The sequence below is a fragment of the Priestia sp. TSO9 genome, from assembly GCF_021029645.1.
GTDB classification, from domain to species: Bacteria; Bacillota; Bacilli; order Bacillales; family Bacillaceae_H; genus Priestia; species Priestia megaterium_E.
The window spans coordinates 1-48,471 of record NZ_JAJEKD010000017.1 but is presented as its reverse complement, the minus strand read 5'-3'; the positions used below and the strand labels follow the sequence as shown (position 1 = coordinate 48,471).

Annotated in this window: 47 protein-coding genes, 1 rRNA gene and 1 pseudogene; 18 read left to right on the top strand and 31 right to left on the bottom strand. The window is 34.6% G+C overall.

Features of this window, described 5'->3' with window-relative positions; genetic code table 11:
- The first annotated feature begins 4 nt into the window (after positions 1-4).
- Both LJC66_RS26985 and LJC66_RS26980 read left to right on the top strand, forming a co-directional pair.
- On the top strand, positions 5-7,243 hold the full coding sequence (locus LJC66_RS26985) for a tandem-95 repeat protein (protein ID WP_308280735.1): 7,239 nt from the start codon (positions 5-7) through the stop codon (positions 7,241-7,243).
- A gap of 152 nt (positions 7,244-7,395) precedes the next feature.
- On the top strand, positions 7,396-7,923 hold the full coding sequence (locus LJC66_RS26980) for a P-loop NTPase family protein (RefSeq protein ID WP_230933877.1): 528 nt from the start codon (positions 7,396-7,398) through the stop codon (positions 7,921-7,923).
- Positions 7,924-8,344: 421 nt separating this feature from the next.
- Here the strand turns inward: LJC66_RS26980 and LJC66_RS26975 are convergent, their stop codons facing one another.
- The 3 genes from LJC66_RS26975 to LJC66_RS26965 form a co-directional block, all read right to left on the bottom strand.
- Entirely contained in the window at positions 8,345-8,833 is a 489-nt protein-coding gene (locus LJC66_RS26975; RefSeq protein ID WP_060747331.1) for a spore coat protein, read from the bottom strand.
- Positions 8,834-8,940: 107 nt separating this feature from the next.
- The gene (locus tag LJC66_RS26970; RefSeq protein WP_060747330.1) at positions 8,941-9,642 is read right to left on the bottom strand and encodes a DUF1796 family putative cysteine peptidase; all 702 of its coding nucleotides are present in this window, start codon (positions 9,640-9,642) and stop codon (positions 8,941-8,943) included.
- 202 nt (positions 9,643-9,844) lie between these two features.
- Positions 9,845-10,249: a DUF4183 domain-containing protein gene (locus LJC66_RS26965; protein ID WP_050691685.1), complete on the bottom strand. Its 405-nt coding sequence runs from the start codon at positions 10,247-10,249 to the stop codon at positions 9,845-9,847.
- A gap of 314 nt (positions 10,250-10,563) precedes the next feature.
- Here LJC66_RS26965 and LJC66_RS26960 point away from each other — a divergent pair, with 314 nt between their 5' ends.
- Positions 10,564-10,848, top strand: coding sequence for a DUF4183 domain-containing protein (locus LJC66_RS26960; RefSeq protein ID WP_050691684.1), 285 nt, complete (start codon positions 10,564-10,566; stop codon positions 10,846-10,848).
- A 72-nt stretch (positions 10,849-10,920) separates the two neighbouring features.
- On the opposite strand, the gene LJC66_RS27995 is transcribed toward LJC66_RS26960, so the two are convergent.
- Positions 10,921-11,199: a DUF4183 domain-containing protein gene (locus LJC66_RS27995; RefSeq protein ID WP_251569169.1), complete on the bottom strand. Its 279-nt coding sequence runs from the start codon at positions 11,197-11,199 to the stop codon at positions 10,921-10,923.
- Positions 11,199-11,570 carry a hypothetical protein gene (locus LJC66_RS27990; RefSeq protein ID WP_230933880.1) on the bottom strand — a complete coding sequence of 124 codons (372 nt, stop codon included), beginning with the start codon at positions 11,568-11,570 and terminating at the stop codon, positions 11,199-11,201. The genes LJC66_RS27995 and LJC66_RS27990 overlap by 1 nt, the downstream gene beginning before the upstream one ends.
- Before the next feature lie 772 nt (positions 11,571-12,342).
- On the opposite strand from LJC66_RS27990, the gene LJC66_RS26945 reads away from it, so the two are divergent.
- Positions 12,343-12,819, top strand: a complete 477-nt coding sequence (locus tag LJC66_RS26945; RefSeq protein ID WP_088568287.1) for a hypothetical protein — start codon at positions 12,343-12,345, stop codon at positions 12,817-12,819.
- 364 nt (positions 12,820-13,183) lie between these two features.
- Positions 13,184-13,678: an exosporium protein D gene (locus LJC66_RS26940; RefSeq protein ID WP_217599629.1), complete on the top strand. Its 495-nt coding sequence runs from the start codon at positions 13,184-13,186 to the stop codon at positions 13,676-13,678.
- A gap of 193 nt (positions 13,679-13,871) precedes the next feature.
- On the opposite strand, the gene LJC66_RS26935 is transcribed toward LJC66_RS26940, so the two are convergent.
- The 6 genes from LJC66_RS26935 to LJC66_RS26910 all read right to left on the bottom strand — a co-directional run bounded on the left by LJC66_RS26935 (position 13,872) and on the right by LJC66_RS26910 (position 19,098).
- Positions 13,872-14,354 carry a hypothetical protein gene (locus LJC66_RS26935; protein WP_230933876.1) on the bottom strand — a complete coding sequence of 161 codons (483 nt, stop codon included), beginning with the start codon at positions 14,352-14,354 and terminating at the stop codon, positions 13,872-13,874.
- Between the two features lie 154 nt (positions 14,355-14,508).
- Positions 14,509-15,564 carry an ecdysteroid 22-kinase family protein gene (locus tag LJC66_RS26930; protein ID WP_230933875.1) on the bottom strand — a complete coding sequence of 352 codons (1,056 nt, stop codon included), beginning with the start codon at positions 15,562-15,564 and terminating at the stop codon, positions 14,509-14,511.
- 5 nt (positions 15,565-15,569) lie between these two features.
- The gene (locus LJC66_RS26925; RefSeq protein WP_230933874.1) at positions 15,570-16,745 is read right to left on the bottom strand and encodes a carboxylate--amine ligase; all 1,176 of its coding nucleotides are present in this window, start codon (positions 16,743-16,745) and stop codon (positions 15,570-15,572) included.
- A gap of 3 nt (positions 16,746-16,748) precedes the next feature.
- Complete coding sequence (locus tag LJC66_RS26920) at positions 16,749-18,053, bottom strand: glycosyltransferase family 4 protein (protein WP_230933873.1); 1,305 nt, start codon at positions 18,051-18,053, stop codon at positions 16,749-16,751.
- A complete protein-coding gene (locus LJC66_RS26915) occupies positions 18,050-18,706 on the bottom strand; it encodes a PIG-L deacetylase family protein (RefSeq protein WP_088568282.1) in 657 nt (218 codons plus the stop codon). Before LJC66_RS26915 ends, LJC66_RS26920 begins: the two co-directional genes overlap by 4 nt.
- 242 nt (positions 18,707-18,948) lie before the next feature.
- Entirely contained in the window at positions 18,949-19,098 is a 150-nt protein-coding gene (locus tag LJC66_RS26910) for a hypothetical protein (protein ID WP_230933872.1), read from the bottom strand.
- Between the two features lie 369 nt (positions 19,099-19,467).
- On the opposite strand from LJC66_RS26910, the gene LJC66_RS26905 reads away from it, so the two are divergent.
- Entirely contained in the window at positions 19,468-20,013 is a 546-nt protein-coding gene (locus LJC66_RS26905; protein ID WP_088568291.1) for a protein kinase family protein, read from the top strand.
- 143 nt (positions 20,014-20,156) lie between these two features.
- On the opposite strand, the gene LJC66_RS26900 is transcribed toward LJC66_RS26905, so the two are convergent.
- Positions 20,157-20,978 (bottom strand): YncE family protein, encoded by an 822-nt coding sequence (locus LJC66_RS26900; protein ID WP_230933871.1) that lies wholly within the window; start codon positions 20,976-20,978, stop codon positions 20,157-20,159.
- Between the two features lie 294 nt (positions 20,979-21,272).
- Between LJC66_RS26900 and LJC66_RS26895 the strand changes: the two genes are divergently transcribed.
- From LJC66_RS26895 to LJC66_RS26885, 3 genes are all read left to right on the top strand, one after another.
- Positions 21,273-21,488 (top strand): spore coat protein, encoded by a 216-nt coding sequence (locus LJC66_RS26895; RefSeq protein ID WP_230933870.1) that lies wholly within the window; start codon positions 21,273-21,275, stop codon positions 21,486-21,488.
- Positions 21,489-21,626: 138 nt separating this feature from the next.
- Positions 21,627-22,187, top strand: coding sequence for a spore coat protein (locus tag LJC66_RS26890; protein ID WP_230933869.1), 561 nt, complete (start codon positions 21,627-21,629; stop codon positions 22,185-22,187).
- 25 nt (positions 22,188-22,212) lie between these two features.
- A complete protein-coding gene (locus LJC66_RS26885) occupies positions 22,213-22,641 on the top strand; it encodes a spore coat protein (protein ID WP_230933868.1) in 429 nt (142 codons plus the stop codon).
- Positions 22,642-22,847: 206 nt separating this feature from the next.
- On the opposite strand, the gene LJC66_RS26880 is transcribed toward LJC66_RS26885, so the two are convergent.
- Entirely contained in the window at positions 22,848-23,282 is a 435-nt protein-coding gene (locus tag LJC66_RS26880) for a hypothetical protein (RefSeq protein WP_230933867.1), read from the bottom strand.
- Positions 23,283-23,558: 276 nt separating this feature from the next.
- Here LJC66_RS26880 and LJC66_RS26875 point away from each other — a divergent pair, with 276 nt between their 5' ends.
- Positions 23,559-24,842 (top strand): glycosyltransferase family 2 protein, encoded by a 1,284-nt coding sequence (locus LJC66_RS26875; protein WP_230933866.1) that lies wholly within the window; start codon positions 23,559-23,561, stop codon positions 24,840-24,842.
- A gap of 1 nt (position 24,843) precedes the next feature.
- Here LJC66_RS26875 and LJC66_RS26870 read toward each other — a convergent pair whose 3' ends face one another.
- The 3 genes from LJC66_RS26870 to LJC66_RS26860 form a co-directional block, all read right to left on the bottom strand.
- Positions 24,844-25,062, bottom strand: a complete 219-nt coding sequence (locus LJC66_RS26870) for a hypothetical protein (RefSeq protein WP_014462120.1) — start codon at positions 25,060-25,062, stop codon at positions 24,844-24,846.
- Positions 25,063-25,077: 15 nt separating this feature from the next.
- Complete coding sequence (locus LJC66_RS26865; RefSeq protein WP_230933865.1) at positions 25,078-25,602, bottom strand: DUF2642 domain-containing protein; 525 nt, start codon at positions 25,600-25,602, stop codon at positions 25,078-25,080.
- 146 nt (positions 25,603-25,748) lie between these two features.
- On the bottom strand, positions 25,749-26,465 hold the full coding sequence (locus LJC66_RS26860) for a glycosyltransferase family 2 protein (protein WP_230933864.1): 717 nt from the start codon (positions 26,463-26,465) through the stop codon (positions 25,749-25,751).
- A 155-nt stretch (positions 26,466-26,620) separates the two neighbouring features.
- Here LJC66_RS26860 and LJC66_RS26855 point away from each other — a divergent pair, with 155 nt between their 5' ends.
- Entirely contained in the window at positions 26,621-27,703 is a 1,083-nt protein-coding gene (locus LJC66_RS26855) for a glycosyltransferase family 4 protein (RefSeq protein ID WP_230933863.1), read from the top strand.
- 34 nt (positions 27,704-27,737) lie between these two features.
- On the opposite strand, the gene LJC66_RS26850 is transcribed toward LJC66_RS26855, so the two are convergent.
- From LJC66_RS26850 to LJC66_RS26840, 3 genes are all read right to left on the bottom strand, one after another.
- Complete coding sequence (locus tag LJC66_RS26850; RefSeq protein WP_230933862.1) at positions 27,738-28,982, bottom strand: glycosyltransferase family 4 protein; 1,245 nt, start codon at positions 28,980-28,982, stop codon at positions 27,738-27,740.
- Between the two features lie 604 nt (positions 28,983-29,586).
- Positions 29,587-30,312 carry a glycosyltransferase gene (locus LJC66_RS26845; RefSeq protein ID WP_060747052.1) on the bottom strand — a complete coding sequence of 242 codons (726 nt, stop codon included), beginning with the start codon at positions 30,310-30,312 and terminating at the stop codon, positions 29,587-29,589.
- A 277-nt stretch (positions 30,313-30,589) separates the two neighbouring features.
- Positions 30,590-31,480, bottom strand: a complete 891-nt coding sequence (locus LJC66_RS26840) for an NAD-dependent epimerase/dehydratase family protein (RefSeq protein ID WP_230933861.1) — start codon at positions 31,478-31,480, stop codon at positions 30,590-30,592.
- Positions 31,481-31,702: 222 nt separating this feature from the next.
- Between LJC66_RS26840 and LJC66_RS26835 the strand changes: the two genes are divergently transcribed.
- The 4 genes from LJC66_RS26835 (at position 31,703) to LJC66_RS26820 (ending at position 35,269) form a co-directional block, all read left to right on the top strand.
- On the top strand, positions 31,703-32,923 hold the full coding sequence (locus LJC66_RS26835) for a glycosyltransferase family 4 protein (protein ID WP_230933860.1): 1,221 nt from the start codon (positions 31,703-31,705) through the stop codon (positions 32,921-32,923).
- Between the two features lie 122 nt (positions 32,924-33,045).
- Positions 33,046-33,963 (top strand): NAD-dependent epimerase/dehydratase family protein, encoded by a 918-nt coding sequence (locus tag LJC66_RS26830; protein WP_230933859.1) that lies wholly within the window; start codon positions 33,046-33,048, stop codon positions 33,961-33,963.
- Positions 33,964-34,103: 140 nt separating this feature from the next.
- Positions 34,104-34,727, top strand: a complete 624-nt coding sequence (locus LJC66_RS26825; RefSeq protein ID WP_060747056.1) for a DUF1796 family putative cysteine peptidase — start codon at positions 34,104-34,106, stop codon at positions 34,725-34,727.
- 353 nt (positions 34,728-35,080) lie between these two features.
- The gene (locus LJC66_RS26820; RefSeq protein ID WP_230933858.1) at positions 35,081-35,269 is read left to right on the top strand and encodes an SPOR domain-containing protein; all 189 of its coding nucleotides are present in this window, start codon (positions 35,081-35,083) and stop codon (positions 35,267-35,269) included.
- Positions 35,270-35,474: 205 nt separating this feature from the next.
- Here the strand turns inward: LJC66_RS26820 and LJC66_RS26815 are convergent, their stop codons facing one another.
- The 8 genes from LJC66_RS26815 to LJC66_RS26780 all read right to left on the bottom strand — a co-directional run bounded on the left by LJC66_RS26815 (position 35,475) and on the right by LJC66_RS26780 (position 43,559).
- Positions 35,475-36,299, bottom strand: a complete 825-nt coding sequence (locus tag LJC66_RS26815) for a dTDP-4-dehydrorhamnose reductase family protein (protein ID WP_088568094.1) — start codon at positions 36,297-36,299, stop codon at positions 35,475-35,477.
- On the bottom strand, positions 36,300-37,286 hold the full coding sequence (locus LJC66_RS26810) for a polysaccharide biosynthesis protein (RefSeq protein WP_048022242.1): 987 nt from the start codon (positions 37,284-37,286) through the stop codon (positions 36,300-36,302).
- Positions 37,279-38,370 (bottom strand): non-hydrolyzing UDP-N-acetylglucosamine 2-epimerase, encoded by a 1,092-nt coding sequence (wecB, locus tag LJC66_RS26805; RefSeq protein WP_230933857.1) that lies wholly within the window; start codon positions 38,368-38,370, stop codon positions 37,279-37,281. Before wecB ends, LJC66_RS26810 begins: the two co-directional genes overlap by 8 nt.
- 403 nt (positions 38,371-38,773) lie before the next feature.
- Entirely contained in the window at positions 38,774-39,469 is a 696-nt protein-coding gene (locus LJC66_RS26800) for a DUF1796 family putative cysteine peptidase (RefSeq protein ID WP_060747060.1), read from the bottom strand.
- A 148-nt stretch (positions 39,470-39,617) separates the two neighbouring features.
- Positions 39,618-40,298, bottom strand: a complete 681-nt coding sequence (locus LJC66_RS26795) for a DUF1796 family putative cysteine peptidase (protein ID WP_230933856.1) — start codon at positions 40,296-40,298, stop codon at positions 39,618-39,620.
- Between the two features lie 208 nt (positions 40,299-40,506).
- Entirely contained in the window at positions 40,507-41,754 is a 1,248-nt protein-coding gene (locus LJC66_RS26790) for a S8 family peptidase (protein ID WP_230933855.1), read from the bottom strand.
- A 231-nt stretch (positions 41,755-41,985) separates the two neighbouring features.
- The gene (locus LJC66_RS26785; RefSeq protein WP_230933854.1) at positions 41,986-42,360 is read right to left on the bottom strand and encodes a hypothetical protein; all 375 of its coding nucleotides are present in this window, start codon (positions 42,358-42,360) and stop codon (positions 41,986-41,988) included.
- Between the two features lie 17 nt (positions 42,361-42,377).
- The gene (locus LJC66_RS26780; RefSeq protein ID WP_230933853.1) at positions 42,378-43,559 is read right to left on the bottom strand and encodes an Alp7A family actin-like protein; all 1,182 of its coding nucleotides are present in this window, start codon (positions 43,557-43,559) and stop codon (positions 42,378-42,380) included.
- A gap of 351 nt (positions 43,560-43,910) precedes the next feature.
- Between LJC66_RS26780 and LJC66_RS28065 the strand changes: the two genes are divergently transcribed.
- Positions 43,911-44,174: a nucleotidyltransferase domain-containing protein gene (locus LJC66_RS28065; RefSeq protein ID WP_369361863.1), complete on the top strand. Its 264-nt coding sequence runs from the start codon at positions 43,911-43,913 to the stop codon at positions 44,172-44,174.
- Positions 44,116-44,253: pseudogene (locus LJC66_RS26775) on the top strand (HepT-like ribonuclease domain-containing protein); the annotation flags it as partial. The gene LJC66_RS28065 and the pseudogene LJC66_RS26775, both read left to right, overlap by 59 nt.
- A 293-nt stretch (positions 44,254-44,546) precedes the next feature.
- Here LJC66_RS26775 and LJC66_RS26770 read toward each other — a convergent pair.
- The 4 genes from LJC66_RS26770 to LJC66_RS26755 all read right to left on the bottom strand — a co-directional run bounded on the left by LJC66_RS26770 (position 44,547) and on the right by LJC66_RS26755 (position 47,308).
- Positions 44,547-44,735: a hypothetical protein gene (locus LJC66_RS26770; RefSeq protein WP_088568086.1), complete on the bottom strand. Its 189-nt coding sequence runs from the start codon at positions 44,733-44,735 to the stop codon at positions 44,547-44,549.
- Between the two features lie 212 nt (positions 44,736-44,947).
- Positions 44,948-45,190 (bottom strand): hypothetical protein, encoded by a 243-nt coding sequence (locus tag LJC66_RS26765; protein WP_230933852.1) that lies wholly within the window; start codon positions 45,188-45,190, stop codon positions 44,948-44,950.
- Positions 45,191-45,234: 44 nt separating this feature from the next.
- Complete coding sequence (locus LJC66_RS26760) at positions 45,235-45,528, bottom strand: hypothetical protein (protein WP_230933851.1); 294 nt, start codon at positions 45,526-45,528, stop codon at positions 45,235-45,237.
- A gap of 439 nt (positions 45,529-45,967) precedes the next feature.
- Positions 45,968-47,308 carry an FAD-binding oxidoreductase gene (locus LJC66_RS26755; RefSeq protein ID WP_230933850.1) on the bottom strand — a complete coding sequence of 447 codons (1,341 nt, stop codon included), beginning with the start codon at positions 47,306-47,308 and terminating at the stop codon, positions 45,968-45,970.
- A 1,056-nt stretch (positions 47,309-48,364) separates the two neighbouring features.
- On the opposite strand from LJC66_RS26755, the gene LJC66_RS26750 reads away from it, so the two are divergent.
- Positions 48,365-48,471, top strand: a 16S ribosomal RNA gene (locus LJC66_RS26750); the annotation flags it as partial.

Here is a 48,471-nt window from a genome sequence, read left to right as displayed (position 1 = left end):
AACGATTACAATTACGATTCTGCCAGTAAATGATCCACCAGTAGGTCCGGTGGTGGTAACGTTGGTTACCAATGAAGACACGGCAGTATCGAGTCAAATTACAGCGTTTGATCCAGATGGAGAAGTGTTGACGTATAGCTTACAAGATCCGCCAACAAACGGAGTGGCAGTGGTAAATCCAGATGGTACGTTCACCTATACGCCGAATGGCAATTATAATGGTCTGGATACATTTACGATGCTAATAAGCGACCCGTCGGGCGCATTTATAGTGACAAATGTATTTGTGACTGTCACGCCAGTGAACGATGCACCAGTGGTGCCGAACTATGAGTTTGTGATCAATGAAGATACGAGTTTAAGTAGCCAAGTGGTGGCAACAGATGTGGACGGCAATCCACTAACGTACGGGTTACTGACAGGTCCAGCAAATGGAACAGTGGTAGTCAATCCAGACGGAACCTACACGTATACACCAAACGAAAATTACAACGGGGTAGATAGCTTTAGTATCGTAGTAAGCGACGGCCAAGGAGGAACGGCCGTTTCAACGATTACAATTACGATTCTGCCAGTAAATGATCCACCAGTAGGTCCGGTGGTGGTAACGCTGGTTACCAATGAAGACACGGCAGTATCGAGTCAAATTACAGCGTTTGATCCAGATGGAGAAGTGTTGACGTATAGCTTACAAGATCCGCCAACAAACGGAGTGGTAGTGGTAAATCCAGATGGTACGTTCACCTATACGCCAAATGGCAATTATAATGGTCCGGACACATTCACGGTGTTAATAAGCGACCCGTCGGGCGCATTTATAGTGACGAGTGTATTTGTGACGGTCATACCAGTGAACGATGCACCAGTGGTGCCGAACTATGAGTTTGTGATCAATGAAGATACGAGTTTAAGTAGCCAAGTGGTGGCAACGGATGTGGACGGCAATCCACTAACGTACGGGTTACTGACAGGTCCAGCAAATGGAACAGTGGTAGTCAATTCAGACGGAACCTACACGTATACACCAAACGAAAATTACAACGGGGTAGATAGCTTTAGTGTCGTAGTAAGCGATGGCCAAGGAGGAACGGCTGTTTCAACGATTACAATTACGATTCTGCCAGTAAATGATCCACCAGTAGGTCCGGTGGTGGTAACGTTGGTTACCAATGAAGACACGGCAGTATCGAGTCAAATTACAGCGTTTGATCCAGATGGAGAAGTGCTGACGTATAGCTTACAAGATCCGCCAACAAACGGAGTGGCAGTGGTAAATCCAGATGGTACGTTCACCTATACGCCAAATGGCAATTATAATGGTCCGGACACATTCACGGTGTTAATAAGCGACCCGTCGGGCGCATTTATAGTGACGAGTGTATTTGTGACGGTCATACCAGTGAACGATGCACCAGTGGTGCCGAACTATGAGTTTGTGATCAATGAAGATACGAGTTTAAGTAGCCAAGTGGTGGCAACGGATGTGGACGGCAATCCACTAACGTACGGGTTACTGACAGGTCCAGCAAATGGAACAGTGGTAGTCAATTCAGACGGAACTTACACGTATACGCCAAACGAAAATTACAACGGGGTAGATAGCTTTAGTGTCGTAGTAAGCGACGGCCAAGGAGGAACGGCCGTTTCAACGATTACAATTACGATTCTGCCAGTAAATGATCCACCAGTAGGTCCGGTGGTGGTAACGTTGGTTACCAATGAAGACACGGCAGTATCGAGTCAAATTACAGCGTTTGATCCAGATGGAGAAGTGCTGACGTATAGCTTACAAGATCCGCCAACAAACGGAGTGGCAGTGGTAAATCCAGATGGTACGTTCACCTATACGCCGAATGGCAATTATAATGGTCCGGATACATTTACGGTGCTAATAAGCGACCCGTCGGGCGCATTTATAGTGACAAATGTATTTGTGACGGTCACGCCAGTGAACGATGTACCAGTGGTGCCGAACTATGAGTTTGTGATCAATGAAGATACGAGTTTAAGTAGCCAAGTGGTGGCAACGGATGTGGACGGCAATCCACTAACGTACGGGTTACTGACAGGTCCAGCAAATGGAACAGTGGTAGTCAATTCAGACGGAACCTACACGTATACGCCAAACGAAAATTACAACGGGGTAGATAGCTTTAGCGTCGTAGTAAGCGACGGCCAAGGAGGAACGGCCGTTTCAACGATTACAATTACGATTCTGCCAGTAAATGATCCACCAGTAGGTCCGGTAGTGGTAACGTTGGTTACCAATGAAGACACGGCAGTATCGAGTCAAATTACAGCGTTTGATCCAGATGGAGAAGTGCTGACGTATAGCTTACAAGATCCGCCAACAAACGGAGTGGCAGTGGTAAATCCAGATGGTACGTTCACCTATACGCCGAATAGCAATTATAATGGTCCGGATACATTTACGGTGCTAATAAGCGACCCGTCGGGCGCATTTATAGTGACGAGTGTATTTGTGACGATCACGCCAGTGAACGATGTACCAGTGGTGCCGAACTATGAGTTTGTGATCAATGAAGATACGAGTTTAAGTAGCCAAGTGGTGGCAACGGATGTGGACGGCAATCCACTAACGTACGGGTTACTGACAGGTCCAGCAAATGGAACAGTAGTAGTCAATCTAGACGGAACCTACACGTATATACCAAACGAAAATTACAACGGGGTAGATAGCTTTAGTGTCGTAGTAAGCGATGGCCAAGGAGGAACGGCTGTTTCAACGATTACAATTACGATTCTGCCAGTAAATGATCCACCAGTAGGTCCGGTGGTGGTAACGTTGGTTACCAATGAAGACACGGCAGTATCGAGTCAAATTACAGCGTTTGATCCAGATGGAGAAGTGTTGACGTATAGCTTACAAGATCCGCCAACAAACGGAGTGGCAGTGGTAAATCCAGATGGTACGTTCACCTATACGCCGAATGGCAATTATAATGGTCCGGATACATTTACGGTGCTAATAAGCGACCCGTCGGGCGCATTTATAGTGACGAGTGTATTTGTGACGATCACGCCAGTGAACGATGTACCAGTGGTGCCGAACTATGAGTTTGTGATCAATGAAGACACGAGTTTAAGTAGCCAAGTGGTGGCAACGGATGTGGACAGCAATCCACTAACGTACGGGTTACTGACAGGTCCAGTAAATGGAACAGTGGTAGTCAATCCAGACGGAACCTACACGTATACACCAAACGAAAATTACAACGGGGTAGATAGCTTTAGCGTCGTAGTAAGCGACGGCCAAGGAGGAACGGCCGTTTCAACGATTACAATTACGATCTTGCCAGTAAATGATCCACCAGTAGGTCCAAATGTTATTACGGTTACTACATTTGAAGAAAGCCCTGTTACAGGCCAAATCGTTGCAACTGATCCTGAAGGAGATCCCCTGACGTACACCTTACAAGATTTACCGACTAATGGAACAGCAGTAATCAATCAAGAAGGGTTATTCACTTATGTACCAAACGAGAATTTTGCTGGAAATGATACGTTTACTGTACGTATAGCCGATCCAACTGGACAGTTTATTATTACAAATGTATTTGTTATTGTTATACCAGTTGAACAGCCACCCATTGTACCTAACTATTCGATTACTACTCCTGAAAATCAATCTGTAACTGGCCAGGTAGTAGGAAGTGATCCGAATGGAGATCTGCTCACTTATCGCTTAGGAACTTCTCCAGTTAATGGAAGCACCATAGTAAATATAGATGGCAGTTTTATATATTCACCTAATTCTAATTATGTAGGTCCAGATTTATTCACGGTTATCGTAGAAGATTCAACAGGCCTTACAGCAGTGTCTATTGTAAATGTTACAGTTATTGACGTGAACAATTCGCCAATTACGAGTGATGTTATCCTTCAGACTATAGAAAATGTAGCAATTAATGGGCAAGTTTTTGCTACAGATCCAGACGATAATCTACTCACTTTTAGTTTATCGGGTACCCCTTTTAATGGAACGGCTGTGGTAAATCCAGATGGTACCTTTTTATATAATCCAAATCCTAATTTTATTGGTTTGGATTCTTTCACAGTAGAGGTAAGGGATAATCGCGGAGCTAGTGCACAATCTCTTGTAACTATCAGTGTAATTCGAGTGAACCAACCACCGATTGTCGTAGATTTATCACTTTCAACTGTACAGGGTCAGTTTGTAACAGGGCAAATTCCTGCCTTTGATCCTGAAGGAGATTTACTAGTATATGGTCTAAATTTAGCGCCACTTAACGGTACCGCCATTATTAATTCAGATGGAACATTTACGTATACGCCGAACCCAAGTTTTGTAGGAACAGATTCATTCTCTGTTTTTGCCAGGGATCCTCTTGGAAACCAGGGGTTTGGAACTATTACTGTAGAAGTTCAGTCTCAGGATTTACCGATTAGCGCTGAAGGGCTAACTTTAACTACTTTAGCAAATCAACCTGTAAGTGGATCTATCGCTACTGTGAATCCAGCAGGCTCTCCATTAAGTTATGCTGTAGCCATACCGCCATTAAATGGAACCGTTATATTAAATCAAGATGGAACTTTAGTTTATACGCCAAATCCTGGATTCACAGGAGAAGATATCTTTGATATCGTTGTTATAGATTCAGCTGGAAATCAAAGTATTGCGAATGCTGTTGTGACAGTAGTAGTAGGAGATAGAATTTCGGTGGTAAATAGTGAAATAACGACTTCATTTAATACACCAGTTTCTGGGCAAGTAAGTGCTACAAATTTGAGTGGAAACCAATTGTTTTATACGCTTACGTCTAATCCAAATAGTGGATCTGTCATAGTTAACCCAGATGGGACATTTAGTTATACGCCAAATACCGGATTCTTTGGAACGGATCAATTTCAAGTGCTTGTAAGCGATGTTCTTGGCAATACAGCTGTTGCAACTATTTCTGTTATTACTCAGGGACCGATAGAACAGGCGCCAATTGTAGCCAATCAAGCACTATCAACAACCGAACAGCAGCCTGTAACAGGAAGTATTGGAGCTATTGATCCACAAGGAGAAGTATTAACTTATACCTTACTCGGCGGACCAGTGAATGGAATTTTAATATTAAATCCAGATGGTACTTTTACGTATACGCCAAACCCAGGATTCGTAGGAACGGATTCTTTTACAGTGTCTGTTCAAAACGAAACGGGTTTAAATGCAGCTACTACGGTTCAAATAACTGTTACAAAATTGGCTAATCAAATTGTAGTAAGTAATACTACTACTGTTCGCACAGTAGAAGGGCAGAGTGTAAATGGTGAACTTTCAGTTCGAGATCAGCTAAATAGGCCATTAACCTACAGCCTTAACACTATTCCTGCTTATGGAACGGTTATTTTAAATCCAGATGGAACGTTTGTTTATACACCGACCCCTGGTGTGAATGGAACAGATCAATTTGAAGTTCTTGTTCAAAATGATCAAGGAGATCAAGCGATTGCTCCAGTTCTAATTATTATTGATCCAGCTCAAAGTGTCATTACACCGCAAGACGTTACAGTACAAACTCAGCAAGGTGTAAGTGTCTCAGGGACGATATTGGCAACGGATACTCTAGGGAGACCAATTAGATTTTCTTTAGATGCATCTCCATCTAATGGAACAGCTGTGGTAAATGCAGATGGAACGTTTAGCTATACACCAAATCCAGCATTTTTTGGAGAAGATATTTTTACTGTGTTGATTCAAAATGACAGAGGTGACTCTGCAATTGGCATTGTACGGATAGTTGTTCAAGAAAACCAAGATAGCATTGTTGTGACCCCTCTTACTGTTCAAGGAGTAACAAATCAACCTGTTACCGGTCAAGTTACGGCAGTGGATGTATTGGGGAACCCATTAACCTATCAAGTTCAGAGTCTACCAGCAAACGGAACAGTGAATTTTAATCGGGACGGTTCATTTAGCTATACGCCGAATCCAGGATTTACTGGAATAGATTCTTTCACAGTAATTGTTCAAAATAATCTTGGTCAGTCAGCAACAACTAGTGTTACTGTTTTGATTCAGGGAGTTAATGATCCAATTACAGTGGAAAATCAGCTTTTAACCACACCAACTGGCCAAATTATTGAAAGTCAAATCATTGCAACGGACGCACTAGGAAGACCTCTTACCTTTGCTGTGGCTACCCCACCAACAAATGGAGTACTTGTACTACGAGCAGATGGAACGTTTAGTTATACACCAAATTTAGGGTTTATTGGTCAGGATCAGTTTGTGGTATCTGTAAGAAACAGTGAAGGGCAACAAGCGTTTTCAATTGTTACTGTTAATTCTACCGCAAGCAATAATATAATTACTCCAGGAAATAATACCTTTGCTACTTTGCAGGGTGTTCAAGTAGTTGGTAATATTCAGGTAACTAATTTACTGGAACGTCCATTAAATTACACACTAGCAACAGTTCCTTTAAGTGGTAGCGTGACAGTTGATTCTAATGGAAGATTTATTTACCAGCCTGCACCTAATTTTGTAGGAACAGATACTTTTACTGTATTGGTACGAGATGATTTAGGAACAGAATTACTTGTAGTGGTAACAGTTGTAGTAGGCAGAAACCCTCAGCCTCCTAATGTGGTAGGGCAAGTAATTAAATTATTTGTTAATACTCTTACTACTGGTCAGTTAATTGCTATTGATCCAAATTCTTTACCACTAACTTATCAAGTTATAACAGGTGCTCAAAACGGACAGTTTAGGATTAATCAGAATACAGGCCAATTTATTTACATCCCTAATGTTAATTTTGTGGGGACTGATACAGTGATTATAAGGGTCACTAATTCGGATGGAGCTTCAAGTGACGCAGCACTTACTTTTATTGTGGAAAGAAGAGTATCACCAGCACCGACACCAGTTCCAGGTAAATCTAATACTAAAAAGAAATCGTTGCGAGATCCGCGTAAAAATAAATCAAAAAGTAAATGTCCTATAAAGGTATCTGATCAATGTATAAAGGGAATTATTAACAAGAAAATATGTGGTGAAATTGATGCTTGTACAGTCAAAAACCTACCTCTTAAATATCAAATCTTCAAGGGGACGAAGAACGGTAAATTTAAACTTAATACGGAGACAGGTGAGTTTATTTACCTCCCTAACGTAAACTTTGCAGGAGAGGATTCAGCTGTTGTGCAGGTAATCAGTATAGAAGGGGTATCGGTTCAAGTTACTATTAAATTTGTTATAAGAAAATAATTAACAATTAAAAAGCTATCCAACAAGTTATTTGTTGGATAGCTTTTTGAAATAAGGTTCATGATGTTTTGTACGTAGCGAGCATAATTGAATGTCTACAATTGGTAATAAATAGCTTGATTTAATTTTATATATGAATTGAGGTGATATTAATGTATAAAATTGTGATATTTGGTAATTGTTGTTCTGGTAAAACTACATTAGCTACACAGTTAGGTGAAAAATTAAATATACCTATCCATCATTTAGATCTGTGGTTCAGAGAACCTAAAATGAGAAAAATATCGCAAATTAGGCAACGAAAGAGATATTTTAAAAAAAAGTTGGAAAGGGTGTTAAATACAGCGAGTTGGATTGTTGAGGGATGGGGATATGTAGATACGTATGATGTACGTTTTAGTAAAGCCGATATTATTATTTTTTTAGATGTTGTCCCCCAAGAATCTAAAGAACGATTTTTAATACGAGAACAGAATAAACAAATGCATACAAAAATAACTGAAAAATTGATTAAACAAAGCTTTTACAAAATAGATAAATTTCATGAAGAAAACCGACCTATTATATTGGATCTTTTTCAGAAGTATGAAGGACAATCAGGGAAAAGCTTATTTCCTATTGCGAGAAAATATAATTTAGAACAATTACTTGCTACATTAAGAAATGGGAAATACGGATAGAAAAAACGTTTGCTCATAGGTAATTTATAAGTTACTAAATTAATCCATTTCTTTCTTCAAGCGTTACTTATTTATCCCCAGATATGAAATGTGTGCTAACACGCTTCTTTTTTATGAGTATTTCATATGTATTTATGATGAATGAAAAACTCTTTTATAGTTATGGGAAATCGTTTACATAGAGGTTATAAAAAGTGGTTTACTTTTTGGTGTAATATAGGAATTCTATAAGTGTAATGGCTTTAGATAACTTTCTCTGTAATAAAATAGTGTACAGGCTGTAGCAGCAAAGGATTTTTTTATAGCTTGTACACTATTAGCTGGTTTATAAGGGTATGTTGAATATACTACCTGTGATGAATTTGGTAGTATATTATTTTTAACAACTTTATTAATAGGTCATTAAAGGATCAAGGGTTTTCTAAGGGATTAATAATAAGGTCAACGCTTGTAAAAAGTTTTGTATAAAAATAGCTGTATCGTTATTTGATGTTGTTACATTGACACCTTCACTGTTTTTTACGATAACTCTTTGTCTATTCAATTGAATTGACCTTGCGATCTGAGAAACTTCTTGTAAAAACAGCCTTATTGAATTGGCATCGAGACCTATTGAAAGTAAGAAAATGGTTAATATTTGTATGAAGCTTTGAAGAAATATGGTTGTCTGTGTATCTGTTGCAGTAATAGTAACATCACAGGAATTTTTCACAAGAATGATTGAATCAGAAACTTGGTCATTGAAGATCTCTTGTCTTGTATCAGTTTCAATGAGTGCATTGTTATATCTATTAGAACAAAAAAAATTTTTCTCTGCACATCTTGTTTTTTTACAATTTTCCTCTTTTTTTCTTGAAGGTTTGGAATTTAGACAACTACAGTAGCACTTTCTTTTTTTAGAACAACTCAAAGTGTAACCTCCTTTATATGTTTCTATTATATTAATATGAAAATTAAGAGGGTTTGCTTGTATACTTGTCCCTTTTCTTTTATATATTATAGGAAAAAGAGTAATGTTTAATTCAATAGTGTTATTCCGTTTAATAAATCATTCCAAACAGCAGCATTGGTACAATTATCTCGAGAAACTTGAACCCAACAAATTTTGTCTTCAGGTGTTCCAAAATTCATTTCTTTTACTCCATGTAATTCTTCGTCGACAGTCTCAACTAGCAGAAGGTTAAAGTTCCCATTAGTCATGTCTGTTAAAATTGATTTTAAGTTAATTACATCCTCATAGCTTGTGGGCATCCATTCATATCTTATAAATAACGTACGTTTACTTTGTGCAATTTGATTAAGAAATGTTTGAATACGATGATCTAATCTTATTTTATAAGGTGGATATTGGACAGACCAGTGTTGGTTAGGAACCATGGGAAAGTCGTGGACAGAGTCAATGTTATATTTAATATCTGTAACATAATGGGATCTTATTGATTCGGAAGTGCCGGATTTAAAAATAGGATATCCGTTATCATCTACATAATTAGCTAGTATGTCTTTTTCAATTATGTTTTCTACTTCCATAAAACCTTGAAATTTGTTTCTTAATAATGTATTTACGTCAGGGAGAAAAGGAGATTGCATCCAATCAAGAGGAAACGAATGCCTTCTCAAGCTGTGACGTTCGGAATAAAGCGCTGGGCCACACCAACTTCCTAAGCCAGCCACCAAATTATAAGAGCCTTTTATATCTTGTAAGTTTATATTAATCACTCCTTTATTTTCTTACACTATAGTATATAGAATAGGGTTTTCAGTTGATTGGACAATGAAAGGCATATTTAAAAAGAATCTTTTTTACGATTCTATATAAAGAGCAGTTATTTATATTGGAAATTCAAATGTGACATTCTAATATAAAATAAAAAACATGACAAAATTAAAGATTTGTCATGTTTCTTTACTTTATATAGGATTACGTATTAATTACGGTAGTGACAGATAATGTACTAGTTGGGGTTGAAGTTGAAGTTGCAGAATGAGTGACAAATTCTACAATTACAGGTGCTCCAACAGTTACAGTATCATCAATATTTAAGGCTGTTGTAGATAAGGTATAGACATTAGTAGGTTGCATGACTCCATTGATGTATATGTTAGCGTAAGAATTAGCTGTTACATCAGGCAAAACTGTGATTGTTGCTCCTACATCATCAATAAAGCTTCCAGCAGGTATCGATGTGACTCCTCCTGCAACCATTGGGGCCGTTACAAATGTTGTAAATCTTGCTGGGGTAGGAGCCACACTCGTTGCTGTTGCTACTGTAATATCTCCAGCAATTGTACTAGTGGCTGTAAACACAGGTTTAATAATAGGCATATGTTTTATTCTCCTTTCGAAGCATGGGTGTAGAAAGAATGCTAATATTCCCTCTATCTATTAATAGTCAGATTTCTATTATTTGCTACGGTCAATAGTCTATAGAGTTAGTCCAAATTTTTAAGTGGTCAAGAATCTTTTTACAATTTAGGTCTTTTGCCGTTTCTAAATCAAAGCAGAAGAATAATAAATAGAGAATTGACATTGTTTTATGTTTTCTCTAATCATTTCAAAGTACATTTGTAAAGCCTCACTTTGAAATTGTTTAAAAAAGAGCAATAAATCGTTTAATAACTAGGAAAGGGGGACTATAAATGCCCATCGTTAAGCCCTTTATGAATTCTTTAAGGTTTAGTAGCACAGCAGGGGCAGGAACAGGTACTGGTGCTACCTACAGCATTCTTGCCACAGCTTTTACTACTGATGGAGGAACAGCTGCTACAGTTTTTCCAACTGCTCCTGCTTATTATAATCTTTATATTAACGGTCAAATCCAAACAGGTGATACTTCAACAGTTACTACTACCTCTATTATTATTCCCGATGGAGACACCCTTGCATCTGCTACCCCTATTGTAGTTGAGTTTGTTGTAAATTAATTAATTCATTCCATTTTTAGACTTATTTATCAACTTGGAAAGTCAGTTCTTTTTGTATGCCTATCTTAGAATTCATAAACTTTTGTATACTTCCTTATTGATTAAAACAAACTGAATGATAATGGGGACACCTTTTAAAGGTACTTCTTCTGTGAGTAAAGCTAAGCTGCCTTTTTGAATTTGATAATTAATATGAGGCTGGAGAATACCATTAATAAATAAATTGATATAAGAAACTTCATCAGGTGCTAATATTTCAGTAACTCCATATTGAGCTATCCCATCATTATTGGTATACAGGCGCTTTTGACCATCTGAAAAAGTAAAATATAATAAATTAGTGGAGGGAATTAGACCTGAGAATGGGGGTCCCTGGGGTCCCTGGGGTCCCTGGGGTCCCTGGGGTCCCTGAGGTCCTTGAGATCCCTGGGGTCCCTGAGGTCCTTGAAATCCCTGAGGTCCTTGAGGTCCTTGAGATCCCTGGGGTCCCTGAGGTCCTTGAGATCCCTGAGGTCCTTGAGGTCCTTGAGATCCCTGGGGTCCCTGGGGTCCCTGAGGTCCTTGAGATCCCTGAGGTCCTTGAGATCCCTGAGGTCCTTGAGGTCCTTGAGATCCCTGGGGTCCCTGAGGTCCTTGAGATCCCTGAGGTCCTTGAGGTCCTTGGGGTCCTTGGGGTCCTTGAGGTCCCTGTAGCCCCCGAGGACCCTTATATTTCTGATCACATAGGTTATGAATAGAACAAAACACTAATATGGATTGTGAAGTGGAAACATATACAGAGTAGGGTGATCTGTGACAATGAGTTTTTCGCTTCTTTTTTTTATGAGAAATTTTTTTAAATTGAACACATCTACTTGTCAATTGTTAACACCTCCTTTTATTACGATGTAATCTACTTAAATTAGTGAGGGGAGAATAAACATACAAAAAGAGTGAAGAAGAAAGGCAACCCCAAAGTTCTTCATACATCGGAGTAGTTGATTATAAATTAGCTTCTTTTAGTTGCTATAAGGAAAAGGTAAGTAATCAGTAGTCGGTAAATTTAATGTCGTTTTAGAGACTTTTACCTGACATGTGCATTTAGAGGTACCTTCTTTACCTGAAATTACTCTGCATTTTATTAACGAATATTGGAATAAATTTAAGTTTTTCAGGCATTTCTTCAAATGTAACTTCCAATATTTATGTTATTCATTTATTTCATAAATGAGCGCCTAATGATAGTATAAGTGTTATGTAATCTTAAACCTAAGAGTTAAGGTATAAACTGGATAGATTGAAGCTTTCTTACAATTATAATCATTCGGACTCATCTTTCAGCAATACTATTAATACAATTTTTATCACTTCATTCTTTAAGTTTATTAAGTAAATAAGTTTTATCATAAAACTCATTAACTACAAAGTGTATACAGTATGTAGTTGAATAGTTAGCAGGAACGACATAAGTTTGTGTTGAATGTATATACAGATTGTATAAATGAGGTGATAAGGTTGGGAAAGTTAGATAAGTACGCTCGACAATCAAAATTAAAAGAACCAAGTAAAGTTCTGCCTATTCGGTTACCTGAAAGTGTATATGAGCGATTTCGACAATGTTGCGAAGGGTTAGGATTGTCTATGTCTGAAGCTGGATACTTGCTCATTAAGGAAGAATTAGAAGATAGTCTATACAATGCAAATACAGATGAAATTGCTGCAACTACACAGCGAATACAAAATCCTATACATTACGAAAAAACTCTGTATACAAAGGAAAATACAGCTAGATCTCCTTCTTTTTCTACAAGGTGGACGTCAATTGATTACGAAATCGAAAACGAATTACCTTGTCCCTTATGTCACCAATGGTATAGCAAAGCAAATTTTTCTCGCCATGCAAAAAACCATAGTACAACGACTAAAGAACTCTTAGAAAGCAATGCAGATATAGTTTATGAAATGATTAATGAACGTAAACTAAATACGTAAATAATTTATATAAATACAAAAATTCACCTTTTGTTTCTTGAAAAACATGTGAAGTAGAATAAGAGGTGAATTTTCTAATTACTAAAGCAATGTAGTTTTAAATGAACCAGGTTTCCCTTCAACAATTGAAAAACAGGTGAAGCTTCCATTATTACTCCTTTTATTCATCTATTGAACAGCTGGCCCCTGCAAGTTTTCTATCACAAATTTATTATCTTTTACACAAAAGTACCTTCTCTACCATTTCTCTAAATTGAAATTACGTAATCGAATAATCACTTTTTTTATGAAATTTACTATTATTGGACAAGCACACAAACAATCTATAAATAAATGAATAAAATAGTATATAAATAAAAAAGGAGTGATTAATATAAAAAGCTATCGTCATTACAATAAAAACGATGAAGTATATTATGTAGAAGCATCATACCCATATAGAGGTTCATATAGTAAGAAAAAAGATAATGAAAAATTTTTTGTTGAAAATCATACAATCGAAGGTTCTGGAACCAATTTAACAGGAAATATCCCATTAACTATCGCAGTTCCTGCTAATGCGACAGATGTAAATGTTTTTGAAGATTTCACTAAAAATCATAACAAAACGCTTCTTCAGTTATCAGCTGTAACTACTGGTCTTACAGTGTCAATTTTTGTTAGAGGCTCTAGACTACCTATTTCCGCAACTATACCTGCAGGTTCTACAAGAGCTTTTCAAGTTGAAAATTTCGAAAGGTTAACTGTTTCGAACCCTTCTCCTACTACGGCAGGAACTTTAAATGTCTTTATCCAAAAAACATTTTGTATTGGTTGTAATGGTCAAAATAAAAAACAAAATAAAGGCTGCTGCTTCTAAGATAGTAATAAAAAACCACACTGCACAAATAACATTTGTGCAGTGTGGTTTTTTATTATTAGAAAATCCAGAGTAGTGTAATTACTCTAGATTCTTAAGAATTAGCTGAGCAAGAAAAAAGACTATTAACTCGAGAGCTAATAGTCTTTCCTGATTATTTATTTACAAGTAAATACAGTTAGAATTAGACAGCTTAATTGTAATAACTTTTACTGCATTTGCATTTGTTTTTATCATAGTCTTTCTCATAAAAGACAACTTTATCTTTGCCATAATCTTTTTCATGTTTGTCTTTGCATTTATCTTTGCCATAATCTTTTTCATGTTTGTCTTTGCATTTATCTTTGCCATAATCTTTTTCATGTTTGTCTTTGCACTTATCTTTGCCATAATCTTTTTCATGTTTGTCTTTGCACTTATCTTTGCCATAATCTTTTTCATGTTTGTCTTTGCACTTATCTTTGCCATAGTCTTTTTCATGTTTGTCTTTGCACTTATCTTTGCCATAATCTTTTTCATGTTTGTCTTTGCACTTATCTTTGCCATAGTCTTTTCCATGCTTGTCTTTGCATTTATCTTTGCCATAGTCTTTTTCATCGTTATTTTTACGAAGGTCATACATCGCTTTCAAGCAGTGTTTACTTTCATCATTGTGATCATAATAAAATTTAGTCAAATGAATTCCCTACCTTTAGTTAAAATTGGTGTTTCTATATATTCTATTTTCAAACAGACAAATTGCTTGTACATTGAGGTAAAAATGGCTTTTAGACTATTTTTAAGTTAATAGTTTAAAAGCCATGTTTAAAAGCAGTGTTTAAAAAGAGTATTTATTGGTATATCCCTAACTCTTTACCCCACGTTGAAATTTTTTCAAGATGGTAACTTAAGAGCTCACCTTCACGGTTATCAACAATCCTTCTTAGTTGAGTATGGAGGCCTCTTTCTAAAGTCCGCTGAAGATAGGCCATTTTATAAAGAGTCATTGGATTGGTCTTAAAGGTAATGCCGTATTTCTTCATTTCATCTACATATAGACGTACACATTGAGTTCTTATTTTCTCTGCATTTGGTTGCCAATCTTTTCTAAAGCCCAACAATAGTTCCACTAATATAACCATATCAAACCATACTGGGGAGTATTTAGCTGACTCCCAATCAATGAATTGAATAGGCCATGGTGTATGTTGAGTGACATTTTTACTACATATGTTTTGCATATGAAGATCACCATGCGTGATAGATGATCCATTTTCAATTAATTCAGGGAAGAAATCGGGTCCTTTATTATATAATTTGATTAATGATGGGAAGTAAGGTTTTATGATGTGGCTAACCCGGTTATCTTTCATTGCAGCATGTAATAGGTTAATTGTTTGATTCATATATTTGACTCTAGTTTGTTTCGTAGAGGTATAAACAGGAAGCCAGTCTTTCCAAATGTTTTTGTTCTTTTTGAATCTACTTTCAAAAGTTTGACTATGAAGTTTAGCTATACTGGGAATAATATATTGAAAGTGAGATGGAGAGAAGATCAATTGTCCGCGTATTTGATTAACAAATTCCATGAATACCCATGTTTCGTTCTTTACCGTTTCTATGAGGTAAATGCGAGGCAAAAACTCTTTTAAAGTTGGATAAGCTTTTTTATAGATATTAATTTCCACTTCATTTTTGTAGGCTGTTGAATTATAAACCTTAAAGATGATTGGATAATAACCATTCTTTTTTTGAAGCAGTAATTTATATATACCACTTCGTTTTGTTGATTTTAAACACTTAATTTCTGAAGGAACAATGGACACTTTCTCACCCATTGAATAAGAAAGCTTTTCAGCTATTTTTAAATCTTTAAACTGATAATAGAGTGCTTTAAGATCATACACAGTATTCATTCCTTTCGCTTACGTTTCCACGCATTAATTAAATGAGACCATGCACTTCTAAAAAACGGCATTGGATCATCCCATGCAAATAAAGCAAACTCTTTTTGACCTTGCAACCCTTGATAAAAATCTTTAAAAGTCATTTCTGATCTTTTTTTCTTTTGAAGGAAAGTGAGATAGTATCTTACAAGATAAATCCATTTAATACCATCTATTTGATTCAATCTGGGTTCTGGATTTTGATTAGTTAGGTATAAATAATACATGTAGACAAAGTCAACGCCTGAGGGACCTGTAAGGCTATGGGTTAGCCAAAAGCGAGGGTTTATTTCAATAAATTTATAAGTTCCATCTCTCGGGTCTTTCTTGAATTCAGCCATGCCAATACCTTTAAGCTTTATCTCTTCAAAAAATGGGATACATATATCGATAAGTTCAGGCAACTTTTTACTGACAATATGAGCACCTGTTCCAAATTCTGCAGGAAATTGATGATTTTTTTGTAAGGAAAATAATGCAAGTAACTCCATATTGTCATCATAGAAAGTGGCAACTTTATAAAAGCACTGGTTATCTCCAGGAATTAGTTCTTGAATGATTAATTGTCCACATTCCCTATAAAAGGGGTATTCACTCCTTAACTGTTCAGGAGTTTCGAATACAATAGCTTTTTTATTAATCCTTTTTCTGAATTCATGGCCGAGAACAGGTTTTAAAATACAGGGGAAATCAAGAGTTAAAATAGCATCTTCAAGTTCTTCTTTATCATCTATTACATAAGTTTTTGGACATGGAATATTATGCTTGACGGCAAGCTCATAAGTTTTGTTTTTATCAAGAACTTGTTCAATTAAATAATTATCAGGAAATAAAAATAAGAAGTATTTTAGTAGTTCATCTCGATTTTTCGAAATGAACTGTACATAATCATCTGCTCCTGTATATAAAACGGGTTTTGAACCAATCTTGTTAGATAATTTAATTAAAAAATCTAATAGTTTTTTTTCGTCTGTTAAAGGACTAGGGCATATACCACAAGTAGCAAGGCGTGATTTCCCTATTTTATACGGTTTTTTTGTGTCAAAAGCGTAAACTTTTATGCCTTTTCTTGCTAAACTTCTAATAATACCAACCCCGTTAGCACTGAGGTCAAGGATAACTGCGGAATGTTCATGATTCATACTTTAATTCATCTCCCAAAAATTGGTATATAGATGTTTTATTTTTCCTATCATGCTGTCTATCGTTAAGTGGTTTTTAGCATAAACTTTTGCATTCGTCCCCATTTTATCTCTTTCTTCCTTATGGTTAATGAGAAATTTCAATGCATTAGCTAGCTGCTCTGGACTTCCAGGTTCGACAATAATTCCTGTTTTATTATGCTTTATCAGTTCAGGAATACCTCCGCAATTTGTGGAAATTACAGCTATGCCACTGTGCATGGCTTCAATTATTGAAAGGGGTAAGCTATCATTGACTGTTGGGAGCACAAAAATGTCTGTTTTGTTTAAGATTGAAGGTACGTCGTCTCTAGATCCCAAAAATTTGACCATGGATAAATTTAAAGCTTTTTTCTGCTTTTCTAATTTTTCCCTCATCTGCCCATCACCAACAATTAATACCTCAACATTTGAGGTGTGCTTCTTTAGGTGTGTCAGTGCTTCAAATAGATGATTATGTCCCTTTCGTGGACCAAGCCTAGCTACACATGTAATGACAAGCTTTTGGGAGTTAGTTTCTTTTTCCTGCCCTCGGTTGACTGGATAATCAATTCCTGTAATGACTGTAGTGATATTTTTATTTTTTGCTCCTAGCTTTATTAATGGTTCACGAAACGAATCACTTAAAACAATAATGTGACTTGCATATTGTATTGCTTTACTTTCAAGCTCTGTAAAATACGCTTCTTCTACAGAACCTTTTTTTATAATGTTAAATCTTAGTCTATTAGATGTGAACATGCCATGGGGCGTGTAAAATAAGGGTTTATTATAGAATTCATTAAATCTTCCTAAGATATTTGCTGTAAATAAATCTTGTGCGTGAAGAATATCGTATTTTTCTAAGTCTATCGTTTCAAGCATTTTTTCGTATACATATATAAGTCTTTTATGATTTAAAATTCTGTCATTGTAACTTCCATAGCGCTTTGTAAAAAAATGTTTTAAGTTTGGGGTAACAATTTCTCGAAATTGCTTTACTTTTGAAGTTGAAAATTGATTAGGAGAAATAATGTCTACTTTATGTCCTTGATTTTTTAAACCTTTACTTAAAGTAGCAATATAATTAGAAAGTCCACCTACATGAGGAAAGCTCCAAAAAGTAGCAATTAAAATAGAGAATTTCTTTTTCGTAGCCTTTTTCGAAACAACTCTTTTTTTAGATTGTTCCTTTGAAACTCTTTTTTTAGAGGAATGTGATTTAAGCCCATAATATTGATCTAGCGTTTCGATTACATAAGGATAGGGAAAAGCAATCTCATTGTTCATTTCCAAACCCTCCTTATAATTTCAAAAGCTTCAGCATAGGGTACGCCAACGCTCATGCCTCTTATTCTTCCTAAATACTCAATACCTTCGTAAGAACGAGGGTGAGGAAACTCTCTCATTTCGAGATCATAATGTTTAAGTGCTCTAAGTTTACTTTCCATGGTAGCTGTAACGTCTACAAAATAATTAGGTTTAAATGTCTTTTCACAAGTGAAAGCACCCCATTCACTAGATGAAACGGTTTCAAAGGTAATCAATTCTATAGGGGGTGTATAAGGGAGTGGTCTAGTTGCAGTTAAAACAGCTTGAAAAGTAATCTGGTGATCTCTATTTAAATCTCCATAGTGATGCGTAAAAACTTTAACCGGTTTGTATTTTTTGATAAGCTGCTCAATCTCTTTTGTTAATTTGTGAAGAGGAATCATCTCTAACTCCAGATTGATATGCTCAAGAAACACTACTTCTTCGATACCAATTTCTTTATTAGCAAGTCGGCCAAATTTCTGAATATGATGAGCTTCTTCCTTTCGGCCTAAAGCAGTAATTACTGAAATTACTTTATACCCTTCAGCTATAAATTTTTTTAAGGTTCCTGCAGTTCCCAATAGTTCATCGTCAGGATGAGCCCCGATTACTAATATACAATCGCTCATATCTGTTCCTCCTGTAGCTTTTTCTTCGATACTTGTACTATAAACAATATATGAGTATATCCAGATATTAGAAACCGTCATTGGCGGAGAATTAAAAATTAGGAGAGATATATTAGTAACTATAGAAGACGTATTTGTTGCTTCCTTTGTTATGAATTCCTAGTGAAAAAGGGAAAATCATAAAAAAAAATAAGACCTGTTGTTAAATGTCAAGAGGTCTTATTTCTTTTTAAAAGTTAAAATTAATACTTAGAATTTAACTTCCATAAATTTATAACTCTCATTTCTTTACAAGTATCTTTACAAGAATCTTGCTTTTTATGTTTCTCACATTTTTTACAAGGGTTTTTATGAGCCTTTTCTTCGTAAGTCCAATCTTCTTTATACTCCATACCAATATCACCTCTTTCCTTACTATAATATGTAACCATTAGTAACTGGAGAGGGTGCTTGTCTTGGATTTTAACAAAAATTTTTCATGAACTTATATGTAAATGGATAAGTATACAAGCAATTTATTCGTAAAGGAATAGAATAATAAATGGGGAAGGAGGAACAGCATGGGAAAACCTTATTTTCATTATCATAGTGACTATAACGGAGATTATAGATTACCTAAAGCAGCTTTCTTTAAAAGGTACGACAAGAAAAAATATCAGTTGCTGAGTGGTAATAATAATGCTCAGATTGTTTTATTTAATAGCATTAAAAAAATCGATTTGTTAAGTGATAAAACATTCGGGCATTCTTCTCAGAAATTAATAGGGGAAAAAGAGAACGTACTTATAGATTTTAAAAAGTATGAAGTAGTTGGAAAAGGGAAAGATGGAGTTATTTATCAATTGACTCCTAATCAATGTATAAAAGTATTTTTTAAGGAAGAAGTATATAAAAAGGAGTTGGAAGCGATACAAGTAGGGCAGTCGTCTTCTATTATTCCTCGTCTCTACGATTATGGACCAAATTACATAGTCATGGAGTATATAAAAGGTATTTCCTTGGCAAAATATCTAAAGAAAAATAGACACATAACAAAGTCTATAGTTATACAACTTATAAATCTTTTTGATGAATTGAAAAAGTTAAACTTTAGTAGACGAGATACAGAATTACGACATGTTCTAATAAATGAACAGGGAAATTTGAAAGTAATTGACCTTAAAAGAGCTTTTACTTCTAACCGACCTATTCCCATTAAGTTACTAACTGAATTAAAGGAATTGAAATTATCAAAAGAATTTTTATTCTATGTTAAAGATGTCCGCCCATCTCTTTATCAAAAATGGAGAAGTTTCGATCAAGAATAAATTTATCGATAAGTATTTAACGTCATTAATTGTAGCAACAATAATTGTGTGGTAATACGTTTATTGTTGCTACATGTTATAGGATAAAATCATTGTTATGCCACCTCTTATAGAACATAAGTGTCCACGTTTATGTTCTTATATTAGGTATCAGTTATCGTATAAATTGACTGATCACCGACTGGAAGGGTAGCAATGACAATATTAGTTGCCCCATCAATGACGGAGACTACACTATTTTCTTCATTCGTTACGTGAATTTGATTATTAGCTGCATTAACATCAATTATAAATGGTTGATCTATGACGGGCACTATCCCAATCACGGCGTTTGTTCCTGCATCAATCACTGAAACAGTATTACTATTCTTATTAGCTACATAAATACGATTGTTAGATAAGTTAGCCCCTAGATCAGTAGGTTGGTCACCGACTGGAACTGTAGCCATTACTGTATTAGTTAATCCATCAATGACAGAGACTGTGTTTTTAAACTTATTAGCTACATAAATACGGTTAATATAGGGGTGTACATCTAGATTAATTGGATGGGTTTCTACAGGTATTGTCGCAATAACAATATTTGTTGAGCCATCAATGACTGAAACGGTATCATTACCTGTATTTGTTACATAAACTCTATCCGTATAGGGATTGATTCCTACACCTGATGGTTGATCTCCAACTGGAATAATCCCGATGACCGTATTTGTTTCCGCATCGATGACCGAAACAGTATCATCACCTTTATTGGTCACATAAATTCGATTAGTAGAGGGATTCCCGTTTACATTTACTGGATGTCTCCCTACATTTATAGTCGCAATTAACTCATCTGTTAATCCATCCATAACAGAAACCGTATTGTTATCCTCATTTATTATATAAATTTGATTATTAGATGATTTTCCTCTTGGAGATAAAAAATCACCTGCAACATGCACAACCTTTGCTTTTTTTCCCATTTAACTCAACTCTTTTCATAAATACTGTTAAGAAAATTGTTGAAAACATAAGGCACTTACCTTATGTACAAATATATGATGTTAAATTTATTTTATTATCTTAAATTTTCAGAAGAACGATATGACTATTAGAGTTAACCTAAGGTAGAAATATTGCTGTTTTATTTAAATGAAAATATAGGTGAATAAAAAATCGCTTCAATAACACATGAAAATACTGGGGAATTGTTGCCTTTTAGGCCATTCTTGCATATGTTGTTATGAATACGACCTTATACAAAAGGAGCGATTAATATGAGTGATTCACCCAAAAGACCGGAGATTGTTCCAAATAAGTTAATGGACTTATTAGTAAATGATGTTTTTTCTAAACATGGCATAGATAAAGAACAAATCAAAGGAAAACTATCTGAAGAGAAGAAACAAATGCTTAAAGAGATGGTTGAAGATTTATCACAACGAGTGGATGAGTTTGTAAAACAAACAAATGCTGCCAACAAAAAGAAATAAATTATACTATTCATAAACGCCGTCAAATAGGCGTTTTTGTTGTTTTTTAAAATGGTTGCACTCAATGATCAATTGGCCCAATCCTATTGATTGGTATGTTCATATATTAATACATACCATGAAAAAGGAGTGTTAGTTATGTCATCTAAAAAGTATTATTCTTACGATGTAAAGAAAAAATGCAAAAGCAGACATAAAAAAGATGATTCTAAGAAGCATTGTAAAGATGGCTATAAAGTAGATCACTATGAAAGTGAATCTACAGAATATGATTACTATAATAGTCGTGAGAGTTTCGAAAGCAACGAGAGCTTCGAAAATTTTAATGCAGAAGTAGTTCAAGATGCAGATCAACTTTCTTTAATTGATCAAGAATCAGATGAATTAATTTGGATTAAGGATTCTTGCGATATTAATGTCACTACAACAGATACTCAAGCAGCTATCGGTATTCAAGTGGCTATCCAAGTAGCAATCGCTATTGTAATCCGTATTGCCATCGGCGATACTGCTCAAAAAGATGGTGTGCTTCAAGACTTATTACAGCTATCTGAAATAGAGCAAACCAATAAACAAAAGATTTATATTGAGAATTCTAAAGACGTAGAAATTACAACGACAGATACAGATGTGGCTCTTAACGTTCAAGTATTGTTACAAGTACTAGTAGCTATTATTGTACTTGTCGATGTTCTTTAATTAAAAATTAAAAGAGGTGAGAAAAATGGGTGAAAGAAAATGGAGAGCACTAGACCATTGTGAAAATAAACGGTTCAGTGGTAGAGACGTATGGCAAGAAGCTGATCAAATAGCTGCTACTGAACAAAAATCTTTTGAGAAAATTATTGTTAAAGATTCAGAAGGTGTTAGAGTACAAACGACAGATACTCAAATTGCAGCGACCATTCAAGTAGCTTTACAGATAGCTATTGCAGTAGTGGTCCGTATTACAATCGGTGATAACACACAAGGAGACAGCGTTGTTGAAGAACTGAAACAATTTGCTAGTATTAAACAAAAAAATTCTCAAAAAACAATTATTGAAAACTCTACAAATGTAAATGTTACAGCTACTGACACAGATATCGCTGTAAATCTTCAAGTACTACTACAAGTACTAATTGCTATTTTAGTTACACTTGACATCCTTTAATATGTAACTAACCTTCCGAGCGTAAAAACAAGGAAGGGAAATTATTGTAATCCTATATAGGAAAACAGAATAAAGAGGAGTTTTTATTCTGTGAATGCATTTAGCTAAATTTATTCGTGCATGTTTTAGTAAATAAAAGAAAGTAAAAAAGCCTTCGCGTTTGTAAATGCGAAGACTTTTTTATTACATAAAATTGAACAATATTCTTAATCCGAATAAGCAACTCCATTGAAACTTTCTGGTCCAACCCTCACAGTTCCTAGGATGTTAGAAGTGATGAAAGCTGTGTAAATTAAAAGATTAGAAGCTGGCTTTGGTACATTAAAATCTGAAGCAGTAAATGTGAAAAGTTGTGGTCCTAAAAGGTTGATGTTTAGGGACTCAGATGAAGAGTAGACAATAGGATCGCTGAAGGCAGTACCTCTTACGATAGTGATTGTAACAGTAGTTGCGACGGGGAGAAGGGGTAACTGGCAAGCTACAGTACCACTTAATTGAGTACGAATAGGACCTGTAGCACTTGTAACGTTGAGGCCAATTTGACCGAATAGACCCGGATTGGAGAGAAGCGTAATAGGGATAGAAATAGAGTTAGCTATACTAGCATTTTGAGATGTTCTAGAATCTAATAATATCGTCATGGTATTTTTTAACCTCCTTTCTATGTACTACTACTATATGAAATGGTGACCTGTAGTGATTGGACAAACTAATTACCTTATAGGGTTATTTAAACTGTTATTAATTAGATTAACATCTGATTAAGGATTCTTTTAATGAGAAAGTGTTTAAATTTAAACCATACATACTGAGAGATACACATAGAATGATCATATGTAAAGCAATAATTAGGTGTCAGGAAAACAGCTTAATGAGGTCTCATGATGGTTAGAATTCTCAAAGGCGGAGGAGTATATATGAAGGATATTCATGTATTTTTAATTGGATATGTAAATTCAAGTTCAATAAAGAAAGCTATAGATTCGTTGCATCTTATTAATAATCGTATAGATGAAATTATTATCTTGGACATACCGGAGACTTTAAACCAATTAGGATTGACTTTTGAAGATGCAAAGACAAAATGTATGAACTTACTTGATAATGATTTAGGGTTAACATTAAACCATCACATTCAATCACTGTCTTGTGAATATGTCATGTTCTTGTATAGTTATGATTACTTAGATAATAGTATTACGAAGCATCAATTAACATTAGGTGATGAGAAAGTTGTGATGACTTACGATATCACAATTAATAATAAAGTTATACAGCGACCGTTTTTGTCGAAGGCTTCTTTTCTCCAACAAAATCCCTTCTTTTCAAGATGCCACGTTCCATTTAAAGAATCTGTTCTTCCATCTTGGCTTTCAACAGTAGATGAGCTATCTATCGCTTCTTCACCAACTAAATTAGTTAATCAAACATTCATAGATAAAACCAGTAGTAATCTTCAAAAGTTAAATTTTATAGAGAAGTATCAGCAAAGGTTAGAGAAACAGAACTTAGCTCCTTCAATTGCTGTTATTATAGCTAATTACAATATGGCTAATTATGTAGGAATAGCTATTAACTCGTGTATTCTGCAAAGTAGCCCTCCAGAACAAATAATAGTAGTTGATGATGGATCAAACGATCATTCTCTGGAGATTATAAAAGAGTTCAAAAATGCTCCAGGTTTTAGATTTTTTAGTAAAAATAACGCTGGAAAGGCAAGGGCTCTCAATGCAGTTCTTCCATACGTAGAAACAGAATTTGTAATGGAGTTAGATGCCGATGACTGGCTAGACCCAGATGCTTGTTACACTGTAAAAAGAGATTTAGAGAATTTAAATGAAGATGTAGCTGTTCTCTACGGGAATCTAAGAGCATGGAAGCAGAACGGAGAAGAAAATATAAGGTATAAAGGAGTAAGGAAAGGACGTTCAGTTTTTAATAGAAATGACCTTCTTTCTTATGTATTTCCTTTAGGGCCTCGCATCTATCGTACATTAACTCTAAAGGACAATAACGGGTTTCCTTTAACTGATTTCGAAGACGGACGAATGTATGAGGATGTAAGCGTGTTGAATGATTTAATAAAAACACATCGCTTGTTATATAGAGATATGACAGTTTATAACGTAAGGGAACATCCGTTAAGTATTACGAAAAAAAATCACTCCAATTGGAGTGATTTCTTAAAATATCTTGACTAGTTTACGCAACCGGTGAAATTTTAATTGAAGTAATTGATGGAAGAGCAATAGTTAAAGGAAGAGTAGTTCCGCCATATCCATATCCCACAGTTTGAAGGATTGTAATAAGGCCATTTGTTACAGCAGTGATAATTCCTTCAACAAAGCCATCTGCTAGTGCAATTTCGACTGGTGTACCAATACGCTTTGTTAATTCAGCTACTAAAGTACTTTCAAACATAGTATGACTCCTTCCTTAAAGTGATGATACTGTTTCAACTTTAGAAAGTGGGATATAGTTTAACGATCCGTCACTTTCGGCAACTGCCACGTAGTCCGATAAAACAGCAAGTAAAACACCTGTAATGGTTTCATTCGGTGTAGATATTTGAACTGTTTGATTAACACGATTTTTTAAGTCGTTTCTAATCGGGGCTGAACCAGATGAAATTGGTAGCCCTGCTAATATGGAGAGAAGATTTCTCAAAAGATCACTAGCAGAAGTAGTAGTAGTGCTTACAAGACCTGTAGTAGTGTTTAAGATATCAGTTGTAGTTGTATTAACGGTGTTTAAAAGACCAGTTGTAGTTGTATTAACAGTATTTAAAAGATCTGTTACAACAGTAGTAGGATTAATAGTATTTAAAGCGTTGGTTACAGTAGTAGCAGGGTTGACAGCATTTAAAAGATCTGTGGCAGAAGTAGTAGTTGTGTTGACTGTTTGGGGTAATGTAAGCAGGTTTCTTAACAACGCTGCTCTTGCTTCACTTGATAGTGCCAATAGAATTCATCCTTTCTTAAAGCAAAATTTTTGCATTATTATCTATGTTTTATAATATGCTTATCCGATTTCATGGTGCTCGGCGCTTTACCTAATTTAGCTAAAAATCCGCATTTCTTATAGAAGAAACAAAAACTAAATTGCTATTAAGAGTGCTCTTTATATTTTAGCGCTAGTAGTTCCATTACGTGTTTATGACGATTGATTACAACTTTATTTTCTTCTTTTATTAAAGAAGCATATTTTTTACTTCCCATACTTTCATGTATCCTTGATAACAAAAGAGGGTGAGGAATGTATTGCAAATCGAATATTTGAATGATTCGCAGCCATAAGTCATAGTCATGAGTATAAAGAAGCGTCTCATCGAAAAGATCGACATGGTCAAATACACTTTTATGAATCATAATTGAACAGCCATTGATAATATTTCCTTTACTTATTCGAGTGATGAGATCTAATTTATTCAATGTTTGAATGCCTAAAGGTGGACTAATAATTCGTCCTCTATAGTTAATAGCATAGTAATTGGTGTGACTAAAAAGGACATTGTTAGTTTGCATGGACTCTAATTGTATAGCGATTTTTTGATAATCATAAATATCATCAGAACTTAGCCAGCATATATAATCACCCGTTGCTTGTTGAATTCCTCTATTTAAAGCACTTGCTGTCCCACCATTTTCCTTAGTTATATATGAAATTTTATCTAAATAAGGAGGGATTTTATCTGTATGCTGAGTAGCTCCATCATTTACTACTATAATCTCAATATTGGTGTATGTCTGTTTAATTAAGCTATCCAATGCATGATTAATATAAGGACAATTAAAGAAAGGTACTATAATAGATACTTTTGACATATTCACTTCTCCTTTCAAGAAGTAATAACAAATGTTTAATTTTAACTTTTGGTTTATAAATTAACAAATTAAAATCGCATTTATTAACATATGTAACACGTTTTACATATGAAATAGAAGTTTATTAATTCTAAATGTAAAGGTGGAGAGGGAAAATGAATATATTATTTGTGTTTTATGTTCCTAGTGGAGGAGTAGAGACATTAAATCGTCAGAGGTGTAAAGCCCTTAAAAAGTACAACATTAATGCTCATTGCCTTTATTATGAAAATAGAAAGAAAAGCATAAATGACCATGGTACTCAAACGTTTGTAACGAATGAAGATAGTGAAATAAAAAAAATATTAGATGAAGGCAATTACAGTCTTATCGTCATTGTCTCAGATTTTCAAGCTTTACCTCGTTTTAGATCGCTTGGGTATCAAGGGAAAATGATTATAGAAATACAGGGATATGGGCCAAAAAGTACAGCAAAATCTGTTCTTACAGATGCTATACCTCTTGTCACTAACTATGCTGCGGGCTTCCTTAATCCTAAGACTCCCCATATTATGCAATTATTAGATGAACTTTACCCCTCGTTTCCAAAATTTAGTTTTAACAATTGTTTTGATACTAATCAGTTTTCCTATAAAGCTGTGCCTACCAGTCATCAGCCTAACATTGCGTGGATTGGGAGAATTGAAGATAATAAGAACTGGAGAGAGTTTCTAAAAATAGGTAGCGAATTAATCCAAAACTATAATTCAGACATAAGATTACATATGTTTGAAGATCCTACTTTAAGCGAAGCTAAAGAAAGAGCTCAATTTGAAAAATTAATTAAACAGTTAAATTTAGAAAAACAACTTTTTCTTCACGCAAATGTTCCGAATGATCAAATGGCAGTTTATTTTTCTATGATAGGAGAATCAGGGGGATTTTTATGCTCCACTTCAAAGGTAGAAGGAGCTCCATACTCTCTTCTTGAGGCGATGAGCTGTAAATGTCCTGTTTTGACAACTGACTCCGATGGTGTAAGAAGTTCAATTATCCATAATAAGACAGGGAAATATTATACATTAGGTGACATTAATGAAGCTATTAAAGAGGCAAAGGAGTTAATGACAGATTCCCAGTTAAGAGAACAAATCCGCATAAATGCTTTTGAACATGTAAAGATAAACTTCAGTCCAGATTTATACTGTGTAAATTTTGTTTCAATGGTTCAATCATTAGGACTAAATCATAGTAGTTAGATAAAATACCAGATCTGTTTTAGGATCTGGTATTTTATTTTTCTTCATCTTCTGTGTGAAGCCTTTTTGCTTGTTCATACAGTGACAGAAAATTATTAACCATTTTGTTAAGATCCCATTTATCTTTAGCCCATTCTTTTGTACAAGAAGCTAGCTGTTTGCGAAGAAAATCGTTTGCAAGCAAATATCTTAATTGTTCGCACAGTTCATAAATATTGCCTACAGAAGAGACTAAACCACTTCTTCCGACTTCAACCATTTCAGGCAAGCCAGCCGTATTGCTAATAAGAACTGGAAGACCCGTAAGCTGAGCTTCCATAACAGAATAAGGCTGAGTATCGTGAATGCTAGGATGAACAAAAATATCAGCTTCTCTGAGGAAATGGAGAACGTTATTTGAAACACCTAAAAATCTAACCTTATCTTTTAGTCCTAAGTTTGTGCATTGTTTTTCTAATTCTCCTTTAATTTCACCTTCTCCCAGTATCCAGCATTCCCAATCTTGTCTGTCCTCTTTCAAGAGGGCGAGAGCATCCAGTAGGTGTTGAACTCCTTTTAAATAAACGAGCCTTCCCATGTACAAAATAATTTTTTTACTCTGTTTAGGTCCTATAAGAGGTTTCTCATTGGAATCTACAAGGAAGTTTTGATTATTAATTCCATATGGAAAGGTAACAATTTTGTTTGAAGAAATAGAAAAATTATCCACTATGTTATGAGACATCCATCTAGTTGGACTATGAATAAAGTCACTCGCTTGATATCCTAGCTTCTCAATTATTTGATGATATTGATATTCAAATGTAGCCTCTATTTGTTCGTCTGTTTTGTGAGGGTGCATGGTTTTAAGTGTGAAAAAAATATCACGTGAGAGATTTCCAAGGGCACTAGTAACAAGTGGAATATGAGAAGGTTTAACTCTATTTATAGCGTTTGCTGCTGTGACATCTAGTGCGTGTATAAGATCATATTGTTTAAGATTGTAATATGCTGCGGAGAGTTCTAAGCTATAACGGAATAATTCAGTGTTGTATATCCAGCTCTTCATTGGAAGTGAAGGAAGCTCAGTGGCTAATTTTTCTTCAATATAGGGGGAAAGCTCATCAATTTCTATTTCTGGTTTTTGGCCAATGATGCGATATTTATTTAAATCAGGCGTCTGACTAAGGATATGCACGGTATGACCTAAATTATTAAGTGAATTTTGGAGGGAGGATACAAATGTCCAAACACCTCCGGTATAAGGAAGTGGGTAATAGGAAACTAATAAAATCTTCATTTTATAATCATCCTTTAATTATTTTCTCTCTATTCAATAGGCAAGAGGGAGGGATAAGAATTTTTGGCTTGTAAAACAGCTCATTGGGTATGAGTAAGAATTATATTCACAACTTCAGGATCAGGTATCTTATAATCTATGGGTAATTTAGTTTTTACCTCATTTAAAAACTTAATTAATTTTTCATCAAATAACGAATTGTTACCATCCTTCATTTATGTCCCTTCTTTACATAGAAATTGTAGAAAACAATATTTACTTAAAGTGTTATAAACTTACAACTTTCTATTTACTATAATATGTCCAAAATTTTTAATTGGCACGGACGAGTGCATACTATTGTTAGGTAAATACACTATCAAAATTACTGGGCAAAATTTCCTCTTACAAAGTGTATTAATTTAAGTATCAATACAGATTTGTATGTAATAAACTTTACACATCTCAATGTAAAGTCATTTAGAATAAGTAATAATTATATTTTCTTACTATATACTCCATTTTTAAAATCTAAGCCACCAACGTGAATGTTTATAGAGTTATTTATGGTAAGGAAGTGGGAGGATATAGTGAGCAATTACAGAGAAATAACTGCGCCCTAATCTTATGACGGATCCGATTGGAATTTACGCATATATTTTTCTAGTAGGGGACGATAGTGGAACTCAATAGTTTTCATTTCTTCTCTCATCTCATTCTGATATCTGCTAGTGCCTGAGTTTTCATGCGAACGAAATTTTGTAAGTGCTTCATCATAATAATGGATTTCATAACCATTGACCAGCATACGAAACCACATCTCATAATCATGAGTATAACGAAAATCCGGAGAGAAAATCCCAATTTTTTCAAAAATATTCTTTTTTATAAGAATAGTACATCCGTTGATAGCATTGTAAGTTAAGTATGCATTATATACTTCTTCTAAATTTGAGAAACGCTTACAACACCATGGTATTAAAATTTGATTATCTTTATTAATATAGTCAAAGTTAGTAAAGCTGGCATCTATGTTCTTTTGCTTCATAAAGTTCAATTGTTTAGAAATCTTTTCAGGAACATAGTAATCATCTGAACTTAACCAGGCTATATACTCTCCTGTAGCAGCAAATAAACCAGTATTTATTGCAGTTGCCGTCCCTCCATTTTCTTTTCTTATATAAACAATTTTATCTTTAAAGGAATTAACCTTCTCAGTGTAAGTCGTAGAACCATCGTCTACTACAATTACTTCGATATTTTCATACGTTTGATTTAAGGCACTTTTGATTGCTTGATCGACAAAGGCACAGTTATAAAAAGGAATAATTATTGATACTTTTGGATCCATTGTTTCCCCTCCAAAAAATTGTATTATAACACAAGTGAAACATAGTCTGAACCATTAGTGTTACAGATACATAAAAGCTAGAGATTATAAAGTTAAGTTCATTAATGGAATCACACTCTTGATTAGAATATGCATAAACCTTCTTAAGTGACATGCTTTCTTAGAAACTTCATTAATATAAAAGTCCTGGTTTTATGGGAGAATCAGTATTGTCTACGTCATATAAATCTGAATTTTCGTAAAGCCGAGTAGATAATTATAATGAGAGAAAGACTCTCTAACGATAATAGTCAACAATGTCCCTGATAGTAGATTCTATGGTAATGGTTGGTTGCCAACCCAACTTGGTTAATGCTGTAGGATTTAAAGTGGTGAAATTATTTAACGGACTTTTATTATCTACTTTTACTTGGAATTGAACGGGAGTTATCTTTTTAAATATATTTATAATATCTTCTAAAGAATAGCTTTTTCCAGAGGAGACATTGTATAAACAGCCAGTTTCTCCTTTTCTAAGCAGAAGCTCATAAGCTCTAACAGCATCTCGTACGTCTAAGAAGTCAAAACGATTATTTAAATTACTCACATTCAGATACTTTTCCTCTTCTTCTTTCTCCATATCTGCAATCTTTTTAGCAAAAATTGAACAAACTCCTTTAGAGAAACCTGGACCTATAAGATTTGATGGTTTAGCGACAACAATATTCATATTATATAGATTGGACCAAAATTGAGAAATGAGGGTTTGAATGGTCTTACTCAAGCCATATGGATGATTAAAAGTTGCTGGAGATGTTGGATCAAACTGAAGAGCTGAACCTACAATAACAGCTTTACAGGAAGGCATTTCTTTTCTAAGAGCATCAAGTAAGTATGCTGTAGCCATTGCATTTACTTCTAAAGATTGAATGGGATTATCCCAGGATGACCCTACAGTATTTTGACCTGCTAAATGAAGGAGGTAGTCGGGTTTGGTTGTTGAAATCAACTTCTTTACTGACTCATTATTAGATAGATCACAAGTTCTGCACTTAATTTTCTTATGAGAAAAAGAATTTGCGTTTGTGATAGCTATGACATCAAACTCTAATTTCGAAAAAAAATTACATGCATGATATCCAGTAAATCCACTAGCACCGGTAATTAGTAATGTAGGTTTCTTATCCATTAATGACACCTCACCTTAAATAATAAGAAGAATTTAATAAATAAAACTTATTATTAGATGTATGCTAAAAAAGCTAAATATTTCATCCGCTGCCCGATAGGTCACTATCACAAAACATAGGGTGAAAATACGGGCAGAGGTCTATAACATTAACAAATTCCATGAATACCTATATAGAGAGACTTTTAGAACGTGAATGTTATGAAAAGAGGAGAGGTTATAATGAAAATACTGCTTGCTACATTTTGGGAAGTTCCCCATGTAGGTGGAGTTTGGAATTATATGCAGCAATTAAAGCAGGAGCTTGAAGGGTTAGGTCATGAAGTAGATTTACTTGGACATGGAATTGGAAATAAATCAGTTCATATTGTTAATAGAAACCTTGAAATAGTTAAAGATGAGCTATCGTTATTAGAAGAATTGGAACAACATGAAAAAAATAATCCTATTTTATATAAAGATCCAGTAGTAAAATTCTATGAAAAAGAACGTATTGGTTATACAAGGGGAGTTGCTCGTTTAGATATCAACCAATATGATTTAATTCACACACAAGATGTTGTAGCAACTGCATGTATTCGTTCCTTAAAGACTATTACTACGCCTATGGTAGCCACTATACATGGTTGTGTTGCTCATGAATTAAATCGATACGTCAAAGATATTTTGAAGGCCCCTACGGCTGATATAGCTACTAAATATTTTAATGAACTTGAACATACAGGTGCCATGGCTGCTGATTGTACCATAGTAGCGAATAATTGGTTAAAAGAAATTTTAATTCAAGAATTTGGCGTTGAAGAGGCTCAACTTAAAGTATTCCATTACGGGTATGATATTGCTTCTTTTTTTAAACGAATGCAGACTCCATCTAAGATTCATCCGCCAGTGGGTCAACAAGTAATTATTTATACGGGAAGATTAGCTGAAATTAAAGGCATTCATCATTTACTAACAGCCCTTAGTGAATTAAAAAAAATAAAAAAAGGGTGGGTATGCTGGATAGTCGGAGATGGAGATCAAAAAGCTGAGTTAAAAGCTCAGAGTAGAGCACTAGGTTTAGGAAAAAGAGTTCTATTTTTAGGTAATAGAAATGACGTTCCTGCTTTACTCTCCCTTGCTAACATTTTTGTTTTACCAAGTCTTATAGAAAATCAACCTTTATCAGTCATTGAAGCTCAAATTGCAAAAAAACCTGTAATAGTAAGTGATGCGGGGGGATTGCCTGAAATGGTTCAGCACGGCTCTACAGGATTAATTTCTCCTGCGGGGAATACCACATTATTATGTAAAAACCTTTATGATTTACTAATAAATGCGACATATAGAGATAAGTTAGGAGCAAATGCTCAAGAATGGGCTTTAAAGCATTGGTCTCAAAAAGATGCGGTTCAAAAGATCTTAGAGGTTTATGAAAATGTTCTTTCGTATAAAGACCGTTAAACCTGTAAGTAAGTCAAAAAAGGAATCCAAATGCTTTTTTGAAATAGATTGGGTGGGTAACTTATACAGGAGCCTTATAGGTGACATATACTATTAAAACTTGAAAGAGGAGAGAATAGTATATGAAGGCTGTAGTGACTGGCGGAGCAGGATTTATTGGTTCCCACCTTGTAGAAGAGCTCATTAGACAAGATTTTAATGTGCACATAATTGATAACTTGATTTCCGGAAAGTATGACAACATACACCCTCTTGCTACTTTGCATATCGAAGATATATGCAGTGATAAAGCGAAACAAATTATTGTAGATGAAAAGCCCGATGTAGTATTTCACTTAGCTGCTCAGGCAGATGTTTCACGATCTATTCAAGATCCTCAATACGACGCAGATGTGAATGTGCAAGGGACTATAAACCTGCTGGAAGCTTGTAGGGATGCTTCAGTGAATAAGTTTATCTTTGCGTCTACTTCAGCTGTATATGGAAATTTACAAAAAGAATTAATTACCGAGCAGGATTTAACTCTTCCTGTCTCTTATTATGGATTGTCCAAATTGACTGCTGAATCATATATACGGTTGTTCCACTATTTATATGGTTTACAGTATACAATTCTCCGATATGGAAACGTATACGGGCCAAGGCAGACACCAAAAGGAGAAGGGGGAGTAGTAGCAGTATTTTTAGAAAGGTTGAAAAAGGGTCTTTCTTTTAACATTCATGGTGATGGTGAACAAACACGTGATTTCATATATGTAAAAGATATTGTTCAAGCTAATATTGCAGCTATTGAGAAAGGCCATCAAGAGATTGTTCATGCTAGTACTACAAAAAAAACTTCTGTAAATGATTTATTGAAAAACCTTGAGTATATTCATGGTTCCAATATCGATGTTGTTTATACGGAAGGAAGGCCCGGCGATATTAAACATAGTTGTCTTGATAGTAAAAAAGCAAGAAAACTATTAAAATGGTCTTCAAAAGTATCTGTTTTAGAAGGATTAAAGGAAACGTATATTTTTTCTAGTGAAAAAGGTTAATTCCAAAAAAATTCCGCGTTCCTTAAAGTAGCTGTCTATTTTATTAATTATATGCTCATTAGCCCTAACATTTTAGAAGAGGTCTGCATTTAATGTTATATATAGACTTGTACAATACGATTCTTTAAGGGGCAACCAATATGAAATTAGAAGGAATAAAAGGACCATATAGTGCCATTTTTAGTTTAGGCGACTTATGTTTGACGTCTATTCAACTAAGAGAAAACAACCTAAGAAACTTTGCGGGGATTTTGGATTGGGTATCCTCACACGATTTAAAAAAGGTCAACCTTCTTTTGAAAAATCAGTTTGCTGACTTTTTAAATCCAAACAATTTAAAGATAATCCAATATGTATCCGAATGGGATTTATTGGTGTGGGATGAGGTTTATAATATAGGGTTTAACCACGATTTTAAGACTGATAAAAATACACTTTCTCACTTAGGAGGATACGAAGAGGTTAAAGAAAAGTACGATAGGAGAATTCAACGATTTTTAGAGAAATTATCTACTGGACAGCGTATTCTGTTTATTAGAACCGAAGCTAGCCGTGAAGAAGCTGCAGAGCTTGAGCGTATTTTATCTACTATGATTAAAAATGACTTTAGCATTCTAATTATTAATCATACGGATGTAAATGAGTTAGTTGAAAAAGAGTGGTCGCTAAATAAAGTTTGTGTTATTGAATTACCAAATCAAGATAAATGGAATGCAAATAATCATTATTGGAAAAGGATACTTGATGGTGTTTCCCTTTTATAGGTACGTTAGATATCTTTTTAATGTGCTTATAAAAGGCTACATTTTTGTGTTTATAGCTTCACATTAAGCAATTTGAGTAAGAGGAATACTTCTTTATGGGTCTCTCTATCATAACGTGCCATTATTGCTTACCACGCATACTCACCTGCCTTTTGAAACCTGCCTGAAAATCCAATACTAACCATACATATAGCCGTTACAGAATAATAATGGACAAGTTACATTACTTGAAATTGTTGCAGTCTAACAAAACACCTTTCTCTTGAAGATATTAGGGTGCTTTTCGAGGTGCCTCTAAAAAGAAGAAATGTATAGAGAAAATAATTTATTATCTAGTTAAGGAGGGGAAGGGTGTGAGTCAACAGCAAATGGAGTCAAAGGATATACACAATACGACTTCGAGACAACGCTATCGGATTATAACAGGGGCATTTGTTGATAAGGTTATAGCAGAACAAGTTGCAAAAGAAATAAAAGAACGTTATGGTCTTACCGCATATGTTATACCTGAGCATGTTGAAAAATCTGGTTCTGGTTTTTAATGTAACTTTATTTTTGTTTTTCTATAAATTGGGATAAAAATAGACAGCTAAGCTATTTTAATAGAAATAGTCTAGCTGTCTATTTTAGACTTGTAGAAGTATAAAACGAATTTTATTACCTGTTTATCATAATACAATAAAGGAGAAATCATTTTTAGTGCTTCTCATTTTATTATGTTTTTCTTTTACTCATAGTTAGTGCTATTTATTTTGTCATCCATTCTTTCAGTTCCATTAACATCTGTTGGTAATCAGGGGTTAGATAACAAAAATCTGTTCGGGTATTAATAATAGTACGATCTAATACAACATCTTCATCGGGAATAATTTGCACATCTTCTTTCATGAAAACATCTTTAATTAATTCTAGCAATGTGAATTTTGATATTTTTTTCTGTGAATGCAAATGGTAGAGTCCAGAAGTATTGTTTTCTAAGAAGAAGTCAATCGATTTAGCTAATTCTAATGTTGTTACTCCATTCCATAATGCCTTTTTATAACCTTTAATGGTACCCTTCTGTTTCATAAACCACAGAAATAAGCCAATGCCATCCTCCTTTAACTCAGGTCCTATTATAGAGGTGCGGATTGTTAAATGTTTTTCGTCAATAATTTCACCAAGCTGTTTAGATTGAGCATATACAGAGGTACCATCCGGAACATCATGTTCTGTATAATCTCCTCTTGCCCCTGAAAAAACACAGTCTGTGCTGATATGAATTAATTTTCCTTGATGACGTTCAACAAATTTAGCCAACTGATGTGGGAGCAGGCTGTTTACCTGAAAAGCACGCATCGGGTTATGACTAGCGTGTTCATTTAAAATTCCGATACAATTAATGAGGACATGGGGCTTAATAGATTCTATAGTCTCTTCAACATGCTTAAAGTCAGTTACATCCAAGTAAATAGTATCTTTATCTTTCGGGTCTCTTGATGTACAAAAAACATCATGATTTGTATGCTGTATAAAATATTTAGTAATTACATGCCCTGCCATTCCTTTTCCACCAAGAATTAGTACTTTCATTTAGATAAACCCGCCTTTCAGCAACATCTCTCTAATTTCCTCTTTACTAATCACTTGTTTACTTGAATCATATTTTTCTAAGTTTACTTGAGCATAGTTTGAATAGTATTCTTTTAAGCCTTTAATATAAATTGGAGGTAAAATCACATAATACTCATCATCGTAAGTAACGGTTGTTGCACTTTCATATTCGGATAACAGAAGCTCGTGAATTTTTTCTCCAGGTCGTATACCTAATATTTCAATTTCAATCTTGTCTTTTCCAGAAGCTTCTATTAATACATTTGCTAAGTCAATAATTCGACAAGTGGGCATTTTCATGACGAATATTTCTCCACCTAGACTTTCAAATGTGGCTTTAAAAACCAGCTTTATCGCATCCTCTAATGTTAAAAAGAAGCGAGTCATCCCGGGGTCAGTTATACCTATTTTCCCTTTTTCTTGAATTTGTTTCTTGAATACATGAATAACGCTTCCGTTAGTCCCTAGAACGTTTCCTCCACGTATACAAACAAATTTAGTTTTAGTATTTAATGTGTTAGCGTGAATGATTAATCTTTCCCCCATTGCTTTTGATAAACCATAAAAGTTAGCTGGATTTGACGCTTTATCAGTGGAAATATAAACCACTCTATCTACATCACAGCTTATTGCTGCGTCTATTACATTTTGAGTACCATGTACGTTGGTTTTTAAGGCTTCGATTGGTTGATCTTCACATACAGGAACATGTTTTAAAGCAGCTAAGTGAAAGATATAATTTACGCCTTGACACGCTTCAATTAGTGCTTCTCTTTCCTTAATGTCTCCAATAATAAAATTTAACTTAGGATGATTATCAAATTCTTGCTTCATAGTAAATTGATTTGATTCATTCCTTGAAAAAACACGTATTTCTTTAGGGTTATGTGTTAGTAATTGTTTAACAAGTTCATACCCCCAAGAACCTGTGCCACCTGTTACTAAAATTGTCTTATTATTAAACACCTTTCATTCCTCCTAGTACCACTTTAATTACTTTGTCTGAAACATCTACATGACCATATCCTTCAGGGTACGACCAATTTTTTAATTGGTTAACCATTACATGAACACAGGTTACGATTTGGTTAGCATCTATTCCTGACAGCATGTTACTTCCACACTGAATAGTTTCTGGTCTTTCAGTTGTTTTGCGAATAGTTACCGTAGGAATATGAAACAAACAACATTCTTCCTGAACTGTTCCGCTGTCTGTTAAGACACAAAAAGCATTCTTTTCGAGATTTACAAAATCAAAAAAACCAAAAGGTTCATGGAATTCTACTAATGGATGGACTTCTAGCAGTGGAATATTTTCTATCCGGGATTTAGTACGAGGATGAATACTGCATATTATTCTCTTTTGGTAAAATTTAGCTACCATATTAATACCTTTCATGATTTCCAACAGTCGATCTTCATGATCTACATTTTCCGCACGATGTGCTGTAACTAGAAAATAGTCACTTTTTTCTAAGGATAGTTCATTAAGAATGTTGCTGTTTTCGATGGAAGATTCATAATGTTTTAAAACCTCGTTAATTGGATTTCCAGAAGTAATAATACGATTTGAGGGAATACCTTCTTTAATTAAATTTTCTTTACTTTGAGGAGTATAGGGGAGGTTAAAGCTCGATATTGCATCAATAATTCGACGATTCTTTTCTTCTGGCACCTCTAAGTCAAAACAACGGTTTCCGGCCTCCATATGAATAACTGGTATACCCATTCTCTCTGCTAGAATCGCGCTTAAACCGCTATTAGTGTCGCCTAATATTAAAACTTTGTCCGGCTTCTCTTTTAAAAATAGCTGTTCTAGCTCTTTATACATCTTCGATAACTGTTCACCTAATGACAGCTGCTGGTTAGCCAGTATATAGTCTGGTTTTCGTACATTCAACTCTTGAAAAAATACTTCACTTAATGAAGGAGTGAAATTTTGGCCTGTATGCACTAAAATGTGCTGTGAAGCATAGTTATCTAACTTTTTAATGATGAGGCTTAAACGTATAATTTCGGGTCTTGTACCCAAAATAGTCATAACTTTCATTTTTTACACACCCTATTCACCTTATTTATAAGCATAATTACCCTTTCCTAATGCGCATTCGGCCCCTTATTTATTAAAATATGCTTTTCCTTTTTTCTTGCTATAGGCTAATCTATTAATCTTCCCAATAAAAAGTGATAAGTCTAAAATAAGAAGTGCTTCTCTTTAAATTAATGAAAAGAATGGCCGCTTTTTTGTGGTTTTATGTATAAATATTCCACTGTAATTCCTCTTCTAATGGCTTAAATCTTATGCCTCAGGCTGTCAAACATGAATATTTAAAGAGCAAATATAGATTTTTGCAATAAGAAAAGACCTTGTTCCCCTTTCAAAAGGAAAACAAGGTCTTTTATGCTCGATTTTATCCTTACTACATGAGACTGTATGAAGATGGTTGTAGTAATTAAGTCCAAAAATTAGTTAGGCTTAATCCATTTAGCACATAGTCCCAAACAGCTTCATCATTTGGATTATCTAGAGGGACTTGAACTGAACAAATTCCATCAATTGTCCAGTTCATATCTACTACGCCTTTTAATCCTTCTAGAGGTTGAAGTAGTAGTATATTAAATGAACCATTTACTAATTCTGATAAAGTGGTTTTTAATTCTATCGCTTCTTCTGGAGTAGCTGCTCCCCACCTAATAAACAAAACAGATGAGCTATTCTCAATTTTTTCAAAAAATCTCGTTATACGTTGATTGAGCTTCTCTTTATAAGAGGGATACATTACGGTCCAGTCTACATTTGGAATAATGGGAAAATCATGAACAGAAATAATATTATAATGCATATCGTGAATAAAGTGAGCATTAACGGGTTCTGTTCCACCTTCTTCTGGGAAAATTGCGACTCCGTCATCAAGAAAATGAGCATATCCATCAGTTCGCTGCAGGTTTTGAAGGTCCATAAATCCACTAAATCTATTTTGTAACAACCTACTGACATCAGCAATTGAATTAGATATCATCCAGTCTAAAGGAAATGAAAATCTTCTCCAATTATGCCTTCTTAAATTAAGGGAGGGACCACACCAACTACCTAGCCCTAGCATTAAGTCATAAGATCCTTTAATATCCTGTAAATTCAATATAATCATCCCTTTGCATTTAGCAATTCTATTATAGTAAATGCTAAACCTTGTACATTTGATTGGACAAAGTAACTATATATTTATAAGAAAGTATTGGTAAAAAAGACATGGGGGCTAAAGAGCGTTTAAGTGGAGGACCTTATATAACATACATTTAGCGACGTAATAATACACCATCTAGAACATAGTCCCAAGTTAAAATATCATTTGGATCTTCTGGTACATTAACTATACAAACGTTATCAATTTCCCAGTTTACTTCAGTGGGAACTTGTATGTCCTCTAAGGGATTTAAGATAAGTATTTTAAACTGACCTTTTGTAAGAGCTAATAATGTTTTTTGTAATTCAATTGCTTCTTCATAAGTAGCTCCCCACCTTATAAATAAAATTGAGTTACTGCTCAGCATCTTTTTCATAAACCTGCTTATCCTATAATCAAGGTTTCTTTTAAATTTCGGATACATAGCAGTCCAGTCTTTATTCGGCACTATAGCAAAATCATGAGCTGAGAAGATATTATAATAAGTATCCTGTATGATATATGATTTGTTTGATCTGTATAGATTTTGATGGGGAAATTTAAGCATTTTATCATTAAAATATACATACTCGCCACTGTCGTCTACTAAACGCATATTTTTAAGCTGCATATACCCATGGAACTTATTTTGAAGTAGCCGATTTACATCTGAAAGAAACGGAGAATAGCTCCAATCAAGTGGACTTGAAGTAAAACTTCTTAAATTCAATCGATTCAGTTGTAGTGCAGGATTACAGGCACTACCTAAACTTATAATTACATCGTAATGTCCTTTAACATCATGTAAATTCAAATTAATCCTCCTACTATTTAAGTTTTTATACATATGTTAGATAAAAAATTTGTTTGGATGACGTGCATATAATTATTGATTCATTTGCTCTTACAACATAAAAAGCACTGAAAATCGATTGCGAAGTCAGCGCCTTTTAATTATTTATAGATCCATGTGAAATAAAATAGTTAACGGCTGTAATAGGTGACTTCTTTAACTGTTAATGCTAGCGAACTGCTCGGTTTGCATTAATTCTTCCATAAGTCCAGTATACTCCGGTCCCTGGTATTACATCACATGTGGATTGAATAGTATTTCTAATCTGAAGATTGGTTTGTCCTTGAGCTGCTAGCAAGGCTGCAAGTCCTGCAACATGGGGAGCAGCCATAGAAGTACCGCTTAGATATGCGTAATAGCTGCCTATATAAGTGGATAAAATCGTTGAACCTGGGGCAGCTACATCTACCCAAGTACCAAAATTAGAGAAGTCAGATTTTTGATCGTTGTTATCTGTAGAGGCCACAGCGATTACATTTTGATAAGCAGCTGGGTATGTTGGTGTACTAGAAGCTTCATTTCCAGCCGCAGCTATAACTACTACTCCTTGATTCCAAGCGTAATTCACCGCATTCTCTAAAGTAATTGAACTTTGGGATGAACCTAAACTTAAATTAATTACTTTTGCTCCTGCATTTGTTGAATAAGTAATTGCATTTGCAATATTACTCAATAGACCATTTCCACTGTTGTCAAGGGCACGAACGGGGATTAGTGATGCTGATGGAGCCATTCCTGCAATACCTAAACCATTTTCCGTAAGAGCTGCAGCAATTCCCGCCACATGCGTTCCATGTCCATTACCATCGTTAGGTACTAAGTTTCCTTCTACAAAATTATAGCCAGGCCAGAGTTTAATAGATAATTCAGGGTGATTTAGCTGAATTCCAGTGTCTATGATAGCAATTTTTATATTTCCATTACTAGTAGTAACATCCCAAGCATCAGGAGCTTGTACCTTTTGAGGTCCATATTGATAGGGGAAAAAGGTGTCATTGGGGGTATAGGAGGCGCTAAGTGTATAGTCTGGCTCTACGTATTCTACTTCATCTAATTCGCTATAGCGTTTAATCAGTTTATCAATCTTTTTTTTAGAGCGTAAGACCTGAAAATCAAGATCTTTGTTGCGATGTAAAAGGGTACATTTATTTTTACGATGAATGGCTGCCTGTTTTTCAGAGCACACATTATCTTTAAACTTTACAATGATTTGGCTTGAATATTGGGAAGCATCAGCTGCAGATTCATTGATATTAGCTTTGTCACTAATCTTAAATATTTGTGATGTATTTTTTATTTGGTCGATTTTTAACTTTTCTAACGGTTGTTGCTTTAAAACCTTGATAATATATTTCACTGTATAAAATAACAGTATAATAATAGAAACTGATAAAGTAATGGCTGGTAAATTAAACATTCGTTCCCTCCTGAAAATCGCACTCTTTATAGGTTATTCGCGATTTATTGAAAGGGTTTGGACAAAGTTATTATTTAAGCAAATAAATATGTATTTTAAAATAGCTTACTAATAGATCAGACCTATCCTATATGACCATTTATTCTTGGGAAGTGAGCCTTGTGTTCGGCTTTAAAGCGTGAAGTTTATTATAAAAAAGAAAGCCACTAGTATATCTAGTGACTTTTTCTTTTAAAAATCGTTATATTCTTCCAGATCATCATCATCTAAAGATCCAGACACATGTTCTAAATCTGCAACCTTTCCTTCTTTGATGATGTGATCCTCTACGGGTTTCTCTTCTATATTCTCTCGTTTACCGGCAAATCTATTAGCCTGAGCTAACTGTTTTAACTCCTGGAGTTCTGAATTGATATGCTCGAGAAGTTCTTCTGTTCTGTGCCCTGTCTCTACTCGGTTGATAGATGCACGATGGAGATCTCGAACAATTAAAGATGAAATATAATCCCCTAATTTTCGAGATTTCGCATACTTTGCAAGTATGTCATAGACTTCATCACTTAACTGGTTGGTTTTAATCGTAAAGGCGTTCTGACGCTCTGACATGGTTATCACCTACGCTGTTAGGATTTAACGGCTTTCTTCTCGGCTTGTTTCTTTTGAAGATATCCAATGCTTCGAATTTCTAAGCCGAATAAATTCAAGTGACGACTATCCTCTGGCACTTTATGATATTTTTCTGTACGTTCTTCACCGATTTTTTCATTCATGCTGTTCATAATGGCTACTTTTAGTGTCGGAGCAACACCGCCACTATATACATATTTACGAATTTTATTGGCCGGTGGTGGAGCCACATCATTTAACTTCGCCAGTAAAATCTCTACATAATCTCTTAGAGAAGATGTAATTTGAACTGTCAAATCAATGGATTCGCCTGTGTTTTCATTTTTTAATTCAAACTTTTGTTTGCTATAGTTATCTAAAATAAATTGATCAAATGCCCGTAAATCGGTAAACAACTCTGGGAATTTCTCTTTGCGTAACTTATCAATGTGCGCTAGGTATGGAATACCTTCGATACTTTGGAATGATTCACGGCTGTTTGCAGCTTTTAATCCTTCAGGTAAAATCACAACATCAATGGATCCTCCACCAATATCGACCATCACGGTTTCACATTCTACATATGCATTGGCATCTTCACGGTCTTGAAGCGTTAGGTCTTTCTTTAATGCAAAGCGTGCAATTTCGCCTTCTTTTAAGCATGCACTTTCTTCTACAGATACCTTTATTTCTTTTTCGAACCCTGGCGTATGAATACGGAAAGCATGGTCACCTAAAAAGCGAGTTGCCATGGCTTTTTGCGCTTCACCAAATGTGCTTTCTTTTTTTAGTAGCCAGATTGGTAACATCGTAGAGAAATAGTCAATCTCGATGGTATTATCCTTTTGATCTTTCGCATGCAACGCATGGTAGTATGCAATAGCAGCTAAAAATGTTACATAAGGAATATAGCTTGTAATTTTGTTATGTAAACGATTGATGTGATTATTCGCAAGTTGTTGGCTTGCTGCGATATCACCAACTAAGAAATAACGTTCTTTCTCTTCGTCACCAATAGTCGTGGAAAGTAAGATACGCTTTTTAAATTCCTCTGGTGCTGTTACTGCATCTGTAAAGAATGAATCAGCAGCTTCTTTTTGGAGTTCTACTACGTTAGTTGGGAAATCGAACAGATAACCATCGACAATATTCATGTCGACTGAGTTCCCGCAGTCTTTATTAAAACGTGAAATTTTCATAATTTATACACCTCATTTTTTAGTTGAACTTCTGTTGGACTAATTATACAAGAGAAAAAGAGGTTGTTCAATCTTTTAGTTGAACTTATTTATCATCAAAAACTTACATATATCAACAATTAGGTTTGTTTGGTTGAACTTATATTGAGGTGGAAAAAGTAATTTTAATAAGATTGGTGATGAAAATAAGAAGGCGATGATTCGCTTATAATGAGAGATAGTAAGTGCGGATTACATAACTGTTACATCGAGTACTTTGATGATATTTAAAAGGAAAAAGAACGTAAGGAACCTATTCTTATCCAAAGAAATAAAATTTGCTACAATAGAAGCAACAAAAGGAGGGATTCTATGGACCGTACCATCGTTCAAACCATTAAGGAGTTTTTACATACTCACATACAACCTTCTTTTATCCTTATGTTTGGATCCTTTGCAAAAGGAACTACCCATCAAGAAAGTGATATTGATATTGGGTTTTATGCGAAGGATAGAAAAATAGATAAATATGAAATTTTTATGCTTACACAAGAGTTAGCTACCTTGTTAAAAAGAGAAAATGAAAGCTATGGTAGGTTTTCGAAATATTGCTGTTCACGATTATCAAGCCATTAATCAAGATATTATTCAGCAGATTTTAGAAAAACGTTTAAGTGATTTTACTACGTATACAAAGCAGATTCTTGTTTACTGAGTTGATTCGGAAAAATTCAAATAATTAATTATAAACATAAAAATGGAACTTCCTTATAGTTCGAAGTTCCATTTTTATTATAGGCTTTGGAGGTGCATTGATAAATACAAGATGTATAGAAATCTGCTTATTCCATAACTGACTCGTTATTAAAACTCTTACCCCTACAAATTTTTTTGTTTTTGGCTCTAAGTGAATGGTTTTGTCCACCGAATTTGTATCTAATATATATTCAGCACATAGGGAAGCATAATTTCAGTCTTCCCTATTAAGTGCTTGTCCTAATTTTAAATTTAAGCAGTTTGTAGACCTTGGATTTCATCAGCGTCTACAACAATAACTCCTGCTGAAGTAGCAAAATAAGCTAAAGCTCTTGCCTCGTCGAAGCTTGAAAATATAACGTTATTAATTTGAGTACCGCTTAAAATTACACTTGCAATTGGTGTACCAGGATCAAGGATTCTTAAAACCTCTTGAATCATTATCAGTATCCCCCCTTGCTGTATAATAAATTTAAATACAGATTATATTAATCTATATTTAGTTTATTATATGTAAGTTGTAAGGAAGGGCTTGTACTATTTAATCATTTTAACTTAATATTTTTTGTTGTTTGAAAATAAGGGCTTTAAGAGAGAATTGTTATATAAAAATCTCTTTTAAGCCCCTATATATAATGGAGTTTTCGTGATCATTAAAACCTCATACCACCATCTATTACAATCATACTTGAGGAAATTATCTCAGTGTTTTTAAATTCACAGCCTACATTATAAGCATGAGTAGCTACTTTAGAATTAGGATTCTGATTAGCTGTTTCTGCTGTCGAGTTAACATTTTTATTTCTTTTCTTCTTTTTTTGCGGGAAAGACTTGTCTACATAATACATACCGTTTTTTAAATTATACGCCATATAATATATTTCTATTTTAATCACCTTTTCTATACACCTTGAGTTTAGAGGGGTTTTACGGGATAGGATTAGAAGTGCTTGTTGTTCATTTTATCTTCAAAACTGAGTTTTTTTACTTTAGCATGTTTATTTTTTCTTCCACATTCTTTAACAACTACACCGTCTTGGTTCGCATTTTGTCCACCTTGTTTAGCAATCTGTCCACCCTGATTAGCATTTTGACTATGATTGCCACTAATTTGTCCTCCAGTCTCTGCATGGTTATAAACATAAATGTTAATGTGAGTGCAGTTTTTTTCTCTATTTTTCTTTTTGTTTTTCGGTCTGCAACTAGATTTTTTATCATAGTTAGAAGTATACATTTCTATTTTAATCACCTCTTTTTTATGATGAATTAATTAAAAGCTGTAAATGAATTAATTCATCATTATAGTGTATTCATAGATAGACAAGCTGCAACAAGTAAAAGCCTATATTTGGTGAAAAAAGTTTTTTAGCGTAAGAAGCTTTAATAGGAAACATTGCTTTGTTGATCTAAGAAACTGCTGCTAAAAAAATCTGGCGGTTGTGAAAGCAAAATGGTTTAGAGGTGGTATGGAACAGTAAAGCTGGTTTCTTTTTAAGATACAAAAGTTTTTATGTACGATATAGGAGCCGTAGTATTAACCAGCTTTATATATCACATATAATTTGAATATAGGAAGAACTATTAACAGCAAAAGCAGTAATAGTTCTTCTATACTAACCAAGTTATATAAAACGTTCAGTTATAAGAATGGATATCTAATTGATTTTTAGTGATCAACAAAAGGGTGGAATACTTTGTGGGAAATGGAATAAATTATCAGGATCGTATTTTGCTTTTATTTCTCGAAGTCTTGCGAAGTTTGAGCCGTAGTATGCTTTTCCGAACTTTTCAATATTTTGGTCTGGGACATTAACATACGAACCTTTTACATATGATTTCATGAGCTGACGTACTTTTTCAACTGATGCAAGATTGGAAGCTTCTTGTGATTTATTTTCCCAACTAGCCGTCCATTCTGTATAAAACAATGGACGGCGCCAAAAGAAGGCTGTTTCATTACTTGGTACTCTGCTTAGAGCACCACCCCAATTTATAAAAAAGAAGTTGGCTTCTGTGCCAGTAGCTTCTTCTAAAAACTTCTTCATAATTGAAATAGGCTCTTCCGACCATAGATCAAGTCCCCAAGCAGAGGAGAATTTAACATTCTGATCGGATCTACCAGGGATTGGCTCGTCAGGGTCTAAGAAGTCTATAGCATCTGGATAGCATAATGTTTCTATAACTGTTTGTGCTGGGGTTCCAGCATTTAGTAAAGGCTTTAACAATTTAATCAGCTCTTTTTTTGAACCGAGGAAAATTCCTTCTGCATGACACAAACCATTTACTTTGCTGTAAATCTCAAGTAGGCACCCTAACCGTTCGTCTACAAACGGTGCCCATTTTTGCCAAGCTTTAAATACCGTTTCTAATTGATCCCATGGCCAAATAATATTAAAGACGGTTGCAGTTTTAGGGGCACGATGAACTTTAAACGTGTATTCGGTATTATATCCAAAGTTTCCGCCGCCTCCACCTCTGGAAGCCCAAAATAAGTCCTCATTGGAAGATTGATTTGCTTGAAGAATCTTGCCTTTTGCATCTACAGTTTCCAGTGCAAGAAGGTTATCGCTTATAAGACCGATTGATCGTGAAAGTACTCCAAATCCTCCCCCCATCGTAATTCCTCCAATTCCAACGGTGGGGCTATCTCCAAAAGGAGCCATAAAACCTTCTCGAGCTAACATCTTTACAAGTGGACCCACATGAATTCCCGTTTGAACTGTTGCAATCTCACTTTTTTTATCAAGGCAAACTTTATTCATGTCACTTACATCAATAACAATTCCTCCATTTACTACTGAAAGGTTCTTATCTAAAGCATGGCGCCCACTTCTGACACGCAAAGGCACTTTATTTTCTTGGGCCCATTTAATAGCATTGCTGACATCGTATGAATTTTGTGCAAAAACAAAAACAAGGGGACAGACATCAACATAAGGGTTCCAATTCTTAATTGCTTCCTTATAGCCAGGGTCTCCTTTGAAGATGACTCGTCCGGTTAAATGTGTTGACATATACTTCACTCCTAATGAACATTAGATTTCCGATATTAATATATGTAAAAACCGGACAAACTCTTGGGTGAGTTATCTAGTAACTCAAAAATATATGACAAGGTTATTAATGAGGATAGATAAAGGTATTGTTTGTAATATATTTTAGAAAAGAAACTCTTGTTAATTAGAAAGGTTATGGTCAAGATAAAGGGAGACCTTACATATTTATACATAATAAAAATTGTTCAAATGAATGATTCTAATGTTTTTCATTTTATATAGAATCTATTACGGTAACTAAAGATTATAGAATTTAGGAAATTACACTCAGTTTATTTCTATCTGCGTTAATATATTGAGGTTGAAAAAATTTCTATATATTAGACAAGCGTACAAGCTTGTCCTTAGGTTTATACATATAATATGTAAATGAATATTGAAAAGAGGGACAAAAATGATACCAAGATGTATACCTGATGTTCCACATTGTATACCTAAAGTGCCAAGTTGTGTGCCTAATATACCAAGATGTATACCTGATGTTCCGCATTGTATGCCTAAAATCCCGAATTGCATACCTAATATACCTTTTACTTCTAAATACTAATTGCTTGCGTTTTATATAGGGTAATTCACTCAGAGCAAAAAGATTAATCTTTTTGCTTCTTTCTTGTTTTATCATATATTATGCCGATAGGGCGGGGTATTTTCGTTAGTTCGGTTAAACGATGGAACACTATTCCATTAAAGTGCTGATTTTAAGTTATATTCTAAACTGTATAATCCAAATATAACTTTCATTAAGACAAGTATTGTACCGAATTAGATTTGTTTGTTAGAGAATATTTTTGAAAAAAACAAAAAACTATTGATTTTTGAATTAAATGAGATTATAATAATAAAGCGTCGTTAAAAGAGACGATGTTGATGATGATAAAAAAGTTGTTGACATTACGTTGATAACTTGATAAGATAGCAAAGTCGCTTAAAAGCGACGGTTGAACTTTGAAAACTGAACAAAGCGACAAACGTCAACGTTAATTTTTATTTTTTAAAATGAGCAAGTCAAACATTTCTTCGGAGAGTTTGATCCTGGCTCAGGATGAACGCTGGCGGCGTGCCTAATACATGCAAGTCGAGCGAACTGATTAGAAGCTTGCTTCTATGACGTTAGCGGCGGA

Bases quoted from the DNA above. Each gene is read 5' to 3' on its own strand.
- LJC66_RS26850 (WP_230933862.1), bottom strand. From the start codon at position 28,982: ATGAAGATTTTATTAGTTTCCTATTACCCACTTCCTTATACCGGAGGT.
- LJC66_RS28065 (WP_369361863.1), top strand. From the start codon at position 43,911: ATGGACCGTACCATCGTTCAAACCATTAAGGAGTTTTTACATACTCAC.
- LJC66_RS26895 (WP_230933870.1), top strand. From the start codon at position 21,273: ATGAGTGATTCACCCAAAAGACCGGAGATTGTTCCAAATAAGTTAATG.
- LJC66_RS26825 (WP_060747056.1), top strand. From the start codon at position 34,104: ATGAAATTAGAAGGAATAAAAGGACCATATAGTGCCATTTTTAGTTTA.
- LJC66_RS26965 (WP_050691685.1), bottom strand. From the start codon at position 10,249: ATGCCTATTATTAAACCTGTGTTTACAGCCACTAGTACAATTGCTGGA.
- LJC66_RS26860 (WP_230933864.1), bottom strand. From the start codon at position 26,465: ATGTCAAAAGTATCTATTATAGTACCTTTCTTTAATTGTCCTTATATT.
- LJC66_RS26815 (WP_088568094.1), bottom strand. From the start codon at position 36,299: ATGAAAGTACTAATTCTTGGTGGAAAAGGAATGGCAGGGCATGTAATT.
- LJC66_RS26900 (WP_230933871.1), bottom strand. From the start codon at position 20,978: ATGGGAAAAAAAGCAAAGGTTGTGCATGTTGCAGGTGATTTTTTATCT.
- LJC66_RS26760 (WP_230933851.1), bottom strand. From the start codon at position 45,528: ATGTATACTTCTAACTATGATAAAAAATCTAGTTGCAGACCGAAAAAC.
- LJC66_RS26910 (WP_230933872.1), bottom strand. From the start codon at position 19,098: ATGGAGTATAAAGAAGATTGGACTTACGAAGAAAAGGCTCATAAAAAC.
- LJC66_RS26885 (WP_230933868.1), top strand. From the start codon at position 22,213: ATGGGTGAAAGAAAATGGAGAGCACTAGACCATTGTGAAAATAAACGG.
- LJC66_RS26785 (WP_230933854.1), bottom strand. From the start codon at position 42,360: ATGTCAGAGCGTCAGAACGCCTTTACGATTAAAACCAACCAGTTAAGT.
- LJC66_RS26920 (WP_230933873.1), bottom strand. From the start codon at position 18,053: ATGAACAATGAGATTGCTTTTCCCTATCCTTATGTAATCGAAACGCTA.
- LJC66_RS26925 (WP_230933874.1), bottom strand. From the start codon at position 16,745: ATGAATCATGAACATTCCGCAGTTATCCTTGACCTCAGTGCTAACGGG.
- LJC66_RS26755 (WP_230933850.1), bottom strand. From the start codon at position 47,308: ATGTCAACACATTTAACCGGACGAGTCATCTTCAAAGGAGACCCTGGC.
- LJC66_RS26835 (WP_230933860.1), top strand. From the start codon at position 31,703: ATGAAAATACTGCTTGCTACATTTTGGGAAGTTCCCCATGTAGGTGGA.
- LJC66_RS26790 (WP_230933855.1), bottom strand. From the start codon at position 41,754: ATGTTTAATTTACCAGCCATTACTTTATCAGTTTCTATTATTATACTG.
- LJC66_RS26840 (WP_230933861.1), bottom strand. From the start codon at position 31,480: ATGGATAAGAAACCTACATTACTAATTACCGGTGCTAGTGGATTTACT.
- LJC66_RS26780 (WP_230933853.1), bottom strand. From the start codon at position 43,559: ATGAAAATTTCACGTTTTAATAAAGACTGCGGGAACTCAGTCGACATG.
- LJC66_RS26770 (WP_088568086.1), bottom strand. From the start codon at position 44,735: ATGATTCAAGAGGTTTTAAGAATCCTTGATCCTGGTACACCAATTGCA.
- LJC66_RS26880 (WP_230933867.1), bottom strand. From the start codon at position 23,282: ATGACGATATTATTAGATTCTAGAACATCTCAAAATGCTAGTATAGCT.
- LJC66_RS26830 (WP_230933859.1), top strand. From the start codon at position 33,046: ATGAAGGCTGTAGTGACTGGCGGAGCAGGATTTATTGGTTCCCACCTT.
- LJC66_RS26855 (WP_230933863.1), top strand. From the start codon at position 26,621: ATGAATATATTATTTGTGTTTTATGTTCCTAGTGGAGGAGTAGAGACA.
- LJC66_RS26890 (WP_230933869.1), top strand. From the start codon at position 21,627: ATGTCATCTAAAAAGTATTATTCTTACGATGTAAAGAAAAAATGCAAA.
- LJC66_RS26915 (WP_088568282.1), bottom strand. From the start codon at position 18,706: ATGAGCGATTGTATATTAGTAATCGGGGCTCATCCTGACGATGAACTA.
- wecB (WP_230933857.1), bottom strand. From the start codon at position 38,370: ATGAAAGTTATGACTATTTTGGGTACAAGACCCGAAATTATACGTTTA.
- LJC66_RS26875 (WP_230933866.1), top strand. From the start codon at position 23,559: ATGAAGGATATTCATGTATTTTTAATTGGATATGTAAATTCAAGTTCA.
- LJC66_RS26845 (WP_060747052.1), bottom strand. From the start codon at position 30,312: ATGGATCCAAAAGTATCAATAATTATTCCTTTTTATAACTGTGCCTTT.
- LJC66_RS26960 (WP_050691684.1), top strand. From the start codon at position 10,564: ATGCCCATCGTTAAGCCCTTTATGAATTCTTTAAGGTTTAGTAGCACA.
- LJC66_RS26800 (WP_060747060.1), bottom strand. From the start codon at position 39,469: ATGATTATATTGAATTTACAGGATATTAAAGGATCTTATGACTTAATG.
- LJC66_RS26870 (WP_014462120.1), bottom strand. From the start codon at position 25,062: ATGTTTGAAAGTACTTTAGTAGCTGAATTAACAAAGCGTATTGGTACA.
- LJC66_RS26980 (WP_230933877.1), top strand. From the start codon at position 7,396: ATGTATAAAATTGTGATATTTGGTAATTGTTGTTCTGGTAAAACTACA.